57 protein-coding genes (1 of these 57 running past the window's edge) are annotated in these 57671 nt (G+C 46.3%); 37 read left to right on the top strand and 20 right to left on the bottom strand.

Annotation, left to right across the window (positions count from 1 at the left end; translation table 11 throughout):
• The 5 genes from AC2TDN_RS13655 to AC2TDN_RS13635 all read left to right on the top strand — a co-directional run.
• Window positions 1-183, top strand: the end of a protein-coding gene (locus AC2TDN_RS13655; RefSeq protein ID WP_484688373.1) for an extracellular solute-binding protein. 1275 nt of this gene lie to the left of the window's left edge; only the last 183 of its 1458 coding nucleotides appear in the window; its start codon lies off the left edge, out of view; its stop codon occupies window positions 181-183.
• Between the two features lie 79 nt (window positions 184-262).
• Window positions 263-1522 (top strand): S-layer homology domain-containing protein, encoded by a 1260-nt coding sequence (locus AC2TDN_RS13650; protein WP_484688372.1) that lies wholly within the window; start codon window positions 263-265, stop codon window positions 1520-1522.
• 198 nt (window positions 1523-1720) lie between these two features.
• A complete protein-coding gene (locus tag AC2TDN_RS13645) occupies window positions 1721-2869 on the top strand; it encodes a DUF418 domain-containing protein (RefSeq protein WP_484688371.1) in 1149 nt (382 codons plus the stop codon).
• Window positions 2870-2903: 34 nt separating this feature from the next.
• Window positions 2904-4016: a sensor histidine kinase gene (locus AC2TDN_RS13640; RefSeq protein ID WP_484688370.1), complete on the top strand. Its 1113-nt coding sequence runs from the start codon at window positions 2904-2906 to the stop codon at window positions 4014-4016.
• A gap of 4 nt (window positions 4017-4020) precedes the next feature.
• Window positions 4021-4629, top strand: coding sequence for a response regulator (locus AC2TDN_RS13635; RefSeq protein WP_484688369.1), 609 nt, complete (start codon window positions 4021-4023; stop codon window positions 4627-4629).
• Here AC2TDN_RS13635 and AC2TDN_RS13630 read toward each other — a convergent pair.
• Window positions 4624-5391, bottom strand: a complete 768-nt coding sequence (locus AC2TDN_RS13630) for a TerC family protein (RefSeq protein ID WP_484688368.1) — start codon at window positions 5389-5391, stop codon at window positions 4624-4626. The genes AC2TDN_RS13635 and AC2TDN_RS13630 overlap by 6 nt on opposite strands.
• Before the next feature lie 179 nt (window positions 5392-5570).
• Here AC2TDN_RS13630 and AC2TDN_RS13625 point away from each other — a divergent pair, with 179 nt between their 5' ends.
• The 8 genes from AC2TDN_RS13625 (at window position 5571) to AC2TDN_RS13590 (ending at window position 13805) form a co-directional block, all read left to right on the top strand.
• The gene (locus AC2TDN_RS13625) at window positions 5571-6029 is read left to right on the top strand and encodes an SRPBCC family protein (RefSeq protein WP_484688367.1); all 459 of its coding nucleotides are present in this window, start codon (window positions 5571-5573) and stop codon (window positions 6027-6029) included.
• A gap of 22 nt (window positions 6030-6051) precedes the next feature.
• Window positions 6052-7041: an asparaginase gene (locus AC2TDN_RS13620; RefSeq protein ID WP_484688366.1), complete on the top strand. Its 990-nt coding sequence runs from the start codon at window positions 6052-6054 to the stop codon at window positions 7039-7041.
• Between the two features lie 235 nt (window positions 7042-7276).
• The gene (locus tag AC2TDN_RS13615; protein WP_484688365.1) at window positions 7277-8470 is read left to right on the top strand and encodes a glycine C-acetyltransferase; all 1194 of its coding nucleotides are present in this window, start codon (window positions 7277-7279) and stop codon (window positions 8468-8470) included.
• Between the two features lie 11 nt (window positions 8471-8481).
• Entirely contained in the window at window positions 8482-9456 is a 975-nt protein-coding gene (locus tag AC2TDN_RS13610) for an NAD-dependent epimerase/dehydratase family protein (RefSeq protein ID WP_484688364.1), read from the top strand.
• Window positions 9457-9503: 47 nt separating this feature from the next.
• Window positions 9504-10073 (top strand): helix-turn-helix domain-containing protein, encoded by a 570-nt coding sequence (locus tag AC2TDN_RS13605; RefSeq protein ID WP_482066175.1) that lies wholly within the window; start codon window positions 9504-9506, stop codon window positions 10071-10073.
• 310 nt (window positions 10074-10383) lie between these two features.
• Window positions 10384-10683: a hypothetical protein gene (locus AC2TDN_RS13600; protein ID WP_482066174.1), complete on the top strand. Its 300-nt coding sequence runs from the start codon at window positions 10384-10386 to the stop codon at window positions 10681-10683.
• Window positions 10656-12293: a stalk domain-containing protein gene (locus tag AC2TDN_RS13595; protein ID WP_484688363.1), complete on the top strand. Its 1638-nt coding sequence runs from the start codon at window positions 10656-10658 to the stop codon at window positions 12291-12293. The genes AC2TDN_RS13600 and AC2TDN_RS13595 overlap by 28 nt, the downstream gene beginning before the upstream one ends.
• A gap of 654 nt (window positions 12294-12947) precedes the next feature.
• A complete protein-coding gene (locus tag AC2TDN_RS13590) occupies window positions 12948-13805 on the top strand; it encodes a class II fructose-bisphosphate aldolase (protein ID WP_482066172.1) in 858 nt (285 codons plus the stop codon).
• 64 nt (window positions 13806-13869) lie between these two features.
• On the opposite strand, the gene AC2TDN_RS13585 is transcribed toward AC2TDN_RS13590, so the two are convergent.
• The 3 genes from AC2TDN_RS13585 to AC2TDN_RS13575 form a co-directional block, all read right to left on the bottom strand.
• A complete protein-coding gene (locus AC2TDN_RS13585) occupies window positions 13870-14787 on the bottom strand; it encodes an aldo/keto reductase (protein WP_484688362.1) in 918 nt (305 codons plus the stop codon).
• Between the two features lie 304 nt (window positions 14788-15091).
• Window positions 15092-15727 (bottom strand): GNAT family N-acetyltransferase, encoded by a 636-nt coding sequence (locus AC2TDN_RS13580; RefSeq protein WP_484688361.1) that lies wholly within the window; start codon window positions 15725-15727, stop codon window positions 15092-15094.
• On the bottom strand, window positions 15724-16293 hold the full coding sequence (locus tag AC2TDN_RS13575; protein ID WP_484688360.1) for a hypothetical protein: 570 nt from the start codon (window positions 16291-16293) through the stop codon (window positions 15724-15726). The genes AC2TDN_RS13580 and AC2TDN_RS13575 overlap by 4 nt, the downstream gene beginning before the upstream one ends.
• A gap of 188 nt (window positions 16294-16481) precedes the next feature.
• Between AC2TDN_RS13575 and AC2TDN_RS13570 the strand changes: the two genes are divergently transcribed.
• The 6 genes from AC2TDN_RS13570 (at window position 16482) to AC2TDN_RS13545 (ending at window position 20790) form a co-directional block, all read left to right on the top strand.
• A complete protein-coding gene (locus AC2TDN_RS13570; protein WP_484688359.1) occupies window positions 16482-17105 on the top strand; it encodes a TetR/AcrR family transcriptional regulator in 624 nt (207 codons plus the stop codon).
• 53 nt (window positions 17106-17158) lie between these two features.
• Window positions 17159-17500 (top strand): zinc ribbon domain-containing protein YjdM, encoded by a 342-nt coding sequence (locus AC2TDN_RS13565; protein WP_484688358.1) that lies wholly within the window; start codon window positions 17159-17161, stop codon window positions 17498-17500.
• 229 nt (window positions 17501-17729) lie between these two features.
• On the top strand, window positions 17730-18854 hold the full coding sequence (locus AC2TDN_RS13560; RefSeq protein ID WP_484688357.1) for an ROK family transcriptional regulator: 1125 nt from the start codon (window positions 17730-17732) through the stop codon (window positions 18852-18854).
• 44 nt (window positions 18855-18898) lie between these two features.
• Window positions 18899-19633, top strand: a complete 735-nt coding sequence (locus tag AC2TDN_RS13555) for a glucosamine-6-phosphate deaminase (protein ID WP_484688356.1) — start codon at window positions 18899-18901, stop codon at window positions 19631-19633.
• Window positions 19634-19739: 106 nt separating this feature from the next.
• On the top strand, window positions 19740-20504 hold the full coding sequence (locus AC2TDN_RS13550) for a cupin domain-containing protein (protein WP_484688355.1): 765 nt from the start codon (window positions 19740-19742) through the stop codon (window positions 20502-20504).
• A 127-nt stretch (window positions 20505-20631) separates the two neighbouring features.
• On the top strand, window positions 20632-20790 hold the full coding sequence (locus AC2TDN_RS13545; RefSeq protein WP_482066163.1) for a helix-turn-helix domain-containing protein: 159 nt from the start codon (window positions 20632-20634) through the stop codon (window positions 20788-20790).
• On the opposite strand, the gene AC2TDN_RS13540 is transcribed toward AC2TDN_RS13545, so the two are convergent.
• The 3 genes from AC2TDN_RS13540 to pepT form a co-directional block, all read right to left on the bottom strand.
• On the bottom strand, window positions 20787-21671 hold the full coding sequence (locus tag AC2TDN_RS13540) for an RNA polymerase sigma-70 factor (RefSeq protein WP_484688455.1): 885 nt from the start codon (window positions 21669-21671) through the stop codon (window positions 20787-20789). The two genes, AC2TDN_RS13545 and AC2TDN_RS13540, sit on opposite strands and share 4 nt — an antisense overlap.
• Window positions 21672-21710: 39 nt before the next feature.
• The gene (locus AC2TDN_RS13535; protein WP_484688354.1) at window positions 21711-22895 is read right to left on the bottom strand and encodes an NAD(P)/FAD-dependent oxidoreductase; all 1185 of its coding nucleotides are present in this window, start codon (window positions 22893-22895) and stop codon (window positions 21711-21713) included.
• Window positions 22896-23070: 175 nt separating this feature from the next.
• Window positions 23071-24303, bottom strand: coding sequence for a peptidase T (pepT, locus tag AC2TDN_RS13530; RefSeq protein ID WP_484688353.1), 1233 nt, complete (start codon window positions 24301-24303; stop codon window positions 23071-23073).
• A gap of 365 nt (window positions 24304-24668) precedes the next feature.
• Here pepT and AC2TDN_RS13525 point away from each other — a divergent pair, with 365 nt between their 5' ends.
• The gene (locus tag AC2TDN_RS13525) at window positions 24669-25853 is read left to right on the top strand and encodes an MFS transporter (protein ID WP_484688352.1); all 1185 of its coding nucleotides are present in this window, start codon (window positions 24669-24671) and stop codon (window positions 25851-25853) included.
• 114 nt (window positions 25854-25967) lie between these two features.
• Here AC2TDN_RS13525 and AC2TDN_RS13520 read toward each other — a convergent pair whose 3' ends face one another.
• Both AC2TDN_RS13520 and AC2TDN_RS13515 read right to left on the bottom strand, forming a co-directional pair.
• On the bottom strand, window positions 25968-26654 hold the full coding sequence (locus AC2TDN_RS13520) for a response regulator (RefSeq protein WP_482066159.1): 687 nt from the start codon (window positions 26652-26654) through the stop codon (window positions 25968-25970).
• Window position 26655: 1 nt separating this feature from the next.
• On the bottom strand, window positions 26656-27819 hold the full coding sequence (locus AC2TDN_RS13515; protein ID WP_484688351.1) for a sensor histidine kinase: 1164 nt from the start codon (window positions 27817-27819) through the stop codon (window positions 26656-26658).
• Between the two features lie 854 nt (window positions 27820-28673).
• On the opposite strand from AC2TDN_RS13515, the gene AC2TDN_RS13510 reads away from it, so the two are divergent.
• The 3 genes from AC2TDN_RS13510 to AC2TDN_RS13500 are packed head-to-tail and all read left to right on the top strand — an operon-like array spanning window position 28674 to window position 32231.
• Window positions 28674-30008: a spore germination protein gene (locus AC2TDN_RS13510; protein ID WP_482066157.1), complete on the top strand. Its 1335-nt coding sequence runs from the start codon at window positions 28674-28676 to the stop codon at window positions 30006-30008.
• A 20-nt stretch (window positions 30009-30028) separates the two neighbouring features.
• Complete coding sequence (locus AC2TDN_RS13505) at window positions 30029-31138, top strand: GerAB/ArcD/ProY family transporter (RefSeq protein ID WP_482066156.1); 1110 nt, start codon at window positions 30029-30031, stop codon at window positions 31136-31138.
• The gene (locus AC2TDN_RS13500) at window positions 31125-32231 is read left to right on the top strand and encodes a Ger(x)C family spore germination protein (protein ID WP_484688350.1); all 1107 of its coding nucleotides are present in this window, start codon (window positions 31125-31127) and stop codon (window positions 32229-32231) included. Before AC2TDN_RS13505 ends, AC2TDN_RS13500 begins: the two co-directional genes overlap by 14 nt.
• Window positions 32232-32332: 101 nt before the next feature.
• Here AC2TDN_RS13500 and AC2TDN_RS13495 read toward each other — a convergent pair whose 3' ends face one another.
• Window positions 32333-34084 carry a sigma-54-dependent Fis family transcriptional regulator gene (locus tag AC2TDN_RS13495; RefSeq protein ID WP_484688454.1) on the bottom strand — a complete coding sequence of 584 codons (1752 nt, stop codon included), beginning with the start codon at window positions 34082-34084 and terminating at the stop codon, window positions 32333-32335.
• A gap of 239 nt (window positions 34085-34323) precedes the next feature.
• Between AC2TDN_RS13495 and adh the strand changes: the two genes are divergently transcribed.
• The 4 genes from adh (at window position 34324) to AC2TDN_RS13475 (ending at window position 38558) form a co-directional block, all read left to right on the top strand.
• Window positions 34324-35844, top strand: a complete 1521-nt coding sequence (adh, locus tag AC2TDN_RS13490) for an aldehyde dehydrogenase (RefSeq protein ID WP_484688349.1) — start codon at window positions 34324-34326, stop codon at window positions 35842-35844.
• A 12-nt stretch (window positions 35845-35856) separates the two neighbouring features.
• On the top strand, window positions 35857-36222 hold the full coding sequence (locus AC2TDN_RS13485) for a DUF779 domain-containing protein (RefSeq protein WP_484688348.1): 366 nt from the start codon (window positions 35857-35859) through the stop codon (window positions 36220-36222).
• Window positions 36223-36355: 133 nt separating this feature from the next.
• The gene (rpoN, locus tag AC2TDN_RS13480; protein ID WP_484688347.1) at window positions 36356-37660 is read left to right on the top strand and encodes an RNA polymerase factor sigma-54; all 1305 of its coding nucleotides are present in this window, start codon (window positions 36356-36358) and stop codon (window positions 37658-37660) included.
• A gap of 94 nt (window positions 37661-37754) precedes the next feature.
• Window positions 37755-38558 (top strand): phosphotransferase family protein, encoded by an 804-nt coding sequence (locus AC2TDN_RS13475; protein ID WP_484688346.1) that lies wholly within the window; start codon window positions 37755-37757, stop codon window positions 38556-38558.
• Between the two features lie 62 nt (window positions 38559-38620).
• Here AC2TDN_RS13475 and AC2TDN_RS13470 read toward each other — a convergent pair whose 3' ends face one another.
• From AC2TDN_RS13470 to AC2TDN_RS13450, 5 genes are all read right to left on the bottom strand, one after another.
• A complete protein-coding gene (locus tag AC2TDN_RS13470) occupies window positions 38621-39937 on the bottom strand; it encodes a 6-phospho-beta-glucosidase (RefSeq protein WP_484688453.1) in 1317 nt (438 codons plus the stop codon).
• On the bottom strand, window positions 39937-40926 hold the full coding sequence (locus AC2TDN_RS13465; RefSeq protein WP_484688345.1) for an N-acetylglucosamine kinase: 990 nt from the start codon (window positions 40924-40926) through the stop codon (window positions 39937-39939). Before AC2TDN_RS13465 ends, AC2TDN_RS13470 begins: the two co-directional genes overlap by 1 nt.
• Window positions 40923-41846: a carbohydrate ABC transporter permease gene (locus AC2TDN_RS13460; RefSeq protein WP_484688344.1), complete on the bottom strand. Its 924-nt coding sequence runs from the start codon at window positions 41844-41846 to the stop codon at window positions 40923-40925. The genes AC2TDN_RS13465 and AC2TDN_RS13460 overlap by 4 nt, the downstream gene beginning before the upstream one ends.
• A 20-nt stretch (window positions 41847-41866) precedes the next feature.
• Window positions 41867-42772 carry a carbohydrate ABC transporter permease gene (locus AC2TDN_RS13455; RefSeq protein WP_484688343.1) on the bottom strand — a complete coding sequence of 302 codons (906 nt, stop codon included), beginning with the start codon at window positions 42770-42772 and terminating at the stop codon, window positions 41867-41869.
• A gap of 67 nt (window positions 42773-42839) precedes the next feature.
• Complete coding sequence (locus AC2TDN_RS13450; protein ID WP_482066148.1) at window positions 42840-44204, bottom strand: ABC transporter substrate-binding protein; 1365 nt, start codon at window positions 44202-44204, stop codon at window positions 42840-42842.
• 440 nt (window positions 44205-44644) lie between these two features.
• On the opposite strand from AC2TDN_RS13450, the gene AC2TDN_RS13445 reads away from it, so the two are divergent.
• The 5 genes from AC2TDN_RS13445 to rlmN all read left to right on the top strand — a co-directional run bounded on the left by AC2TDN_RS13445 (window position 44645) and on the right by rlmN (window position 49874).
• On the top strand, window positions 44645-45361 hold the full coding sequence (locus tag AC2TDN_RS13445) for a GntR family transcriptional regulator (RefSeq protein WP_482066147.1): 717 nt from the start codon (window positions 44645-44647) through the stop codon (window positions 45359-45361).
• 159 nt (window positions 45362-45520) lie between these two features.
• Entirely contained in the window at window positions 45521-46297 is a 777-nt protein-coding gene (locus tag AC2TDN_RS13440; RefSeq protein WP_482066146.1) for a LytR/AlgR family response regulator transcription factor, read from the top strand.
• A 155-nt stretch (window positions 46298-46452) separates the two neighbouring features.
• Window positions 46453-46776, top strand: a complete 324-nt coding sequence (locus tag AC2TDN_RS13435; protein WP_482066145.1) for a DUF485 domain-containing protein — start codon at window positions 46453-46455, stop codon at window positions 46774-46776.
• A 3-nt stretch (window positions 46777-46779) separates the two neighbouring features.
• The gene (locus tag AC2TDN_RS13430) at window positions 46780-48315 is read left to right on the top strand and encodes a solute symporter family protein (RefSeq protein WP_482066144.1); all 1536 of its coding nucleotides are present in this window, start codon (window positions 46780-46782) and stop codon (window positions 48313-48315) included.
• A gap of 461 nt (window positions 48316-48776) precedes the next feature.
• Window positions 48777-49874, top strand: coding sequence for a dual-specificity RNA methyltransferase RlmN (rlmN, locus tag AC2TDN_RS13425; protein ID WP_484688342.1), 1098 nt, complete (start codon window positions 48777-48779; stop codon window positions 49872-49874).
• Between the two features lie 340 nt (window positions 49875-50214).
• Here rlmN and AC2TDN_RS13420 read toward each other — a convergent pair whose 3' ends face one another.
• From AC2TDN_RS13420 to AC2TDN_RS13405, 4 genes are all read right to left on the bottom strand, one after another.
• Window positions 50215-50685 (bottom strand): hypothetical protein, encoded by a 471-nt coding sequence (locus AC2TDN_RS13420; RefSeq protein ID WP_484688341.1) that lies wholly within the window; start codon window positions 50683-50685, stop codon window positions 50215-50217.
• 537 nt (window positions 50686-51222) lie between these two features.
• Window positions 51223-51375, bottom strand: coding sequence for a hypothetical protein (locus tag AC2TDN_RS13415; RefSeq protein WP_484688340.1), 153 nt, complete (start codon window positions 51373-51375; stop codon window positions 51223-51225).
• A gap of 443 nt (window positions 51376-51818) precedes the next feature.
• Entirely contained in the window at window positions 51819-52106 is a 288-nt protein-coding gene (locus AC2TDN_RS13410; RefSeq protein WP_482066140.1) for a type II toxin-antitoxin system RelE/ParE family toxin, read from the bottom strand.
• Entirely contained in the window at window positions 52048-52263 is a 216-nt protein-coding gene (locus tag AC2TDN_RS13405) for a helix-turn-helix domain-containing protein (RefSeq protein WP_482066139.1), read from the bottom strand. Before AC2TDN_RS13405 ends, AC2TDN_RS13410 begins: the two co-directional genes overlap by 59 nt.
• Window positions 52264-52803: 540 nt before the next feature.
• Here AC2TDN_RS13405 and AC2TDN_RS13400 point away from each other — a divergent pair.
• The 5 genes from AC2TDN_RS13400 to speD all read left to right on the top strand — a co-directional run bounded on the left by AC2TDN_RS13400 (window position 52804) and on the right by speD (window position 57340).
• A complete protein-coding gene (locus AC2TDN_RS13400; protein WP_482066138.1) occupies window positions 52804-53640 on the top strand; it encodes a YitT family protein in 837 nt (278 codons plus the stop codon).
• A 144-nt stretch (window positions 53641-53784) separates the two neighbouring features.
• Window positions 53785-54264, top strand: a complete 480-nt coding sequence (gene greA, locus AC2TDN_RS13395) for a transcription elongation factor GreA (RefSeq protein WP_482066137.1) — start codon at window positions 53785-53787, stop codon at window positions 54262-54264.
• A 231-nt stretch (window positions 54265-54495) separates the two neighbouring features.
• Entirely contained in the window at window positions 54496-56034 is a 1539-nt protein-coding gene (locus AC2TDN_RS13390; protein ID WP_482066136.1) for a GNAT family N-acetyltransferase, read from the top strand.
• Entirely contained in the window at window positions 55991-56941 is a 951-nt protein-coding gene (locus AC2TDN_RS13385) for a carbon-nitrogen hydrolase family protein (RefSeq protein WP_482066135.1), read from the top strand. Before AC2TDN_RS13390 ends, AC2TDN_RS13385 begins: the two co-directional genes overlap by 44 nt.
• A gap of 3 nt (window positions 56942-56944) precedes the next feature.
• Window positions 56945-57340 carry an adenosylmethionine decarboxylase gene (speD, locus tag AC2TDN_RS13380; protein ID WP_482066134.1) on the top strand — a complete coding sequence of 132 codons (396 nt, stop codon included), beginning with the start codon at window positions 56945-56947 and terminating at the stop codon, window positions 57338-57340.
• 128 nt (window positions 57341-57468) lie between these two features.
• Here the strand turns inward: speD and AC2TDN_RS13375 are convergent.
• On the bottom strand, window positions 57469-57671 hold a 203-nt coding region (locus AC2TDN_RS13375; protein WP_484688339.1), incomplete at its 5' end, for a hypothetical protein.

Below are 57671 nucleotides of genomic sequence, written 5' to 3'. Positions count from 1 at the left end.
GATATTGTAGATCAGAGCAACATTCCAGTCGAATTTTGGGCTGAATTTTATATGAAAGCTGATGAACTATTGAAGCTAGTGAACCAAAATAAAACGAGTGTTGATGAAATGTTAGTGGAATTGCAAAGCTGGTCAGAACAAACAATCAGAATATATATAGATCAGGGTAAGATTATTAAATAGCTGTATGGAAATATGACGCTATAAGCTGTGAAGATGGTTTAAAGATGTCCTCGGGTGGCGGATAAAACTATCTTATTGGATGATTTGCATTGATCGTTGGATCAAGAAAGCAACACCGACACTAACACCAACAGCAACAGCAACAGCAACAGAACCACCGACAACAACAGCGCCACCAGCATCAACAATAGGACTACCACCAATTACAATAGAACCGACACCGCAACCATCATCAGCTACTGTAAAAGAATTGAAACCGGAAGAGCTGAAACCAGCTAATGGTGAAGTGTCGATTACTGTTGAAAATAACAATGATCAAGTACTGTTGCCGGCTGCGGCTGCGGCTTTGACTGGAAACACAGTAAAAGTCTCAAATAACGAATTATCCGCAGAAATCCCTAACACGCTTATTGATCAGCTGAAAAATCTGATACCAGCCGATCAATTGAAAGATGCAAAGATCTCTTTCTCTTTTGAGAAGAAATCTAGCGAAGACGCCAATAAGAATCTGAATGACTCCCAAGCGAAGCTGAACAACACTACATTAAAAGCTGCTGGAGAAGTTTATGAGTTCACTCTTGCGATCGCAACAAAGGATGGCAAGGAATCAAAACTAAGCGCATTCGACAAGCCGATAACGTTAAAATTCAAATTAGCTGAAGGTGCGAAAACAGATTTGGTTGGCGTATATTATATGGGTAGTGACGGGCAATTAGAATACATCGGTGGCCAATTAACGGACGATGGCTACATTATTGCAGAAGTTAGTCACTTCAGTACCTACGCGGTTCTTGAATTCCAGAAGGAGTTCAAAGACGTAGCTGCGAATTATTGGGCTGCTAAAGCTATTAGCAAATTAACAGCTAATCACGTTATTAACGGAACAACGGACGCTACATTTTCACCTGAGAAAAAGATTTCTCGTGCTGAATTCACAGCATACCTCGTCCGCAAATTGAATTTGAAGGCTGATGGACCTTCTTCATTTAAAGATGTTGCAGCCGGAAAATGGTATGCGGAAGCTGTTGCCGCCGCAGAGAAAGCAGGAATTGTTAGCGGGAAAACAGCAACAACGTTTGCACCCGAAGCTAGCATTACACGGCAAGAGATGACGGTAATACTGATGAAAGCATATATGTACTCAAAAGGAATAAAAATAGATTCTTCTGCAGTGACGACTACGTTTGCGGACCATGCAGAAATTGACAAGTGGGCTGTTCCTTATATTCAAGAAGCGTTTAAGCTTGGATTGATCAACGGACGCGGAAATAACCATTTCGTTCCGGATGGAAACGCCACTCGCGCTGAAGCCGCTCAAGTCGTTTCTATGTTGGAATAAGTCAAATTACATGAAGAGGCTGTCCCCAGTTTATTTGTGGGGCAGCCTTCTTTTTATTATAATTTAGGTCCTTTTTTTCCTTAAATGTCGTATTCATATGACACTGTCATATGAAAAGGCTGACTGCTGTGAATATCTCCTGTTTCCTTTCAGAGCTAAAATAAAGATAAGAACAGAGCGGAAGGGATGATGGACGTTATGAAAGAGAATGTCGGCAGATTGCGTTTGTTGGATATTTTACGAGGCTTTGCTATTTTGGGGACACTTGGAACGAATATTTGGATCTTTGCTCATATGGGGGACTTGAATTATGTATTCACGTTTAACGGTATGGAGTGGTGGACATCCTTCCATGAATTTGTAAGAGTTTTTGTCCTGTTCTTGGTAAATGGAAAGCTGCTTGGCTTGCTCACGATTATGTTCGGGATTGGACTCGAGATGAAGTACCAGCAGGCATTAAGAAGGGGGAACGCATGGCCTGGGGTATATATATGGACGTCGATTATTCTTATGGCAGAGGGATTTATCCATTTCACTCTTGTGATGGAATATGATATTTTGATGAGCTATGGGACCACGGCAATCCTTGCTGCTTTTATTATAAAAGGCGGAGACCGCGCCATTCGCAGAGCGATGATGATCATCGGCGGCGTGCATGGGGCTATTATGCTGCTAATTCTGTGTTTAGGAATCTATCTCGGCGCAATCGGCGCTCATATGTCCTTAGGCGATATGAAAGAAACGGTGTTATTATATAAGGATGGCAGCTGGCTTCATCAGGCAGCTTTCCGGCTAACTCATTTTTTCGCGCTGCGGTTAGAGGCATTTTTTGTAATCCCCATGAACATTTTTCTATTCCTGCTAGGCATACGAATGATGAGGTCTGGATTTTTTGCTTCTGAGGAGAGTGGTAAGAAGAAACGGAAGAAGCTTCTCTACATCGGACTATGCGTGGGCATTCCGCTTAATTTGCTTATTTTTGTACCCGGCGGCTACTTTGATTTGCCAGTACGCTATTTATTTGCGCCAATTCTATCTCTCGGATATATCGGGTTAATCGCTAAGCTGGTAGAAGCAAATGAGAGGCTATGGCTGTGGAACAAGCTTGAACAGGTAGGCAAAATGTCACTCAGCTGCTATGTGATGCAGAATGTCATTTCTTCTGTCATTTTTTATGGATGGGGCTTCGGTTTAGGCGGCAAGGTGAATTCGGTAACCATTGTATTGATTTGGATGTCGATTTGTTCTATTCAAATCATTTTTGCTTCCATATGGCTGAAGCGATTCAAGTACGGTCCTATGGAATCAGCGCGAAGATTCACTTCAGGTCTCATAGGAAAATCATAGTCTGATTGATAAACGGATAAGGTGTCTATGAAAGATGCTAAAAAAATGGTATCCCGCAGATCAGATCGAAAAATACCTTATTATTGATGCTTTTGCGGTTTCCTTTTTAATTTATCAAGTCTTTATCGAAAATGGCTCCGTCAATCTAGCCTTGAAGGCTATACTCTTCCCGTTGTTGCTCGTTTCCCATTATGCAGGATTGTGGTATCGGGACTGGCGTCTGCTCATGGCCAGTCTCTTTGGGTGCGCACTGCTTGTGGCACTTGCCATTAACGTCGACATTTGGCTGCTGATGTACGGATTTGTGTTTGCTGATTTGCTTGGAAGAGCCAATCGGAAGACGATTATGATCATGGGCATGGCAGGAATCGCAGCTATGTTTGTTCTATACGGTTGGATAAATGAGGGCAGTCCATTTGCTGTTTTTACAACGATGTATTTTCCCATTATGATTGCTCAGGTGGCAACGCCGATCGTTGTTTATTCGAGAGAAAAGTCGAAAATTTTGAAAGAAAAGCTCGCTATCGCCAATGCCCAGCTTGAAAGGTATATTCAAGAGGAGGAACGAAACCGGATTGCCAGGGATCTTCATGACACGCTTGGTCAGACGCTAACCATGATAAAGCTGAAAAGCGAGCTAACGATGCGATTGGTGGAAAATAACCCGGACAAGGCGAAGCATGAGCTGCAGGATATTTTGGACACTTCGAGGTATGCGTTAAAGCAGGTGAGGGAGCTTGTCACCGACATGAAATTTGTTTCTCTAAAGAAGGAAATGGAACTATCCAAAGCTATTTTACAAAAGGCCGGCATTGCATTGGTTGCGAAGGATGATGGGTCAATGAACCCCTTATCCAACGTTGCCGAAACGATGGTTGCACTTTCTGTTAGAGAAGCGATTACCAATATTATTAAACATAGCGAAGCCAATCAGTGTACGATTACACCATACATAGAGTCTGAATATTACTGTATTCAAGTGAGCGATAACGGGAATGGCAGCCTGAGGCAGGGTGAAGGGAACGGTTTGCAGTCGATGAAGGAAAGAATGGCTATGCTGCAGGGAGATATTCATATATCGGCAAGTCAAGGCAAAGGAACGGTCATAACGTTTAAGGTTCCACTAACGAGCAGCGGAAGGGGGTAGCAAGGTGATACGTGTAGTCATTGCAGAAGATCAAAAATTGCTTCGTGGGACGTTATCGGCTTTGTTATCCATGGAGGAGGACATTGAAGTTGTAGCGGAAGCAGAGAATGGACTGGCGGCATGGGAGGCTATTGCGCAATATGGGCCGGACGTGTGCTTGCTCGACATCGAGATCCCGTTCCTTTCCGGACTTGAAATTGCAGAGAGACTCAGGCAAGAAGGACGTTCCTCGAAAATCATCATCGTAACGACATTTGCACGCCCCGGTTTTTTGCAAAAAGCAATGGATGTAAAGGTAGAGGGCTACTTGTTAAAAGATGAACCGATTGAGTTTTTAATCCATTCCATACGCAAGGTAATGGCTGGTGAGCGAGTGATTAGCACTGACCTGGAAGCGGTTCTTTTCCTGAAGGAAGAAAACCCGCTGACCGAACGGGAAACGGCTGTATTGCGCTTGTCTAAGCTGGGACTGTCGACCAGGGAAATCGCTAAGCAATTATTTCTAACGGATGGAACCGTTCGGAATTATTTGTCTATTGCCATTCAAAAGCTGGGGGTAGAGACCAGGCAGCAAGCGACTGAAAAAGCGCAAGAGCATGGATGGATTTCATAAGTCTGATTCGGATGGTTTCTGTTCCTTGGAGAGGAACCAGCCGCCAACTGCGATAGCGATCATGACGCTCCAGAATATCGTTTTCCAGATTCCGCTCTTCGGGAAATATTCAGACAGTACCCCGACGTCGGGATGAGAGAGCGTATAGACGGCCAGCTTCACGCCTACCCAGCCTACAATCATAAACGCAGCCGTTTCAAGGCCAGGCTTCTTCGTAAGTAACTTGCCGAAGTAGGATGCGGCAAAACGCATGATGACCAGACCTATTATGCCCCCTGCGAGAATGAGGAGAAATTGTCCTCCGTCAAGCCCGCCGATCTGAGGCAAGCCGGTTGGCGGCAATGCGACGGCCAAAGCCACCGCAGCCAATATGGCATCAATTGCGAATGCCAAGTCAGCCAACTCCACCTTCAAGACCGTCACCCAGAAATTTTCCGGCTTCTTCTCCGTTCTTTTCTTATGCTCCTTTTGCTTGGCGAACAAACGCTTTAATATATGGTTTAGCGATATAAATATGAGGTAAACGGCACCGATGGCCTGCACGTACCATACATCTGCCAAATATGAAATAATAAATAATGATCCGAACCGAAACAAGAAAGCTCCCGCGAGACCGTAAAAGAGTGCTTTTTTTCTTTCTACTGGCGGTAAGTGCTTGACCATAATCGAAATGACCAATGCATTATCGGCTGCGAGGATCCCCTCAAGTGCAATCAACACGAATAAAACCCAGCCATACTCCAACCATAAACCTGCATCCATACATCAAACCCCTTTTCAACAATAGGTCTTCTTGAGATAATATTCCATGATAGGAAGTAAAAATACACATGCCGATTAAATGCTAATAACAGAAGGCGCGATTGTAATGTTGTATTCTACAATTTTTCAGCAATCATGTAGAATAGATAAAAAGGATATTAAAGAAGGGGGCTATTAAAATGAAGCAATGGACCAGAGAAATCGAGATAAACGCTCCCATTGAACAGGTGTGGTCGTATCTAGATGGTTCGTTAGAGCAGATGCAAAAAATTATTCCTCAAGTGGTGGAGAATAAACCAGTCAGCCTTACTAAGGAGGTTGTCGGCAGTATATATCGTCAAAAGTATAAACAAGGCAAACGCATCGAGGAATATGATGTCCATACTTTAGAATATTCAAATCATCCAAGCGATAAGAAAGTGAAGATTGGATTCACGCTGGCAAACTGCTTTGAGATTACAGCTTTATATGAATTGCAGCGAGTAAATGATCAGAGAACCAAGCTTAGATACACAGCAACTAATAACGCATTGAAGTGGTATGCGAAATTATTTATGATATTTGCAAATGAGAAGGTAGTTGTTAATTTTTTGGAAAATGTAAAAAAGGTAGCAGAATCAGAGGCTTCAGGAAACTGAAGCTACTTGAAAGGAATATTTTATGAAAAAGATACTGTTGCTAGCTACAGGTGGAACCATCGCTTCTGTGCATGGAGAGGATGGATTGGCTCCGGGGATGACCGCTGATGATTTGATCAGCTATTTGCCAGAACAAAATCACATGTATAAGGTCGACAATAAAGTGCTTATGGATATAGACAGCACCAACATGCAGCCTGAATCTTGGGTCATCATCGCGAAAGCTGTGTATAACCATTATTACGACTACGATGGATTTGTTATTACACACGGAACGGATACGATGAGTTATACATCGGCGGCGCTTTCCTATATGCTGCAGAATATAAGTAAACCAGTTGTTATTACAGGCTCGCAGGTTCCTATCCACAATGCGCATACGGATGCCATCGATAATATGCGTAACGCCGCCCAGTTTGCGTGTGAGGACATTGGTGGCGTGTTTGTTGTTTTTGATGGCAAGGTGATTAACGGGACAAGAGCGGTGAAAGTGAAAACGCGAAGCTACGATGCCTTCGAAAGTATTAATCATCCATATGTTGCTGTCTTTGAAGGCGATGAAATCAAGTACCATGCATCTGTTTCACCTGTGCCCAATAAAGAGATACAGCTGGACACATCGCTATGTCCGGATGTTTTTTTGTTAAAGCTGCACCCAGGCACGAAGCCCGAGCTCTTCGACTATCTAAAGCAGCACTATAAAGGCGTCATTGTCGAAGGCTTTGGTTTAGGCGGGGTTCCTACCGAAGGGCGGAGTCTGCTTCCGAAAATCATTGAGCTTGTAGAAGCTGGAGTCGCTGTAGTCATTACGACACAATGTCTGAAAGAGGGCGGCGATCTGACGCTTTATGAAGTTGGGCGAAAAGTTGCCAAAGAACAGATTATTTCGTCAAAGGATATGAATACAGAAGCGATTGTACCGAAGCTGATGTGGGTGCTAGGCAAGACCCATGACCTCAAAGAGGTTAAGGGAATAATGGAAACGCCGATCGCTGATGATATCACGCATTAATCAGCCAGTCTGAAATACAATACCTTAGATACCCCTGCCATTGCCTCGGCAGGGGCTTTTTTTACGTTAAGGACAACCAGCGAATAAAAATCTGAAAATCTTGTCAATTACGTATTGCGCTATAGCGTATTTTTTTTATATTATAACATACATACACTATCGTGTACTTTTGTACACTATGATGACAACGGCATAATATAAACTTAAACCTAAACTTTTACGAGGTGGAATACGGATGAGAAACCAAAGATTATCTTCAGTTTTACGTCAGGAACTTGACGTGCTTCATCACCAAGGGTTATATCCGACAATCGACACGCTGGAAGGCCCGAACGGTCCCATTATTCAGTTGAAAGGCAAGGAGCTTGTGAATCTCTCGTCCAACAATTATTTGGGACTTGCGACTGACGGGAGATTGGTGGACGCTGCGGTCAAGGCCACGATACAGTACGGGGTCGGAAGCGGAGCCGTACGGACGATTAACGGGACATTATCGCTGCATGACGAACTGGAGGAAAAGCTGGCCGCGTTTAAGGGAACTGAAGCTGCTGTTGCTTATCAGTCTGGCTTCAACTGCAATATGGCAGCGATTTCAGCGATCATGGGCGCAGGGGATGCCATTCTGTCAGATGAGCTCAACCACGCTTCCATTATTGACGGCTGCCGGTTAACGAAAGCGAAGGTAATCCGGTACGGTCATTCCGATATGAACGATTTGCGGAGCAAGGCACAGGAAGCAAGGGAGTCGGGTGTATTTGATAAAATTATGGTCATTACGGATGGCGTGTTCTCAATGGATGGCGATATTGCGAACCTGCCTGAAATCGTAAAGATTGCAGAAGCCTACGATCTGATCACCTACGTGGACGATGCGCATGGTACGGGAGTGCTCGGCGGCGGAGCGGGTACCGTGAAGCATTTCGGTCTTTCCGACCACATCGATTTTCAAATCGGCACCTTGTCGAAAGCAGTTGGAGTGGTAGGCGGTTACGTGGCGGGAACGCAGGAAGTCGTCGATTGGCTTAAAGCGCGCAGCCGTCCATTCCTCTTCTCAACGTCGCAGCCGCCGGGCACGATTGCGGCATGCATTGCGGCGATCGGTATTATCCAAGACAGCAAAGAGCTGCAGGAGAAGCTTTGGAACAACGCGGTATATTTGCAAAATGGCCTGAAGAAGCTTAGGTTTACCGTTGGCCATACGGTGACGCCAATCACGCCTTGCATGATCGGCGACGAGCAGCTGACCCAGCGCTTCAGCGCGAAGCTGTATGAAGAAGGCGTATACGCCAAAGCAGTCGTATTCCCGACCGTACCAAAGGGAGCGGGACGCATTCGCAATATGCCTACTGCCGATCATACGAAAGAAATGTTGGACCGTGCGTTGTCTATATATGAATCGGCGGGCCGCGAGTTCGGCATCATTCTTTAGGAGGAAACGATATGAGGCGTATTCTTATTACCGGCGCGTTTGGACAGATTGGCAGCGAATTAGCGGTTCGGCTGCGTCAGATCTATGGCCATGATGCGGTAATGACGACGGACATCCGGGAGTGTTCCAGTGAAGCGGCGCAGTCCGGACCGTTCCAGACTTTGGACGTAACCGATGGCAAGGCCTTTTACAATACGGTGAAATCGCATCAGGCCGATACGGTTATCCATCTAGCGGCTTTGCTGTCCGCGACGGCAGAAGCATTGCCGATGCATGCGTGGCAGTTGAATATGGGAGGGCTGCTGAACGCGCTGGAGGCGGCAAGAGAGCTTAATTGCCGGCTATTCACGCCGAGCTCAATCGCGGCCTTCGGCATGGAGACGCCGAGATTCGGTACGCCGCAAGATACGATGCAGCGCCCTGCGACGATGTACGGCATCAACAAAGTGGCCGGCGAGCTGCTGTGCGATTACTATTTCCACAAATATAAGGTGGATACGAGGGGGCTTCGCTTTCCCGGACTGATCTCCCACGCCGCTCCTCCGGGAGGCGGGACGACCGATTATGCGGTCGACATGTACGTAAGCGCGGTGAAGACCGGCCGCTTCACTTCGTATATCGATAAAGGGACTTTCCTAGACCTCATGTATATGCCAGATGCAATCAATGCGGTGATTAAGCTGATGGAGGCGGATGCATCCCGGCTTAAGCATCGAAACGCCTTTAACGTGACGGCAATGAGTGTTGATCCCGAAGGGATTGCAGCCAGCATCCGCAGGCATCTGCCAGCCTTCGAGCTGGATTACGACATTGACCCTCTGCGGCAATCTATCGCCGACGGTTGGCCGGATGCAATAGACGCATCGGCTGCGCGCGAAGAATGGGATTTCCGTGCTGATTACGATTTGGATCGGATGACCGACGATATGCTCTCTAATCTCAAAGAAAAGTCGACTTATAGCGAGATAAGTTCGAATCTGTTATAATACGCTTAACTTTGGCTGGATGACGGTTTAGAGAGAGGCTGCGAGAGATGGAACAGATTCACAAAAAGGTCGGAAAAAATCTGCTGGCCATTCGGAAATCGCGCGGTTTAAGCCTGGATAACATGGCCGAAATGACCGGTGTGAGCAAGGCAATGATCGGCCAGATTGAACGCGGGGATTCGAATCCGACAATCTCGGTGCTGTGGCGCATCGTCAACGGGCTTGGAATCTCATTTACGACACTTATCGAAGACGTGGATTCGGAGGTGACGGTAGCGACGCCCGGCAATCTGGAGCTGTTCTCGGAAGACGACGGTGCTTACCGCGCTTACCCGATGTTCCCATATAGCTTGCGAACGAAGCTCGAGTCCTACATGGTCACAATCGAACCGGGCTGCGTGCACGGCTCCGAGCCGCATAACGACGGTGTAGAGGAATATATTTTCGTTCATCAGGGTGTACTGGAGCTTATGCACGACGAGGAATCCTACGAGGTGCCGGCGGGCAGCGCTGTTCATTTCCATGCGAACAGGCCGCATTGGTATCGCAATTCAGGTTCCGAAGCGGTACATTTCTTTACGGTTATTTTCTATGCCGACGCCGCGGCGCGCGGATAACGATGGATAACTCATTTTCAATCTATCCTTAATAAGGAAATCGTTTAAACCGATCACAGAAAGACGGGACCACGGGTTCTGTCTTTTTTTTTGATATTGAAGCTTAGTTATAATAAAGTTGCCTCTATTTTTCTACTTCATTCTCATTGGAATTAGCAGAAGCAGCATCTAAAAGGTTTAATCCGGCAAAATGTAAATCTCGACAATATTCTCATTCAGCTCCAATCGGGTCGACAGACATTCCAGCTTATTAATCAATCCCATCGATGCTTACAGACGGGCGGGCTTCCTTTTAAAAATCGGTCTATTAATGGTTCATTTTTTTCATTCGGAAGAAACGGAAGATCATCTGTTTGAGGTCGTCCATCATCTTAATTTGGGCAGCGAGTTTATAACCGATCAGGCGGAAATGGAACAATTGGCGCGGCTTAACCTGAAAGCAGGAAGAAAGGCTAAAGCTTCTACAGCATATGTTCAAGCATTAGCGCTTTTAAAGACAGGCGCTCATCAAGCTGCAAGTAAAGAGAAGAGTACAAGCGATCTCCAAAGTAAGGGAGCTGCAGCTTCTGGATTAGATAATTTATGGGTAAAATTAATTGGGATGATATAATGGTAAAAGTAGGGAGGGGTAGAAAAATGATAAGGTTTAATAGAAATGTTTTATTGCTAATGATAGTATTGATGTCCTTCTCGTTGATCGATTTTGGTGCCTCAGCCATAGCTGCTGGGAAGACGCCCATTAAGGTGATTGTTGATGGTGACGAGATTAAGCTTTCTGTTAAGCCGATTGAAGTTAAAGGAAGCAAAATGCTGCATGCAAAAAATATATTTGATGCGCTGAATATCAGTTCGAAATTTGAGAAGAAGCGTATTACGGTAAATCATGGGGGTACTTCGTTCAAAGCAGAAGTAGATCAATCCAGAATTTACATTGGGAATCGGGAGCTTCGATTAACACAGCCGCCAATTATAAGGGATGGGCGTATCTATGTACCGGCGCGGTTCATCGGAATTGTACTCGGCAAGGACGTGAAGTACGATTCTACAAACAACCAATTAATTTTCGGATTGACCGATGATGCTAGGAAGGCTCTGCAGCGGAGCTTGTTCGAGGCAGCGAGAAAGGGCGATGCAATCGCCATTGCAAACCTGCTTAAGCGAGGGGCCGATCCGAACGGTAAATTAATCATTGAATACTTAGATAATACGCCATTAGACTACGCAATTATTAATAACAGAACAGAAGCTGCTCGCGCCTTGATAAATGGCGGAGCCCAAATGAAGGGGAACGGTCAGGATTTAGGCTCTACGGTGATTCTGCATCAGAATGCCGAATTGCTGGATCTGCTGCTTACGGCGGGTCTAGATCCCAATCAAAAGGATAGAACCGGAACGCTGCTAGAGTCAGCCTCAGGTATTATCGGAATTTCATCGGAGGGAACTCCCTCAAGGAATCTATATCCTTCCCCTGCTATTGTTGATACGTTGCTGAAGCATGGAGCAGATCCAGGAATCGACAACTCCCTGTATCGAGCAGTCCGCGCTCAGAACTATAGCATTGTTCAATCTCTGCTAAGAGCCGGTGCTGATCCTTATAAAATGAATGAACACGGCTATACGCCTTATGAATTGAGCGTTCAGCAAAATATAAACAGCTGGCTGGTTATACAAGGAAAACGTGATACACTTCCTTTATTTACCTTATCAGATGCCAAGGGGCGCCGAATTGAAGAAGGTAACATGAATCTTCGTTCCCAGGATAAGCCCGAAAGCCCAGAAACCTATACGCAATGGACTGCTGGCGAAATAAACTTGGACGTACCGAATGGGAAATATCAGATTGTTAACGTAAACGTGAAGGGTAAAGCATATATTTTATCGCAAAGTTTTTCGATTACGGTTCAGGGCGAGATGACGACACCCGATAATCTGAAATTGCCTGAACTAAATGTCAGTGGCAGGTTAACCGGTGACTCGGTTCCAATAGAAGGCGGCTCCATTACGCTGTATAATGCCCAAACATCTATACTTGTCCATGTAGAAGTGATAGGTAACCAATTTAATCTCTATGCGCCATCTGGGCAGTATCGAATCATTGGATATCGAGATGCTTCCGGAAAACCACATTCAGTGAGTGCCGATTTCACGGTAGCCGAAGAAGGCGGGGTTCAGAATATTGCAGTTGAACTTAAGAAAGTTGATAACCCTATGAATCAGTAGTGTTCCATATGTTGATTCTCTAGTAAAGAATAAAAAGAAGGAGACTCTAGAGTGCCTAGAGTCTCCTTTCTCATTGTTCCGATTAACGGAGCAACTGCAATACGCCTTGCGGCTGTTGGTTGGCTTGTGCGAGCATCGCTTGAGCGTTGACGATGTATTCTCCTGGTTTTCTTCCTAGTACTAACATTAAGCTCGCCCCTTTAATAGATCGTATTGAACCATCGGCCTTTGCATTCCTTAGGATAGTGAAATTCGAAAAAGGAATCTAACGAAAGTTATAGTTCGACAAAAAACTTGAAAAATAGAAGGTAAAACAGAAAAAATTCAACCTAGAGGAGTTAGGGCTGCTCAGAAAAAAGAATAGATAAGTTGACTTTGAATGGAATAGCAAATAAAGCGGAGGCCATAATAGGGTTATGAATATGATATAATCGAAGAAGTGACAAAAAGTAATCAGCCTGCTATAGGTGTCTTATAATGAAATTTGTGATAAAATGTAGACGACTTATAAGAGGAACGTGAACGAGGCCAAACCCATTCCGTTCGTGCCAATACAACTGCAGCTTATGAACGCAATTTTAAATTGCAGATGAATTGGGTATGATTGAAAGGTCTAGTCATTAACTTGCAATTATTTTGAAGGAGGATTTAAAAATGGCATTGGTTTCGATGAAAGACATGTTGAACAAAGGTTTAAAAGAAGGTTACGCTGTTGGTCAATTCAACATCAACAACCTGGAGTGGACACAAGCAATCTTGGGTGCTGCTCAAGAAGAGCAATCACCAGTTATTCTTGGCGTTTCTGAAGGTGCGGCTCGTTACATGGGAGGCTTCACAGTTGTAACTGCAATCGTGAAATCTCTTATCGAAGAAATGAAAATCACGGTTCCGGTTGCTATTCACCTTGATCACGGTTCGAGCTTCGAAAAATGTAAAGCAGCCATTGATGCAGGATTCACTTCTGTTATGATAGATGCTTCCCACTCCCCATTCGAAGAAAACGTAAAAACGACGCAACAAGTCGTTGCATACGCGCATGAGCGCGGCGTTTCCGTTGAAGCTGAGCTTGGAACAGTTGGCGGACAAGAGGATGATGTTATCGCTGATGGCGTTATCTATGCAGATCCACAAGAGTGTAAACAGCTAGTTGAGCTTACTGGTATTGACTGCCTTGCTCCAGCACTTGGTTCCGTTCACGGACCTTACAAAGGCGAGCCAAACCTAGGCTTCAAAGAAATGGAAGAAATTTGCCAAACAATTAAGCTTCCATTGGTATTGCACGGTGGTACAGGCATTCCTACAGCTGATATTAAGAGATCAATCTCGCTAGGAACTGCAAAAATCAACGTAAACACAGAAAACCAAATCTCATTTACAAAAGTTGCTCGTGAAATCTTGACTTCTGATTCAGAAGTATACGATCCACGTAAATTTTTGGCACCAGGCCGTGACGCAATCAAAGCAACAGTTGCAGGCAAAATGCGCGAGTTTGGTTCTTCCAATAAAGCGTAATAAGCAGAAAAGTGAAATGGTTGGTCCGAATGCATCTTGCATCCGGTCCAACCATTTTTTTGTGTTAAGGCAGCACATTGCCAGCCGCGCGGAAGATCGCATACCATTCTTCGCGTGTCAGATGCACATCGCTTGCCTTGATGCAATCCTTTAACCGGTCGATATTCATCGTGCCGATGACTGGCTGCATGTTCGCGGGATGGCGCAAGAGCCAAGCGATAGCAATTGTAGTGTTGCTAACTTCATATTTGCTTGCAATTTCATCGATTTGTTGATTCAATTCCGGGAACTTGTCGTTTCCGAGGAATACGCCCTCAAAAAATCCGTATTGGAATGGCGACCATGGCTGAATCGTAATGTCGTTCAGTCTGCAATAATCGAGAATGTTGCCATCGCGGTTAATAGCAGAGTCATTTTCCATATTTACGTTAAAGCCGTTTGAAATCATGTTGGCATTGGTGATGCTGAGCTGCAGCTGGTTTGCAACAAGCGGCTGCTTCACCGATTTCTTCAGCAGCTGGATCTGCATCGGAGTTTGATTGGAAACGCCGAAATGGCGCACTTTGCCTGAGCTTTCAAGAAGATCGAACGCTTCTGCTACCTCTTCCGGTTCTACCAGCGTATCCGGACGATGCAAAAGCAGAATATCCAAATAGTCGGTTCTAAGTCGTTTCAAAATTTTGTCTACAGAATCTAAAATATGCTCTTTGGAAAAGTCGAACATTCCTTGACGGATGCCGCATTTGGATTGCAGGATGATTTTCTCGCGAATGCTCTCATTCATGTGGATGGCATCCGCAAATATTTCCTCGCAAGCTCCCCCGCCGTATATGTCCGCATGATCGAAGAAGTTCGCCCCTTCGTCCAGCGCGGTTTGAACAAATTGCTCAGCCTCGGTCTTGTCCAGCGAATTAATTCGCATACAGCCGACAGCAACGACAGGCACCTCTAATGTGCTGGTTCCTAATTTAATTGTTCTCATGATTGAAATAAGTCCTCCTTAGTGATTGATTAATCCGGCTTGAAGGTTTTGTCGCATATAGGGATGTGGTTCGTCTTATCTCACTTCGTTCAAGTGAAAGTATAGCTGAAAACATAGTCTTTCGTAAGAGCTGAAATATTATATAGTAACTAAAAGAAAAGTAACCAAGATATGATATTGCCTAATAGGCTGGGGTTTCATATCGTTCTTCATACATATATGATAAATGTCCTCGTTCAGAAGTTCGACAAGCTCGAACAGGGTACCTAGCCGGATACCCTGTTTTTCGTCGTTTGGAATCATGCTATTTTTTCAAATAGAACATGCCATACACAGGTAAATCGCTAATTTGCGTTTCGCTGCTTAAAATAAATCCAAACCTTCGATACAAATCTATATTTTGTTTGTTTTCCGTATCCAGCGCAATACCCTGCGATTTCTTATCCGTATCTACCGCGCTCAGCAGATGAGACAGCAGTTCTTTGCCGATTCCTTTGCCCTGAGCCTGGGGCTCAACGCCAATCATGATGAGGTAGTGATGCGTCACGGATGGAGCGACGGACCTAGTCACTCGCATATAGGAATTAAGGAGATGCAGCGTTTTGCCGGACAATTGAAAAAATAAAGGAATCAGCCGCCAGATTAGTCCCAAGCCTTTGATAGGCTGAAGCTTGCTGGTATGCGGCTTCTCTACCACGTAGGCCCCAAGCAATCGTTTTTCTTCAAAATAACCCCATACCTCTTCATTCAGCAAAAAGCTTTTATCAAACATAAAGGAAACAAATGCCTTCACGCTGCCTCTAGCCTTGTGATCTACTTCTAAATCGCCAAATAGATGCAGAAATAAGGGATCATGGGCAAAAGCACGGCTCATGAGTGCTACGAATAAAGGTTTGTCTGCCCTTGTCAGCCTGGATACGTTGTGCGTAGAAATGCTCATGCTGCTTCATGTTTGTTGTTTATGGCTTTGCCATAATGATCAACAGCGAAGCTGAACAGCACCTTCAGCATAAACAACATACAAGTGATCAACATATAGGGCTGAATGTCAGGAAGCAAAGGTAAACAGCCAACGCCTACAGAAGTAAGCAGGCCTGCAGCAAATAGCTGTGATGGGCTGCCGATAAGAGCGTTCACGACAAATGCTCCTATAATGGTATAAGCCCACACCATGATTGAATACCAAACATCGACATCTAATAAAAGGGCAACAAGCACGATATGAACATGTATCGCTATAAACACGATGCGATTCTTTGCCCGTGCCGCGTAGAAATTGCTGGTTGAAGCCGTGAAATTTGCGAGACAGCCGGAGAAAATATCGAACATCAATAACAATGCCAGGGCGCTGCGCCACAGCGGCAAATGGTCCGTAAGCTCAGGGAAGCTCACATAAATTGCAGCAGTCAGCAGAGCGCCAAAAAACAGGATGGCTAGAATGGAACCCAAACGCTGTTTCTCGCCAAACACATCATGCAAGAACGAAGGAATTCGAATCGGATTCATTTCATTACACTCCCCATAACCATTAATGTGTGCGAAGATCAATTTCTGTGAAACTAAAGTTTTGTACTTAATGTATCAATTAACTACAAAATCATTATAACTTCTCGAAAAGGCGTTTTCAATAGATTTATACTGATCTTGTTGAGTTACTCTAAAACTTAAGCTACACTTCAAGTGAGGTGGAGAAAATGAACGGCTACGAGCGAAGGAAACAGAGAAAAATCGAGCAAATATACAGCGTCTCCTTGCAGCTATTTTTCAAGCACGGATTTCAGAAGGTCAGCGTAAATGAGATCGCTCAAATGGCGAATGTCTCGCCTGCTACCATTTATAACTACTTTGGAACGAAAGAGCAGCTATATTCCGATATGCTTTTGGATTGGATGGACAAGCAGCTGGAGAAGTACGAGAATATTTTGGGTTCAGCGCTCTCCTTTCCGGAGAAAACAAAGAAGATCATGCTCTCGGAGGCCAAAAATTTAAAAGTGTTAACCGATGAGTTTTCGAAAGCTCCGTCTACAGAGCTCAGTGGATTGGCGCAAATGATGGAAAGCTATAACGAACGGAAAGTTATGCCGTTTTTTATGAAGTTTGTCGCGATGGGGAAGCAGGAAGGGTATATTCATAGAGACCAGTCAGAAGAAACGGCTATGCTGTACTTCACGATGTACAAAAATGAGCTGGGGCGGTACTGGGATACGGCGAATCAAGAGCCTATCAATCGGAGCCTGGATCAGCTGATTGACCTGTTTTTCTTTGGATTAGCGGGTCAGACACAGGGACGGAAGCAGGACGGAGTCGACCACAAGTGATATACTTGTGACTGAATTATAAATGAACAATAATGAATGGAGGACATGAGATCATGTCTAGCTTACCCAATTGCCCGGAATGTGGCTCCGAATATACGTACGAGGACGGAAGTCTCTTGATATGCCCGGAATGCAGCCATGAGTGGAGCTTGCAAGCAGAAAGTGAAAATAATGAAGACAAAAAGATCGTTAAAGATGCCAACGGAAATATTTTGAACGATGGTGACTCGGTAACCGTCATTAAAGACCTTAAAGTAAAGGGCAGCTCATTGGTTCTCAAAATAGGCACGAAAGTAAAAAATATCCGATTAATTGATGGCGATCATGATATTGATTGCAAAATCGATACCTTTGGAGCTATGAAACTAAAATCCGAGTTTGTTAAAAAAATATAAATCTTCATGGTGCAAATGAAGATGACCCGTAGATAAATCAAGCTCGAATGGCGCTTACAACATAGGCCGTTGCGGGCTTTTTTTATATTCAACGCCTAATCTGCATACCCCTCCCCCCGCGAAATCTATATCAAAAACGAGGTTGAAATATGAAATCGTTTGCATTATCATTGAAAAGTAGTTTGTTTTTTACACGAACAAACAAGCCTGTATTTGAAAGGAATGTCATATGGATAACAATACAATTTCCCAACTAACAATGAGCTCTAATTTTCTGCAGGTCGTGCAGCTGATTCGTGCCGAGCAGCCCATCAGCAGAGCTGAAATTTCGAAAAAACTAGGTATTGCACGTTCTACTGTATCAGCTATCGTCGATGATCTATTAAATAAAGAAGTCGTGATTGAAAAAGGCTTTGGCAGCTCCACAAAAGAGGGTGGACGTCGAGGCATTCAACTCGGCTTTAACCCAAAATCGGCATACGGCGTTGGGGTGGACATTGGAGGAACGAAGATTTTTATCGTCATTACGGATTTGGATGGAGAAGTCGTATTTAAAGAAAAGATTAAGACGATAGCAGATATCGATGAAATTATAGCTACCATTAATCAGGCGATTTTAAAATCAGGCGTGAATCAGCAATTAATCATTGCAATGGGCGTCGGTGTCCCTGGGATGACGAACACGACAACGGGTGAAGTGATTGATGCCCCGGCTTTAGGGTGGCAGAATGTACCGCTGAAGGACATCATGCAGCAGCAATTCAGCTTCCCTGTATTTATCAATAACGATGTTCGGTGCGCAGCACTTGGGGAGCGGTGGCTAGGATCAGGGGTCATGTCCCAAAATATGTTCTTTATCGCCTTTGGTACGGGGGTTGGCTCGGCCATTATTTATAACGGGCAGCTGCTCGAAGGGCATAACTTCTCCTCGGGCGAGATCGGATATTTCATAGACATGGAAGATGTCGAGAACGGATTAACCAATCAGCCTGGACAGTTCGGGACGTTCGAGAATAAGAACTCCGGCACAGGTCTCTCGAGGCATGGGATTGCTCCTGAAGAGCTGTTTAAGCAGTACGCCAACCAGGATCCTAAAGCAGCAGCTATTATTGAAAAATTTATCCGACAAGTATCGGTTGCCATCGCCAATGTATGCAGCTTAATCAATCCCGAGAAGATCATCATTGGCGGCGGAGTTTCGGAATCGATGCCTATCGTTATGGGCGAAATTAAAAAGAACGTATTAAACTTTACGCCTAATCATGCGGATATCGAGCTGGCGGTTCTTGGAACGGATGCTGGCGGGCTCGGCGCTGTCGCCTTTGCTTTTCAAAAGCTGCAAGAAGTGAATTAATCACTTTTTGCTTCATTTTAAAGCGGATAAGGAGCGGATGAAACATGAATATTGTTGTGTCCAAAGATTACGAGGAAATGTCTCAGCAGGCTGCCGAACAGATTATCCAAGCCGTCCATGCTAAGCCGGATTCCCTCCTCTGCTTCCCCGGCGGCGATACGCCAAGAGAAATATTTCGATTGCTTGTGCAAGCGGCAAAGGACAAACGAGTGGACTTTAGCAAAGCTACCTTCGTCGGACTCGATGAATGGGCAGGGCTTGGCCGCGAGGATGAAGGCAGCTGCATTCATTTCCTCTACAATCAATTTTATAGCCCGGCAGGCATTCAAGATTCGCAGATGCATGCGTTCAATGCCAAGGAAGAAGACCTTCAAGCCGAGTGTGACAAAATCGATGCGGTCATTAAGCAGCATGGGGGCCTCGACTACATATTGCTAGGTATAGGAGTGAACGGGCATCTTGGATTTAATGAGCCAGGTGTATCCTTTGAGTCATACTCCCATGTATCGGAGCTGGACGCTGTGACCAGCACGGTCGGACAAAAATATTTTAAAGAACAGCGTGTGTTGTCGAAAGGGATTACACTTGGGATCAAGCATATTCTAGACGCGAAAAACGCGACATTGATTGCGAACGGATCGAAAAAGGCGGATGCTGTGTTTGAAGCCGTCAAAGGACCAGTCGTGAACACGCTGCCTGCGAGCGTTCTTCAGCTTCATTCGAACTCACATCTGTTTGTTGATCGTGAGGCCTATGCCAAGGTTGAGCAGTCTCATTAGAGTGAATTTCACACGGAATAGGACATAAAAAATGGTCATCTGTCACGCATCAGCTTCCATCGCATACCATAAAGTATTGATTACGATGGAATTGGAGTTGTTACAATTGACTGATCCTTACGTGGAGTATACGAAACCAGGTCTACAGTATTTTTTTGATATCAATCAGAACCGTTTAATGACTAGAAACAATGAAAATTTTATTAACCGTTTGGGCCGTGATAACCTAAATACGCTGGGCAACGTTTCTATGCTTGATATTTATTTGAGTAAAGGACGTGTCGTTGAACCGCATTATCATCAAAATGCAGCAGAACTCGTTTATTGTATTTCGGGAAAAGCGACGGTTACCTTAATCAATCCTTTTAACAACCAACTCACCAATATTACGATCACGCCAGGACAAGTGGCCAATATTCCGCAGGGCTGGTGGCATTGGGAAGTGGCGCTAATCGATGATACTCACTTGCTCGCTATTTTTGATGCTCCATATCCAGAGTATATTTTCGGTTCAGATATTCTTACCAAAACGCCAATAGAAGTTCTTGCCCATACGTATTGCTTGGATCCTGAATTATTGAGGGAAACGCTTAAGCCGCTAAATAATCAAACGATCATTATTGGGCCTACAGATGAATGTGTGGCAGGAGCACAGGTAGAAGCAGCACATAAGAAGCAGAGCAATAAGCAGCAGAGCAATATGCCGCTGCCCAACATGCCGCTTCCTAATATGGTACATCCCAACACAGTACATCCCAACACGGTACATCCCAACACGGTACATCCCAACGCGGCTAACCAACCGAATGTCATGCCCCAGCATCAACAACAGTACTTTCCACAAAACCAGTATCATTATGGTAATCGATAATAAATCAGGGGCTGTCCCAAAAGCAGTATGCTAGCTGGGAAGATAGCTCGCTTTGAATGGAATGTTGGAAGTGAAAAAATAGCGGTACAGGGGGCTTTTCCTGTACCGCTATTTTTCTATTCAAGTCTTGGTTGCTTGGCTTGCTGTGCGATATTTGATGAATCCTATGATTACCGTTGCCGAAATCGCCTATCTGCTTCAATTCTCAGAACCAAGCGCCTTCCAGAATGCTTTCAAGAAATGGAAAGGGCTCCCGCCGGGGAAGTTTCGGGAGACGCTTTCCTAATGATTAGGGCTATCTGTATTCGGCTTGATATACGTCAGCTTATCCGGATTTCTAACGAAGTAAATATGGCGAATGGCTTCCTGCTCGATATGCAGGAGCCCGATTGTATCGATTTGTCCTCCCGTACGGATCGCAAAGCCAGTTTGGCCATTTAAGGAGACAACCTCCACTTGGAAGTCCATTTCGTCTTGAGCGGCTTTGCGAATTAAGCCGAATAGGAACCGGGCAACGCGCTCGCGCGTGGTGATGGGATGAATAGCGGCGAGTACTTTGCCGCCTCCGTCGGATAGGAGCACAACATCCTCCGAGAGCAATGAAATAACGGCGCCTACATTGCCCTGCTCGAGCGCGGTGAGGAACCGGCCTATCCACTCCTCGGAAGCCTCTTCGACAGGCACGGACACATCATCGGCTATTCCCATTTTCCCTCTAGCCCGGCTGATCAGCTTGCGGCAATTCGCTTCGCTTTTGCCAACCAGCCCGGCAATATCGGCGTATTCAAAGCAGAGAGCTTCGCGCAGAACAAACACTGCCCGCTCTGCCGGAGACAGCCGCTCCAGCAGCACGAGAATGGCATACGACAGCAAGTCTCTGTGTACGACTAATTCGAGCATATCCTCGCTTGGGGTCGGAATGGGCTCCGGAAGCCATGGCCCGATATAGAGCTCTCGCCTTTTGCGGGCGGATCTGAGCATATCGAGGCAGCGGTTGGTCGTCATTTTGCACAGGTACGCTTTCGGATGCGCCATTTGATCGAGACCGGCGCCATGCGCCTTCACGAACACGTCCTGCACGATATCCTCCGCATCGGCGGCTGATCCAGTCAGCTGGTAGGCAAGCCGGAACAATAGCCCTTTATGCTTTTCATAGAGATCTTCTATCATAGCGCCCACTCCTTTCCCTTTAGCTTGCCGATACCCCTATTTTAACAGACTCGCTATATCCCAAGTGAATTTTCGGATTTTCCAGCCTAGCTTTCCAGTCAAAATAATATCCAGTCCCCATTGTCTAGTCCATACCATGCCTTGCTCAGGCCCCAGTCCAATACAATAAACATCCATATAGCTCTTATGTGCGGGAGCAGGCTTTCCTTCCAAATCTGCGAGTATGATTTTGCCTAGCCTTGCAGCTTGAGCGGACGCTTCCTTGCATGTCATTCGATCCGCTTGGCCGCTGGCCCGATCTACGATCCGCGCGCAATCTCCGATGCTGTATACGCCTGGCGCACCCGCCACGCGGTAGGAAGCATCCACAATAATCTGGCCCTCCTCAGTAATCGGCAGGCCCATGCTGCGAAGCATCGGGTTCGGCTGCAGTCCAAGCGCCCATACACATAGCCCGACCGGAATCACATCGCCACCGGACATAGCTAGCTGCCCCTCATTCTCGCGCAGAGCCTTCTGCCCGTGAACGACCGTAACGCCAAGGTCTCTTAAAGCATGCTCCAGCTTGCGTCCCATCTTGGATGGTCCTTCCTGGAATAGCCGAGATTGTGCGTTCAACAGGTAGATCTTTACGTCATTGGCATCCATGGCGAGCCTTGCGGCTTCTGCACGGACGGCATGAGCCAGCTCGGCGGAGGTTTCAATGCCGCTAATTCCCGCCCCCGCAACGGCAACAGTAAGCAATCGCTGCCTCTCTTCCGCATTTGTCTCATGTGCGGCTTGCCGCAGGTTCGTGAGCCAAGCTGCACGGATCAACGCTGCTGCTTCCAGGCCAGTCAAAGCGATGCCGCCTTGCTCGGGAGCGGTCTGTCTAACGATGCTGCCTGCCGCCATGACGAGAAGGTCATAGCTCAAGATGGCCTCATTGCCTGCTTCGTCTAGGTACAGCAGCTGCTGCTCTTTGCCTTTAACAGCCGTTACGGTACCTTGAACAAATTGAACGCCTTCATTAAATAGGCTCGCCAGCGGCATGGTGATGTCAGCCTCGGCAGCAGCGGGCTTGAATAGCAATACTTTGCGCAGATGGTAGGGCTGCTTGTCGATGAGGATGATGCGGAGGTTTTGCGCATGCGCGCTTTCCCCTAAAGCTTCACGTATAGCTTTGACAGTATTGATTCCAGCATAGCCGCCTCCGACAACAATGCATGTCAATGTTTTCATATGAACCAGCTCCTTGCAGCGATTTGCACATATAACGAGGAAGCCGATTAATTTGTGACATCGACATTTTCGCCAAGGTGAGAAGGGAGGGAGCGCGATGGCAAAAAAGGCTGCCGCAATCGAATGCGGCAGCCTGAGCTGTTAAATATGGGCATACTGAATGCCTTATTTGCGCTTAAGCTTTTTGCTCATAAAGCTTGACGATTTCGATAATCGTCTTAACCGCGAGTACCATATTATCAACCGAAACATATTCATAGCGGCCATGATAATTTTCTCCGCCTGTAAATATATTTGGTGTCGGAAGTCCCATATAGGATAGCTGGGAGCCGTCCGTACCGCCGCGAATCGGTTGAATAATCGGATTGATGCCGAGATTTTTCATCGCTTGCTCGGCAATGTCGACGACTTCTTTTACAGGCTCGATTTTCTCGCCCATATTGAAATATTGGTCTTTGATGACAAGCTCCAAGCGCTCTTCCCCGTATTTCGCCTTCAGCTCATCGACAATGCGAGTCAGCTCTTGCTTTCTCTTGGCAAACTTGCTGCGATCATGGTCGCGAATCAAATAACGAAGCTGCGTCTGCTCAACGTCGCCTTGAATGGAGCTCAGGTGGTAGAAGCCTTCGTAGCCCTCGGTATGCTCAGGCGCCTCATTCACGGGCAGCTTCGCTTGAAGCTCCATAGCGATTTTGGCAGAGTTGACCATTTTGCCTTTGGCTGTGCCGGGGTGAACGTTTTTGCCTTTGCACGTAATGACAGCGCCTGCCGCGTTAAAGCTCTCGTACTGCAGCTCGCCAAGCGGACCGCCGTCCATCGTATAAGCATAAACAGCGTCAAAGGCGGCGACATCAAATTTATGCGGGCCTCGGCCGATCTCTTCATCCGGAGTGAAGGCAACTCTTAGTCTGCCGTGCTTCAGCTCGGGGTGTTGAATGAGATAGGCCATAGCTGTCATGATCTCGGCAATGCCGGCTTTATCGTCTGCGCCAAGCAGAGTCGTGCCGTCTGTTGTAATTAGCGTATGGCCTTTATAGCCGGTCAGCTCCGGAAAATCGCTCGGCGACAGCACGATATGCTGCGCTACGTTCAAGATGATGTCCTGCCCGTCGTATTGCTCAATAATTTGAGGCTTTACCCCAGCACCGGTGAAATCGGTAGCGGTATCGACATGGGCAAGGAAGCCAATGGTCGGGATTTCCTTATCCGTATTGGCCGGAAGAGTTGCCATGACATAGCCATTCGCATCCATCGCAACCTCCTGCATGCCGATTGCTTTCAATTCTTCTACCAGCATACGGCCTAGCTCCAGCTGTCCAGGCGTAGAGGGGCAGGTGTCGACGCTCTCATCAGACTGTGTTTCAACTTGTGCATAAGTGATAAATCGGGATATAATCTCCGTTTTCATTGTTTTTCTCAACTCCAGTACAATTAGTTATAGTACAAAGTATAATACAAAAAGAGGCAGCATCCAAAAAACAGCCAGGACTGGAGCAGTTGAAAACAGCCGTTCTTGCTTTTTTGAACAAGCTGGAGCAATGAAGCTGAACAACTCGTTCATGCGCATGAAATAAGAGATGATTTCCTCGAATTGCGATATAATAGGGTTAATTAAACAAGAATGAGTGACAAACTAAACGGTCAAAGGGGAAGAAGCAATGACACATGCCAATGCAAGGGCTCCCAGCTAAGCCTTAACCCCAAATCGATCACGTGCCCCTCCATTTGTCGGTTGAGAAGCCTTCAACCATAAATGAGAGGAGCAGCAGCATCATGGGCTATATGCCGAATGTTTGGAAGCTTTACGCGATCCGGTTTTTTTACAATTTGATTCCTGCTTATGTCATCGAGAGATTGTTTTGGGAAGAGAGAGGCATGACCATTCAAATGGTCGTCTTCACGGAAATTATTTTTGCAGTGACGATTGTATTGCTCGAGATTCCCACAGGAATTATGGCCGACAAGTGGGGCCGGAAGCATATGATCGTATTGTCAGCCCTATTAGGCTGCTTTGAATTTCTTATCTTGGTGTATGCAACGGAGTTTTGGCATTTCGCGCTTGTTGTTTTTCTGGCGGCGATTGGCAGTTCTGCAAGCAGCGGTGCGGAGAGCGCGCTGCTCTACGATTCTTTGGCGTCCGAGGGGAAGGCGCAATCGTTCGAAAAATATGTGGGCCGCATGAATGCGCTCGATATTTCCTCGATCATGATTGCTGCTCTGTGCGGGAGTTTCTTGGCAGGCCGCTTTGGGTATTCGTGTAATTATTGGATATCCTGCGTCAGTATGCTTGTTTCCCTGTGCTTCACCCTTATGCTCATTGAGCCTGCTGGAGCTGGAGGCAAGCAGGAGGATGAGGATGAGCAGATTCCGATAAAGGTGTATATGACAGCATCTTTGCGCTTCTTTAAAGATAACAAAGGCGTGCTGCTCGTTGTTCTATCGGGCATGGTGACAGGCGCGGCGATCAATTTCATCGATGAGTTCTGGCAGACTTATTTGGACAGATTGGGAATTCCGGTTATTTATTTCGGCTTGTTCTCGGCAGCGCTATTTGTTGTCAGACTTCCGGGCAGTATGCTGGCATATAGGCTGAAGAATAAATTTAATTACCGTTTTTTATTGGCAGGAGTAACTGCGGTTTTAGCTGTAAGCTTCATCTACTTGTCGGTAATAAAAGATTTCAGCGGACTTTCTGCCATGTTCATTATCTGCTTGCTTGCCGGGATGATCGAGCCGCTGGCTGCAGGTTACTTGCATCACCGGATCGATTCCTCCATGAGGGCGACGATGGGCTCCTTTCAGTCATTAGGGGAAAATGCGGTTCTCATCATTACTGGATTGGGCTTCGGATATTTCTCATCCAAATATGATGTTTTTGGCGGGTATGGCTTTATAGGAATCGTTTGCGGTGTGTTTTTTCTTTATTTCACACTCGTATCCAAGAAAATCATTGAATAGGTTTAACATTGGGGCTGCTCTCGGAATCTTTAATGGATTCCAGGACAGCCCCTGTTCGTTGCAATCGCAAGCACTCGCATACTTTGCATGAGATAATAGGGGTTATTTGAGAAATTAGTGATCATTTTCGTGAAGATAAGCGATGGTTTTTGCTCGACTGGAGACGTTCAGCTTCTTGTAAATGGTACTAAGATAATTTTTTACGGTACCCTTGGTCAAGAAAAGCTCAGAGGCAATCGTCTGGTTAGACTTCCCTTGCTTCAGCATTTTTACAATGTTTCGTTCCTGTACGGTCAGAAGATCCAGCTTTTGCTCCTGTGGTTGATCAAGCAGTGGCAGCTCCCTTATTTCTTGTGATGATTTTTCATGCTGCTCTGATGATTGGATCGCCTGAGCAAGTCGCAGCTGAATACTGAGCGGATAATTGATCCGCCCATCTAGACAGTCCTGTATCGTAGAAAGAAGCTTCCCGGTCTCAATCCCTTTGACCAAAAATCCACTAGCCCCATGACGTATGGCTTCCCAGATGTACTCTTCCTGCTCGAAGGTTGTCAAAATCAGCACCTTCGTATCCGGAAATTCCGTTCGGATTTGTTTGGTGGTTTCCAAGCCGTCCTGCTTTGGCATATGGATGTCCATCAACACAAGCTGAGGGCGATGCAATCGTACCTGCGCTATCGTATCCAAGCCGTCACCTGATTTAGCTACTACGCTATAGTTGTCTTCCATATTTAGAATAGCTGCCAAACCATCGCGGATTAAGGGCTGATCGTCTGCAACTAGAATGGTTGTTTTCGACAATCTACTCACTCCTTTCGTTTGTTTTCACTTGCATAGGTATCGTGATCGCCAAGGTTACACCGCTGGCTGGACGATTCTTCGTAATCGACAGCTCGCCTCGAACATCCTTTACTCTCTCTAGCATGGCGTTCAGGCCAAAACCGGGAACGATTTGAAGAGGCGGCTTGCCATTATCAGTCAGCCTAAATTCGATATACTCCCTATGCTGGGTCAATGAGAAGTGGAATTTGGTGCTTGCACCATGCCGAATGCCATTGGTAAGGCCCTCTTGCAAGGCACGATAAATGGTTAACTCTATCAAGGGTGACAGTTCAGGCATCGACGCATCTATTTCATATGTAATTTGCACGTTGGCTTGATTGTTCGTTTCCTCGATCAGCCCCGTGAGCTCAGGTAAGAACTGATGATCAGGAATGTTTTCGCGCAGCAGATGGACGGAGCTTCGAACATCATCCAGGCCGCTGAGAATATTTTCTTTGGTTCGGTCGATCATCTCTTGCGCAATGTCATAACGATTTTTTTGGATCGCATGTGATGCTGTTTGCAGCCCCGCGAAGGCTGAGGTTAGCGTATGTCCTACCGAGTCATGAATCTCGCGTGCAATTCTCGTTCGTTCTTGCAGCTTTGCTTTCCGCTCCAATTCAATCGAAGCGATCCGCAGCTGTTCATTGTCTTTCGCTAATTGGTTTTTTTGTTGAAAAGCAATTTTGGCGAGTAAGCTTATCCCGAAAATGGCATAGTATTCGATGACCCGAGGCATAAAATCGAAAATTTTTTCATAGAGTGGGGGCTGCTGAAAAATCCTAAGGCTTAGCACGAAGGAAAAATAGCTCAAAGTCGTAAAGAGAATCGAATGGTTTCTAGAGTGATGAAAGGTGAATTCGCCTATGAGAATTAAGATATAGACTTGTGCAAAAAAGTCTTCCGACATAATCGCTATAAGGAATGCTAATGCGAGTTGAAAAAATAAAAATAGAGTGCCTTTCACGCTTTGCAAGTCAAGCTTCAAGATGTAGTCACGAATCAGGAGAACGGCAATATAGGCGCATGCGATCAAGCACAGTCCAATCGAAAACACAGCCGTATGGAGCAAGGTGGCGGCGGTTGCTATGACGACGAACATAGTCGAGACTAGATTTATTTTTTTGAGTAATTGAGTATCCACTAGTTGTCCCTCGCATGGGTAAATATATTTATAATCTATTCTATCATATGTGTGACTAAAGTCATATAAACTTGAAAATAATGTCACAAAATGACCATAAATCTTCTTTTTTAGTGAACTTATTCATCTATCGCAGGACTTTAGAATCATATATAATGAGGATAAGTCTAACGTTATCATGTTGAATAGGTATAAAAGACTATAATAATAGACTGTCTATTCCTCTACAGATGAAAATAAGATTTCAAAGGAGACGTGTACAATGTTTCTAATTTTATGGAACGTATTAGGTTGCATTCTTCTCGGTTTGAGTTTATATTTTCCGATCGTCCGGATTTTGAAGGCTTGAATGGTGAAAGATGGGCATTCGATCGGTACGGGAATTATTTTCCTTGCTGTTCAACCATGTACTGGGCACTTTCGATTGAACATAGCCAGGTAGGCTCGTTCGCAGGCTTTGAGGGAGATGATGACCATACTGAATGGTTTTTTCTTTAGAGAGCTTAGAAAATTAGGCTACGATGATGAGATGCGATATAAGCTGATGATCTACGGGATCAAACGAATTTTGGGGAACAAAAAAAAGTCAAAACGTATATTCAGGGCAAAAATAAAAACGAAGCCGAAATGGGATTAGTCACTCCTTTTTTTATCTTGGTGTACATAACGGAATTTTGGCTGTTGAATCAAATAGATTGCGGGGCTGTTCTCAAATCCTTTTATGGATTTTGGGGACAGCCCTGTTTTTTTTGCTATGGAATAGAGCAAATATGGCAAGAAGGGAATAATCGACAGCTTATTCGGGCAACTTATTCAGAAATCTATCCGCTAATACCAATAAAAGGAGAGTTTATATGGGTACAGGCATAGCGGGTTATACTGCGGACGAAATGGCCAAAAAAATAGAAGAAGCAATCGGTCAAACGAATAGCTTCATCTCCAAAGAGCTGCTAGTGGATGGGCGAAAGGCTATTTTGTTATATTTTGACGGCTTGTGCGATCCGCAAGATATGAATCAAAACGTGATTGATCCTTTTTTTCGATTGGAAGGGATCTTGCAATATCAAGCCTTTCTTAAATCTATTCCGAACTGCACGGAGTCAGAGAGCGCCCAGCAGGCAGTGGTAGAAATGTGGAACGGCTCCGTTGCCATTTGCATGGAGGGTGCATTATTTCTGTATGATGCCAAACGTTTCGATAAAGTTTCGGTATCGGAATCTGAGCTGGAGACTGTCCTGCTCGGCCCAACAAGCTCGTTCACCGAGAACATCTCGATTAATATCGACATGATCCGGCAGCGCTATCTCCAAAACTCGCTTGTATCCGAAGAGACACAGGTCGGAAAGCGGATGAAGATTCCTGTTGCCCTTCTCTTTGACGAGCAAAGTGTAAACGAGGAGCAACTGCTTAAATTTCGCAACAGGCTGCAGCGGATTAGCAATGGAATCGAGCGGATCGACCAATTCCAAAAAATGCTGACAGAAGAAAAGTGGACCGTGTTCCCTGCAGTGCTGATGAGCGAGCGTCCGGATCGAGTAGTCAAAAGCCTGCTGGAAGGAAAAGTGGTCTTGCTCGTTCAAGGTACACCTCTGGCTTTCATCGCTCCTATTTCTTTCTTTGATTTCATGTCAGCGATGGATGATTTATATTACATGCGTCCCATCCGTTATTTTCTGCTGCTGATCCGTTATTTTGGAATGGCGATCAGCGTTCTTTTGCCAGGGCTATATATTGCCATTACGTCCTTTAATCCCGAGTTTTTACGAATTGAGCTTGCCTTGACGATTGCCGGAAGCCGATTAATGGTACCTTATCCGACGTTTATCGAGGTGCTTATTATGATGCTGATGATGGAGATGCTATCGCAAGCGAGCATTCGTTTGCCGAAAGTTATTGGACCGGCCGGCACGACGGTTGGCGGTCTGATCCTTGGTCAAGCTTCTGCTGAAGCCCGTTTGGTCAGCAATATTATGGTCATTATCGTAGCGGCGGTTGCGATTGGAAATTACATTATACCTAATACCAGCATGTCAATGGCTGTGAGGGTATTAAAATATCCGTTTGTTGTTCTCGCTGTCTTGTTTGGGCTGAGCGGAATAGTGGCTGGCATTGTCGTGCTCGTATTTTATCTCGCCCATCTCCGCACGCAAGGCAATCCCTATATGCAGGTACTTACCGGAAAGAAATAGCGAAAAAGGGGGAAGTGCAATTGAATCGGTATTTTTATTATTTGCTATTCATTAATGCCATATCGAACGTCATATTGTTCCTGCCAGGCATTTTGACGGAGGACAGGTATCATGGAGCCATATTCGCGATTTTGCTCGCATTGCCATTCGGCTTCACGATGTTTTATTTGTTTAGCCGTACGCTTCGGCACTTCCCTCAACTCAACTTGGCCGAAATTTTGAAATCGTATTTCCCCAAGTGGGCACAGTATGCCGTTTTGCTCCTATATATTCCGGCTTGGTATTCATCAGGGGTCTTAATGCTATCCGGAATAGCGGATATCACCCAAATATTCATAAATCCGAATTTCCCTTATTTTCTGCTGCTGCTTCTATATATTTCTGTATTTATCATTGTCATTCTATTTGAAAGTGTTGCCGTTCTTTATGGTTTAGAAATATTTTTTTATTTTATTGTAGCGATGCTGCTGTTTGTATTCGTTCGTTCCATCATGGACACCCAATTCAATTGGGATGGCGTGATTGAGATTTGTATGCAGAAGGTAACCATGCCAACTCTACTATCCTTTGGCGTTACGACGTATTGCTTCACCGGATATACCGACATGACTATTTTCAACAAAGACTTCAACCCCCCTTTTAAGGGGAAGCATCTATGGCTGGTGCCGTTTGGCATGTTGCTGCTGATGCTGCTTGCTTTTTTTATACCGATTGGCCTTCTGGGGACGGAAGGGGTTGCGAGCTTTAACCATCCATTCATTTCGTCGACCGATTCGTTAAGCATGCAAATGGGCGTTATCGAGCGTGTCTTTTTTATCTTTTTGTTCATTTACATTATGACTGGCGTAATCAACGTCATTGTGCACTGGAAAGTTACGTTTGACTTGATTGGCAGCATGTTAAAAGAGCAGCTTGGAAAAAAGGTAGGCGTTAAGCACAAAGTGATGATTTGTCTAGTGTTTGCCTCTATGCCATTCGTTCTGCGCATGTTCACGAACGATCAAGCTGTATATCAAATAGGCGTTTACTGGTTAAGCAGCCGTGTCTTTCTGGAAGTACTGCTGGTGTCCATCATGCTCCTCGCCGTCATACTGAAGAAAAAGGAGAAAAAAAGCATTGAAGTCGGCTAAGTGTCGTTTGCTGCTCTGTCTGTCTTGTCTTTGCTTCGTATTGTCAGGCTGCGGATTTCGGGATATCGATAAACGTTTCTTTGTCGTGGCCATAGGGATTGATAAGGCTAAGGAGGGAAATAAATTTGTCGTTTCACTGAAATTATCCGATCCAAGCCCGGAGTCACAGAAAAAGCAAAAAGGGGTCGTCGTCAAAACCGCCGAGGCGGATACGATTGCCATTGCTGTTTCTAAAATCAAGGCGAACGTCGGCTTGGAGCTGGAGTTCGGGCAGGCAAAGGCGATCGTATTCGGTGAGTCATTAGCCAGAAGCAATCTTAAGCCCATCGTAGATTGGACCATTCGCAGGCGCGACATTCAAAAAATAGCATACGTTACGATTGGCCATCCCGACGCGAAAACCATTCTAGACCTTCAGCCCCCTTCAGAGCGGTTTCCTGCCAACAATATTTTTCTGGCATTCGATAGAACGGGTACGAATTCCAGTTTCATCACTACGGTCAAGCTCGCTGACTTTTACCGTAAAACAACGGAAAAAGGACTGGACCCTGTTTTACCTATTATCAGCCCAAAGGACAATGATTTTTTTATTCAAAATGCCGCTGTAATCGAGAAGGGGCAGTCTTTGAGAGCCAAATTGGTGTTGTCTCCTGAAGAGACGATGATCAATAATATGGTTTCCTATAACTTTACGAATCAGATTTTGCATATACAAGCCGAAGGTATGGATTTTGTTACGGACTTGATTAGCTTATCCAGCAAATTCACCATTTTGAAAAAAAATGGAATGCCTAAGGAAATCCATATGAATATTAAAATGGAAGGGATCATTGAGGAGTTGAATAAACTTGGGGAGGAACCAGACAAAAAATACGAAGCTGCTGTTTCGAAAGTGATAACGAAAAAAGTGGAGGCTTTCCTAAATAAGATGCGCAGGGCCAATCTGGACCCGGCTGGCTTCGGACTGCGCTTCCGCTCTCGAAGTGTCGACAACCTCGGGGAATGGAAAGTGTGGAAGCGAGCTTATCCAGATCTCAAGATAAAGGTTCGGGTTGAGTACAAGCTAAAAAATAAAGGATTGATTAAAGGCTGACAGTTGACGTCAAGCTAAGCATTCGGAGTAAGAGGGACACCAGAGAGCGTATCCCTCTATTTGAATTTCAGATTCATCATGGAAAGCGAAGCGCTTTCGCGCTAAAACATCGTGATGCCGTTCTCCTCGATTTTGCGATATAAAGTTGTTCTTCCGATCTTCAATTGCCCCGCCGCCTTGCTTAGATTCCACTCCGAGGCCTTTAGCGCCTGCTTGATTGCTGTTATTTCTGCATCTTTTAGGGTGAGCGGTTGATCCTTGCCAGCTCCGGCCTGTGAAGCTTCGCCCTGCTCATCGAACGATAAATGCACAGCGTCAATCGCCTGTCCGTCCGCTAGGAAGACCGCCTGCATAAGAATGCCGTTAAGCTCTCTGATGTTGCCTGGCCAGCTATAGGCTGACAGCTTCTGCTGCGCTGCTTCCGTTAGGAAGGGGCATGGCGAAGCATGCTTCTGGAGCAAATGTGCGGCCAATGTCAAAATATCGCTTCTTTCCCGCAATGCCGGCAGCGTAATGTGTATCCCCTTCAGCCGATAATAGAGATCGGTGCGGAACCGGCCGGCCTTTACCTCCGCAGCCAAGTCCTTATTCGTCGCCGCAATGACTCTAATATCGACCCTTTTGCTCTTCGTGCTGCCTACCGGCGTAATCATGCTCTCCTGAAGCACTCTAAGCAAAGCAGCCTGTGCGCGAAGAGGCATGTCGCCTATCTCATCTAGAAATATTGTGCCTTTATGCGCGGCCTCGAATTTTCCGGCGTTGCCATCCTTGTTCGCGCCCGTGAAAGCGCCGCGAGCATAGCCGAATAATTCGCTCTCAATGAGGCTGTCCGGGATCGCGCTGCAATTAAGGGCAATGAACGGCTCTGACGACCGATTGCTTGCGGTATGAATCGATTGCGCGAACAATTCCTTCCCGGCTCCGCTCTCGCCGAGCAATAGGACAGGGAAATCGGTTGCCGCCGCCTTCTGGGCGAGCTCCTTTTTCTGTATGATCAGCGGACATGTACCGACAATGTCTCTAAACGTATACAAACGCTGCTCGCCATCCTCCTGCTTCCGAATAGAGACGGACTGCCACAGCCTCTGATGCTCATTATGAACGGTTTCCACCGAGAAGCCGTCCAGCTTCCCTAGCTCTTGGCCGATTGCGCCGCTTCCTACAATGCGGAGGGCTGCTTGATTAGCGCGCAGAATACGGTTATCCCGGCTGATGGAGAGCAGCGGCAAAGGATGATTTTGTGAGGAGTAGTCCAGCTCTCTTAATGTAAGGAGTTGCTCCTTCTTCGACTCCTCCAGCAATATTTTGTTTTGGATGGAGAAGGCGGCCATACAGGCAAGAGAGAACGTATAGACGTGGTAATGCTCCTGCTTGCCGCTAATATTAATGATGCCGATCAGCTCGCCGATTGCGTTGAAGATGGGAGCAGAAGCGCAGGTCAAGAAGTGATTGGAGCTGAAAAAATGCTCTTCGGCATGTATGCGCACCGGCTTCTTCTCCGCGATGGCGACGCCGATTGCGTTGGTGCCTTTTCGTCTCTCCGCCCAATTGGCTCCTACCTGCAGTTGAACGGCTACCGCCCGGCGAGAGAAATCGGCATCTCCAGCCGTATGAATGATCGTTCCCTGCGGATCGATAAGCAGCGCCATTTGGCCGGATTGCTTGATGCCTGCATGCAAATGCTCGAATACTTGCTCCGTGTAATAAATCGTTTGCTCGTTTTGCTTGAGTATGGGCTGTATGCGGCTTCCGGTTAAGATGTCATCGTCAATGGGGTCGGTAGGCTTTAAACCTAATTCGTGACAGCGTTTCCAAGACAGCGCCGCCGCTTCGGATAAAAATTTATTTTCCACTGATAGCAAAATATACACCTCCAGGCGCAATCGGTATCCTAACCCGATCATACCATAGTTGCTTTTATTAATGGAGAGCAAGAAGACAGAATGTTCCGAAATGAAACACTTCAAATGTATCAAAGCGGCACAGCATTTGTGAAGCGCTTACACAAAAGACTGATTTGCCGCCATTCCGTAAGTTGGCACGATTCTTGCTTATATAATTATCGTAATCCATTTTAAGGAGGCTGAGCTACATGATTTATGCACAACCTGGACAAAACGGATCAAAGCTTACATTTAAAAAACGGTATGAAAACTTTATCGGCGGACAGTGGACTGCGCCTGTTAAAGGCCAGTACTTCGAAAATCCGTCGCCTGTAAATAACCGTGTTTTTTGCGAGGTGCCGCGCTCGACGTCAGAGGATATCGAGCTGGCACTAGATGCAGCGCATGCTGCCAAGGATGCATGGGGACGCATGTCAGTTGCGGAGCGTGCCGTTATTTTGAACAAAATTGCTGACCGGATAGAAGCCAATTTAGAGCTGCTCGCGGTTGCCGATACCTGGGATAACGGCAAGCCGGTTCGGGAGACGCTGGCAGCAGATCTGCCGCTGGTTATCGATCATTTCCGCTATTTTGCGGGAAGCATTCGCGCGCAGGAGGGCTCGCTCAGCCAATTGGATGACAATATGGTTGCTTACCATTTCAATGAGCCGCTGGGCGTCGTCGGCCTGATTATACCGTGGAACTTTCCGCTGCTCATGGCGACATGGAAGCTCGCTCCGGCGCTTGCGGCAGGCAATGCGATCGTCCTGAAGCCTGCTGAGCAGACACCGGCATCCATCTTGGTGCTGATGGAGCTTATCCAAGATTTGCTGCCGCCGGGCGTGCTGAACATCGTAAACGGCTTTGGGCTTGAAGCAGGGAAGCCGCTAGCCTCGAGCAGCCGTATTTCCAAAATCGCCTTTACCGGCGAGACGACGACTGGCCGCTTAATTATGCAGTATGCTTCGCAGAACCTGATTCCGGTTACCTTGGAGCTGGGCGGCAAGTCGCCTAACATTTTCTTCGAGGATGTAGTCGCTCGTGATGACGCCTTCTTCAATAAAACGCTCGAGGGTTTCGCGATGTTCGCGCTCAATCAAGGAGAGGTCTGTACCAGTCCATCCCGCGCGCTCATTCAGGAATCGATCTATGATCAGTTTATGGAAAGAGCCTTGAAGCGGGTTGCATCCATTAAGCAAGGCAATCCTCTCGATACGGACACGATGATTGGAGCGCAGGCCTCTACCGAGCAGGTGGAGAAAATTATGAGCTATATCAACATCGGCGCACAGGAAGGCGCTGAATGCCTCATTGGCGGAAACCGCGCTGCGCTCGAAGGGGATATTTCCGAGGGCAACTATATTCAGCCAACCGTGCTGAAGGGGCATAATCAGATGAGAATTTTCCAAGAGGAAATCTTTGGGCCGGTTCTCTCCGTCACGACGTTCAAGGATCAGGAGGAGGCGCTCGCCATTGCCAATGACACGCTCTATGGACTTGGCTCCGGCGTATGGACGCGCGACATGAATACGGCCTACCGGATGGGGCGCGGCATTCAAGCCGGACGCGTATGGACGAACTGCTATCATGCTTATCCTGCCCATGCGGCGTTCGGCGGCTATAAGACGTCGGGCATCGGGCGCGAGAATCACAAGATGATGCTTTCCCATTATCAGCAAACCAAAAATTTGCTCGTCAGCTACAGCCCCGACGCGTTGGGCTTCTTCTAAGCGTGTGCTGCGATGACGACAGAAGTGAGCAAGGTTGTCGCTACCGATGCCGCCCTTGCGCTCATTGAATGGGTAAAGGCCAAGCATGGCCCGGTCATGTTCCATCAATCAGGCGGCTGCTGCGACGGCAGCTCTCCGATGTGCTACGCGCGAGGGGAGTTTCTGATTGGCGACAGCGATGTATGGCTTGGGGACATAGGCGATGCCCCATTCTATATGAGCAAGTCGCAATACGATTATTGGAAGAACACGCAGCTCATTATTGACGTGGTGCCCGGCAGAGGCGGGATGTTCTCGCTGGAAGGGCCGGAAGGCCGGCGGTTTCTGACTCGCTCGAGGATGTTCACCGAAGAGGAGCGGGGCGTGCTGGGGCTTTAAAGCAATTATTCACTATAATCCACCCCTGCTTTCTTCTAGTAGAGAGCAGGGTTTATTTTATGATGGAAATAGAGAAGAAAAAACGAATATAATATTAAGTAAACGTTTACATAAGATCTAAGGGGGAATGTGCATGGAAATCTCATTGGCTGCTCAACAGCAGCAGAAGCTGCAGCTTACACCGCAAATGCGGCAGTCTATGGAAATCCTTCAGATGTCCTCCTTGGAATTAAATGAATTCATGAAGCAGCAAGCGCTGGATAATCCCTTTATCGAGCTGCAGCCGGCGAAGGAAGTCTCCCTTAACCGCCATATAGGCAGCACCGATCCAGATTGGTGGCTAAATGTCGAGCATTCAAGCGAGACGACCTTAGAATCGGTATTGCTTGAGCAGCTCGCCTATTTGAAGCTTGATCGCGCAACAATGACGTTGTGCAAATGGATTATCGGAAATTTGGACGACAAGGGCTATCTCCTGTATGCCAAAGAGGAGATTGCTGCGCTAAATGGCGCTGCTTTCAAGCAGGTAAGCGAGGCTGTCGGCATCATTCAAAGCTTTGAGCCGCACGGTGTGGGAGCATCGACGTTAGCGGAGTGCCTGATTCTCCAATTACAGCATCAGCAGGAGCGAGATTCGTTAGTGATTAACCTTGTCTTGCATGACTTGCCGACCATCGCGCAAGGGAAGCTGCGGCAGCTGGCGGAGAAATACGGAACAGAGCTTTCGGACATTAAGGCAACCATAGCGAAGATCAGCTCGCTTAATCCAAAGCCAGGGGCATTGTACGGTAGGGAAAAGCCGCAATATATAAATCCAGATCTACATCTTAGGCAATTGGAAGGCAAATATGAGGTGTACCTCGATCAATCCTGTTTGCCGCACATCACCATCAATCCATCCTATTTGAGCATAATGGAGCAGAATGCCTCAAAGGATGTCCAGCGCTATTTGAAAAAAAACTGGCAGGCAGCGAGAGAGCTAACGAGCAACATCGAGCGCAGAAAGGTTACGCTGCTGAAAACCGCCGCCGTTATTTTTGAGCTGCAGGCAGCGTTTTGCAGCCATGGCGTCTCCCATATTCGGCCCATGACCATGAAGCAAGTAGCCGATGCGCTGCACATGCATGAATCAACGGTCAGCCGAGCTATCAATCATAAGTATATTCGCACACCGTGGGGGCTTTATGCGCTCAAGTATTTTTTTGGGTCCTCGATCAAGCATGCTGACGGAACACTGGTATCGCCAATGTATATGAAGGAGCGAATTCGTGAACATATAGCAGCGGAGAAGCCGGACTCGCCATTATCGGACCAACAACTCGCCTCGCTTCTTGCAAGCGAGGGGCTGCTGATCTCACGTAGAACCGTGACCAAGTATAGAGAGCAAATGAATGTGCGCTCCTCTACTGGGAGGAAGCAATCACATCAGCTGCAATGATGGAAGTGGTTTATTTTTCCACATTTAGAAGGAGAGTTTAAGCTGCACAAAGAAGTACTATACAACTAAATGGGGTTGATATGGAGGAGCGGCGTTGGAGAAGGGTAAGTTGATCGGGAAAGGCATGACTGCTGAGGTGTATGAATGGGGACCACAACAGGCTTTAAAGCTGTATTACGAAGGGCATCCACTTGATTGGATTCGATATGAAGCTGATATCGGCATGGCAATCATAGAAGCGGGAGTGCCTGCTCCGAATGTCTATGAGATGCTGGAGGTGGAGGGGCGGAAAGGTCTGGTTTACGAACGCATTCAAGGGCCTTCCGTACTCGCCCTGAGCCAATCATCCCCAGCCACCATCTTTAAGTATGCGAGAGAGATGGCAAGGCTGCATGCCAGCATTCATCGCTGTTCCACAACGAAGCTCCCTCTTCAGAAGGAACGGCTGGAACAAGCGATTATGGGATCAAGTGAAATATTGAAAGAGCAAATACAGCTCATCTGTAATTACCTTCACACCTTGCCGGATGGGAACTTTATCTGCCATGGCGACTTTCATCCGGACAATGTTCTAATAACGCCAAATAAATCGATAGCGATTGATTGGATAAACGCAAATAGGGGTGATCCGACGGGTGATGCGGCAAGAACCTCCTTAATGTTTCTAAGCCCCTTCAATCCACCAGGGACGCCGGAGTGGATGTCTATTCCACTTCGTTTCATCAAAAAAATGTTAAACCGCGTTTATTTAAAAGAGTATTGCAAGCTTACCAATACGAGCGTACAAATTGTCCATAACTGGATACTTCCTGTAGCGGCCGCTAGACTTCAGGAGAACATTCCAGGCGAGCGGAGCTGGCTATTGGGCCTTATCGATCAACGTATTAAGGAGCAATAAGCTAGAAAGGGCGCACGCTCTTGTCATGTACGATCGACAGGAGCGTGCGCCCTTTTCATGTATTATTTGTGGAATTGCGGCAAATATTCGCGGTTCTCTGCAAGAATATCATCAAGCATAGGCTTCGCAAGATCTGCTGACCCAACCAAAGGATGGATAGTCAATGCTTGCAAAGCTGCATTGTAGTCGCCTTTAACAGCTGCCTCGATGGCAAGCTCTTCATAAGCCTTTACGATTTGCAGAAGGCCGCGTATTTTTGGATTCATCGGTGTAGTGAGCTGAATGGGTTTTGCGCCATCCGAGCCAATCACACAGTTTACCTCAATAGAAGCATCATCAGGCAAGCAAGGAATGGTTCCGTTGTTTCTTACATTTACAATCTGGCAGTCCTTCTTGTTGTTGTAGATGGAAGATATCAAATTAAGTGCAGAATCTGAGTAATAAGCACCGCCGCGCAGTTCCAATTGCTTTGGCTTCACGGCAAGGTTCGGATCTTTGTATAGCTCGAACAGCTCGTTTTCCACTTGCTTCACGATTTCAGCCCGAGTCCCTTTCGTATTGACTTCCTCCAGCTGTTTCTTAAGCATTTGTTCCTTCATATAGAAATAGCGGTGGTAGCCGCAAGGAAGAGCGCCTAACGATTGAATAAATTCTGGACTCCAGGAGAAGCCAGGTATATTTTGCATCGTAAATTTGGAGTCGCCGGAAGCTTGGAACAAAATGTCGTCGGTTCTGTCCACGCCATCGACTAAAATTTTTGTCGTCCAGTTCAGATGGTTAATGCCGACCATTTCAATATCAATGCTGGATACATCTACGCCCATCAAGCTGGCGATTTGCATTTTGGTTTCGATCGGCAGATTGCATAGGCCCATTGTACGTACATTGGAGTACTTCAGCACAGCTTCGGTAACCATGCCGGCTGGATTCGTGAAGTTGACTAAGAGCGCATTAGGCGCAAGCTCCTCGATATCCTTGCAAATATCCAGAATGACGGGGATGGTGCGCAAGCCTTTAGCGAACCCGCCTGCGCCAGTCGTTTCCTGGCCAATACAATTATATCTAAGCGGAATCCGCTCATCACGGCCGCGTGCTTCCAGCAAGCCCACCCGCATTTGAGTCGTTACGAAGTCGGCATCCCGAATGGCTTCGCGACGGTCAAACGTGAGGTGAAGGTTAATCGGTACATTCGCTTTTTCAAGCATCCGCTTGGCAAGGCTGCCAACGATTTCGAGCTTCTCCCGGCCTGCCTCAATATCTACCAAGTACAAATCTTTTACAGGCAATTCTTCGTAACGCTTGATAAAGCCTTCGATTAACTCTGGGGTATATGAAGACCCCCCGCCAATTACCGCTATTTTTAAATGTGGTTCTCTCATCATTCATATCCTCCATATGCATTGAATTTGTTAAGCGTATCATCTGTAACCGTAATCTGTAGATGGTCCATAGCCAGCAATATCGAGCCGTATACCGGTGCGATTTCCGGAATAATCAATTCAACGCTTGGGTTCTCCATATCCAAGACTTTGCGCAATTCATTTAGAAGGTAGGGACTGCGGCCCTTCTGAAGGACACTTCCAATGAGAACGATCGGGACCGTTTTCCCTTTAAAGCCACCGAGCCTGCGAATAACGGTATTTGCCGTAATTCCCAGCTCATTTCCTGCTTCCTTCAACAGGTGAATAGCCAGCGTATCTCCCTCGGCGGCCGCTTCATGCAAAGATATGGTCAATCTGCCTTCGCGAATATGTTGGATGTCCCGGTCCAGGAAGTCATTAATGAGATCACCCATCGTAGGGAATCCGAAGTATTGGAGCAGTTTCTCAGGCAAAATCGAAGGGATTTCACGGCCCTCCCAGGATCTGACTGCCGCCCGGAACATCGTTGTTGCCATATAATTTGCTCCAAGATTATCTCCGTACAAATAGCCGATGCCTCCGACCTGCACCGTTTCGCCGGCATCATTTCTGCCTGCTGCATTCGATCCGGTGCCGCAGATAAGCACAACACCTGTGTTGCTTGCGCTGCCCGTCCGCAGACCTTCGAAAGTGTCGGATACCATGTCCCAATTTGCGAATGGAATAAGGGATAAAGCGGGCCGGACGATGTAGTAATCTTGTTGCCTGTCTAGTCCTGCGAGACCGTATTGTGTAAAGGCAATATCCGAATGAGACAGACCGGCAGCTTGTAGTGCTTGATTAATCGACTCATTAATATGGGCGATAGCTTTGTCTATCCCTATGCTTTGATGGTTGCTTGCTCCAGATATTCCGCTGCTGATTTTATCGCCATTGCCGTTTACGATAACCGCATACGTTTTAGAGCCGCCGCCATCAACACCAAGCATATATGTGCTCGTTGTCATTCTTTTACACCGCCAGCCATAACTCCTCCAATAATGTACTTATATAGGAAGAGAGAGATAATTACCGGAGGCAGCGAAGCCAAAAACCCGCCCGCTGTCATGGAGCCCCAATCGATACTGTGCTTCCCGACAAACTCAGCCACCATGACTGGAAGCGTTTTGGAAGCGTAGGTTTGGGTGAAAGCATTCGCAAACAGAAATTCATCCCATGCGTTCAAAAAGGCGAAAATCGCAGTAGCGGCGATTCCGGGCATCGATAATGGCAAAATAATGCGAAACATCGTCCGAATTCGGCTGCAGCCATCCACATAGGAGGCTTCCTCCAGCTCCTTCGGAATCGTTTGGAAATAACCAGCCAGAAGCCAAACCACGTAGGGCAAGCTGAAAGATGTATAGGAGAAGATCAGAGCCCATACTGAATCGAGCAGGGGCGGCGTTTGAAGCAATACGATGCTTGTAAAAGGAATATCGAGCGTGATACCGTCCCTCATCAGGATGTATAGCGGTGTAATAATACTAATTGAAGGCATGATTTGCACCGCAAGAATGACAAACAATCCCGTTTTGCGAAATGGGAATTTAATTCGGGAGAACGCGTACGCCGCAAATACACCGACAAATATCGAGATTACAGTGACCAGTAAGGATACGACCACGCTGTTTTTTAATGCACTGAGGAACACGACGGCATTGCTTCCCGAGAGCAGGCCGATATAGTTTTTCAACGTCGGCGAATGCGGGATCAAATGACCGTTAATGAGCTCGACTTCTAAAGACAATGAGGATAAGAACAGGTATATAAAAGGAACTAAAGTGAAAATCGCGAGCAAAATGACGCCTATCCATAAATAGAAGGGCGGGAATAGATCGGTGCTGGCCGCTTTGAACATCTGATTCCATTTATTTTTTTTCGAGTGCATGTTTTCACCTCCGTGAAGTATTATTCTTTTTTGTTGAGCAAACGAACATAGAGGATAGCCAGTAGCAGAATGACGATTGCAGTCATCCACGCCATGGCAGATGCCTTCCCGAGAAAGAAATATCGAAACGCGTTATTAAAGGTTAAATAAGAGACGGAGGTTGTCGCATCTCCGGTAAAGACCGTTAGAACATCGTAAACTTTGAAAGCGCCCATTGTCCGCAGGACGAGAGCCATCATAATGGAAGGCGCGAGCTGCGGAAGCGTAATATGAAATACTTTTTTCCAAAAGTTAGCCCCGTCGAGCATGGAAGCTTCATATAAGTCCGAGGAAATGGATTGTAAGCCGGCTAGTAGAATGATCGTTATAAAAGGCGTCATCTTCCAAGCGTCCGCAAGCACGACGAAATAAACGAGATGACTTGGGTCGGCCAGCCATACCGGATTTACACCCGGGGCAAGAATATGCAATTTATGCAATATAACCGTCAAGCCGCCATAACCTGGGTTTAAAATCCACTGCCAAGTCAAACCGTTAACGAGAGTAAGCAGCGCCCAAGGGATAATAATGATCGCTCTGAAAAACGATCTGCCCCTAAATGTCTGGTTCAGCAGCAAGGCGCTGACAAAGCCGAAAAACAGCTCTAGCGAAACGGACAGCACAGTGAAAACAAGGGTGCGGTTCATCGAAATTTGGAAATCCGCGCTTTTTAGAACGTCCAAATAGTTTTTAAAACCAACATAATAAGGAGTGGAACCATCCATTAAATTGTAATGGTAGAAGCTCCAGATAATCGTATCGTATACAGGTACAACAAACGTTTTTATTAATAAATAAGCAGTAGGCAAAATGAATAAAAGCGCCAATAGCATATTTTTGCGGTCGTGGTTTAGAAGTCTTTTGTTGCTGCCGATGGTTTTATTCATAGATCCTCCCTCTAAAGAATTTTGCGGGCTAGCTCTCTTTAGAGAGCTAACCCGCGAATTCCGTTTATCATTTTGTCGATTCAGCAATGGCTTTCTCGATTTTTTCTGTAGCTGCGTTTAAAGCTTCTTCTGGTGTTTTTTGTCCTAAGAGCGCTTGGTGAAGCTCAGCAGACAGAAGGTCGGACCAGTGAACGTAACCAGGAGCGTTCGGACGGTCATGCCCGTAGTTGTACTGCTCGGAAATTTTCTTGATTGTGCCTGTCTTATCAGCCGCTAGAAGCTCAGGATCTGTGTACAAGCTTTGCAGAACGGGGTATTGGCCTTCAATTACGTATTCATCCAATTGATATTCTCTTTCTCCAATCCATTTCAGGAAAGCAAGAGCCGCTTGTTTGTGCTTGCTGCTCTTCATGATAGCCAGACCCTCAGAGCCCGTAACTGCTGCGGAAACAACATCGCCTTGACCAGGCATTAAACCAACATCCGTCTTGTCCACTACGCTGGATTTGGTAGGGTCGTTCAAATCCGGATAACGGCCTTCCCATGAGCTGATCATAGCGAGCTTGCCAGCTGAGAATGCACGCGTTACATCTTCCTCCGACCATTGCAAGCTTGCAGGATCTACGGTCTTGTCTGTGTTAAGAATATCGACCATATATTGAAGCGCATCAAGTGCACCGCCTTTATTGAAGGAGGGCTTGCCGTTTTCATCAAAGAACTTGCCGCCAAATGCGTAGGTCAAGCTCACATAATCGGTAATGAGAGATTCGGATTGCTTCCAAGACCAACCGGATGCATAGATGCCGTTGCCTGTAAGCTTCTTCGAAGCTTCGCGGAATTCATCATACGTTTTTGGAGCTTGAGTAATGCCGGCGTTAGCCAAAAGCTCTTTGTTCCAGTAGAAATGCTTTGTTCCTGAATACCAAGGGATCGCAGCTAGCCGTCCATTATAGGTTACGGAGCTTAGGGACGATGGCGTGAATTGGCTTTGTACATCTTGTGGGATAATATCCGTTAAGTCTTCAGCCAAGTTCCCTTCTAGAAATTGACCAGCCCAGATGGTGTCCATTTCCACAACATCGAGATCAGCTGAGTTCGACATTGCGGAAACGGTAATTTTGGAGTACAAGGAGTTGTAATCTACGCCGATAATATTGACTTTGATGCCTGTTTTATCTGTAAATTTCTTTACCATGCCGACGCGCGGGCTGTCAGCACCTTTAGATACAGCCCAAAGCACATTGATTTCTTGGCCTTTCAACGAGGGATCGTCTGTTTTGCTCCAATCCAATTCGTTTGCTGCCGCAGTCTCTCCGTTATTGCCTTTGTTGCCGCTTTCAGCATTTGTCGACGTTTTAGGTGCGCCGCTGCAGCCAGCCAGCAGTACCAAACACAATGTAGCAACCATCAACGCTTTCCATTTCTTCTTCATTCGTACACCTCCGCAAGTTATGAGTCCCCTAAATAGATAAAGATGAACTAAAGATTATGGCTTAACTGCAAGTATCCCCCCTCTCAATAGAATACGAATTATATTAATTCATTTTGTTGTAGTAACAAATTTGATGAGAGTAGTTTCAATTTCCTGTATTTACCTCGGTTTTACCTAAGAGAAGAATGGACGTTTAGATATCAATTTCTGTAATTCATATTGTTATAGTAACAAATTTGAATACAAATGTTTGAATATTTACCGCTTTCATAAACCGAGTATAGTATGATTCAAAAAATGTGTCAACTATCATAACATTTATAATTTTAGTGAAAATGAAAACGGTACCTTTGCATTCTATAAGGCCTTATATTGTTGTAATGACAAATGACATGGTATGATGATAGATGTAATTTTACTTCCGGAGGTTAATAGTAATCATGAAGAAGGACGGCATTGCGCTTTATTATATAGTTAAGGAAAAACTGCTTGATATGATTGACGAGGGGAAGTATACACCTGGGGAGCAGTTTCCTACAGAATCAGATTTATGCGAGAAGTTCGGCGTAAGTCGCACAACTATAAGGCAGGCATTAAGCCAGCTTAAATTAGAAGGTCATATTTATCAAATTCAAGGGAAGGGAACTTTTGTTTCTTTGCCCAAAATAGAGCAGTCCGTTGCACCCTACCGCAGCTTCAATGAGCATTTGAAGGGACGCGGTCAACAAATCGATACGGAAGTTGTTGATCTTACCGTTGTTTCTGCAGACAAGCGGTTAACGAAAAAATTGGAAATTGCGGAAAATGATCCTGTGTTTCGGCTGGAAAGAATACGATATGCAGATGGGCTCCCCTTATTATTCTCAATCACCTATATTCCTTGGAAGGTGACACCGGGACTTACGAAGGAAGAATGTTCTGGTTCATTGTACGCGCTAATGAGAGAGAAATTTTCTATTCAGCTGTCCCATTGCGTGGAATCAATTGAGCCCATCTTGATTGATGAAGCCATTAGCAAGCATTTGAGCGCTCCTATTGGGGCTCCAAGCCTTCTTCTGAATACAGTCACTTACTCGACGGGCAATAAACCGGTAGAATATTCGCATGAAATTTTTAGGGGCGATCGTGCTAAGTTTACCTTCGAGCGCAAATTATAATAGCAAGAGACGATAGGGCATCCACAACGGATGCCCTAAGATTTCGTTCTTCCACCATCTGAATGATCATGTATTGTGACCATATCGGAAATACTAACGACTAATGCCTCAAGTTCGAATGCCTTAATGGCTCAAATGAGATAACGGAGGGTATGCAGCATGAAGCTTCGGGTCCTAATCGCGGCAGATGAGCATTTGGCAAAGGAAAAGCTCATTGACTTACTTTCCAAGGAGCAGGATATTGAGCTATTTCCAAACGCATCCAGCGGGATGGAGACGGTTAAGCTCGTGAGGGACTTCAAGCCGGATGCTCTATTTCTAGATATCGAAATGCCGGGTATAGACGGTTTTCAAACGGCACGTCTCCTTCACGACTTGGATTTCCGCCCTTTCGTTATTTTTACAACAGCAAGCGATCAATATGCTCTGGAGGCTTTCGAGATCGGCGCGATGGATTATTTGCTCAAGCCTTATGGGGAAGAGCGGCTGCGGCAGACTTTAGATCGGATCCGCGAGCGGAAATCGGGTACGAAAAAGCAAGTGGTGAACGAATCAAGTGAAAATGCTGCTGTTCCAATGAAGGAGAGCATTCGCTTTTTACATAGCAAGCTCCTCGTTGAGGCTTATGATCGAATCATGGTGCTCGATACGGATATTATCGTTTATGCAGTGAAAGAGGAGAAATTCACCCGTATTTATACAGCAGACGGTCGTTGTTATACATCGAAGCAAACACTGCATGAGCTGGGACAACGGCTGGGAGCGGCATTTTTCAGACCGCATCGCAGCTATTTGTTGAACTTGAATTTTATTCAGGAGATCGAGCCTTGGGCAAACGGCGCATATAACGCTGTTCTTAAGCTTCCCGAGCAGATAAAAATTCCAGTTTCCCGAAATGAGATCAAAGATATGCTTCTGTTATTGCAGGGAAAGTAACATCAAATCGGTTAAACAGTCCTTTCAGGACTGTTTTTTTGTATTTAGGGTATGAATTTCGACATTTCGCGCCAAACTAATGTTCAGATTCAAGAGTCGCGATATAATTAAAGTGCTTACAAAAACATAATTTCCTTAATCAGGGAGGGATTCTTTTGCAGAAGGGCAAAATCAATTACAGCGACATCGCCCGATCTCAGCTGTTCGTTACGCTGATGGCTAAGAAGAAAAGGTTCATCGTACCAATCACTGTTTTTTTTCTCGCGTTTTATATCACCCTTCCCGTCTTAACGTCTTATTCCAAAGTATTGAATAATGCTGCTGTGGGGCCGATTTCTTGGGCCTGGGTGTTCGCATTTGCCCAGTTTATTATGACTTGGGTCTTATGTTCTCTCTATAGCAGGAAGTCGGTCGAGTTTGACAACATGTGTGACCAGATCAAGAGTGAAGTTCATCATAAGGGGAAAGAAGGCGGCTGATCTATGAATACAGCATTCCTGTTGTTTTTGGTCATCGTGCTTGGTACGCTGGTCATCACTTATTTTGCTTCCAAAAAAACGAATACAGCAAGTGAGTTTTACACGGCTGGCGGCGGTTTGACCGGCTGGCAAAATGGACTAGCTATTGCAGGCGATTACATGTCCGCTGCTTCCTTCCTTGGAATAGCCGGGATGGTCGCATTATATGGATTTGATGGATTTTTTTATAGCATCGGGTTTCTCGTCGCTTATTTGGTCGTCCTATATCTCGTAGCTGAGCCGCTGCGGAATTTGGGCAAGTATACAATGGCTGACATGATAGCAGAGCGATTCAATAACAAGAAAATTCGCGGGGTCGCGGCACTAAACTCGATTGTCATATCCATTTTCTACATGATTGCCCAACTGGTCGGAGCGGGCGCTCTCATCAAGCTTCTGATTCCGGGCCTTAGCTACACAGCGGCTGTGCTTATCGTAGGCGTGCTGATGACGATTTACGTCGTGTTTGGCGGTATGACCGCAACAAGCTGGGTGCAAATTATAAAATGCGTGCTGCTCGTAGGTGGTACGTTTATCATTTCCATGATTGTTTTCTCCAAATTTGATTTCAATATCGCCCATATGTTTAATGAAATGAAAACCGCTACTCCGCTCAAGGAAGCGTTCTTGAATCCAGGCAATAAATTCAAAAACAGCTTGGATACAATATCATTAAATATAGCGCTTGTGTTGGGTACTGCGGGATTGCCGCATATCTTGATTCGATTCTTCACTGTAAAAGATGCTCCTACTGCCAGAAAATCGGTTGTCGTAGCGACATGGATTATCGGAGCGTTCTACGTGATGACATTGTTCCTCGGCTTTGGCGCGGCAGCATTCGTTGGTGAGGCTGCAATTGTTGAAGTAAATGCAGCAGGCAACATGGCTGCTCCGCTGCTTGCTAAAGCACTAGGCGGCGAATTCCTGTTTGCCTTTATTTCCGCGGTTGCTTTCGCGACCATCCTGGCTGTCGTTGCCGGCTTGGTGCTCTCTGCGGCATCTGCGTTTGCACATGACTTTTACAGCCACATTATTAAAAAGGGTAATGTAAAGGAGAAAGAACAGGTGCGCATGGCAAGACTGGCATCCGTTGGCGTTGCGGTCCTATCCATTATTCTCGCATTGTTTGCTCAGAAAATGAACGTAGCGTTCCTTGTGGCATTAGCGTTTGCCGTTGCAGCGAGCGCGAACCTGCCGGTCCTTATCTTCACCGTTTTCTGGAGAAGATTCAACACAGCGGGTGCGGTTACCGGTATGTTGACAGGACTGCTCAGTGCGATTATTTTGGTGGCTGTCAGCCCGAACGTATGGAACCCAGTAGCTGGGAAAGCGATTTTTGTAGGCGACCCGCTTTTCGATCTGGCCAATCCAGGCATTATCTCGATCCCATTAGGCTTCCTGGGCGCGATAATTGGAACGCTATTGTCCTCCAAGCGGGATGATGCGAAATACGATGAGATTTTAGTAAAAGCGAACACAGGTATCCGAGACCTGCAATAACCGCATCGAATGTTGAGCGGCGCTCCTCTCCTGCTGGAGAGAAGCGCCGCTATTTTTTTCTAGGCTGGCAGTGCGGCCAGCATCGTATATTCCTTAGCTGTAAAGGCCAAAGCCTTCTGGGACTGGAGGGTGATGACCTGGCCAATCATTTTCGTACCATAAATGACGGGGTAATCCGCATACGGTCGTATCGGAGACCGAAAACGATTTAACGGTACGGCTCGAGCTGAACTTGGAGAAGCAGAGCCTGTAGAAATACATAGCCTTCAAAGCCGCTCATCTAGGCGGCTTTGAAGGCTATTTGCTTGGATAACACCTAATCATGAGCATATTGGCTAAATAACTGCCTATCTCCCCTTGTTTTAATGAGGCAATTTTGGGACAATAATATGCAGATTGTTTGTTTCGGCTGGTTAGGCAGAGCGGCTTAACATATTGAAGTTTTGAAAAGAGGGTAAGACATGAATAAAGCATCCATATATGGATTAACGTTTGAGCAGCTGTCGGAATGGCTGATTGGACATGGCTACACGAAATTTCGGGCATCGCAGGTATGGGATTGGCTGTACCGGAAGCGGGTAACGGCATTTGCAGATATGATCGATGTGAAGGAAGAGTGCATTCAATTGCTGTCCGACCATTTTGTCATTCAAACGCTTAGCGAGCATACTAGGCAGCAGTCAGCGGACGGAACGAATAAGTTTTTGTTCAAGCTGAGTGATGGCAATTTGATTGAGACGGTATTGATGAGACATAAATTTGGTTTGTCCGTTTGCGTTACCACCCAAGTTGGCTGTAACATTGGCTGTAGCTTCTGCGCCAGCGGCTTGCTTGCCAAGAGCCGTGATTTAACAGGCGGCGAGATTGTCGAGCAGATTATGAAGGTGCAGATTCATCTGGATCAAGCGCAGCAGGATGAGCATGTGAGTCACGTTGTCGTGATGGGGATCGGCGAGCCGTTCGATAATTTCGAGAACCTGTCCGATTTTATCAGCATTATTAAGAGCCAGAAGGGTCTTGCTATAGCGGCTAGGCATATTACGGTATCGACAAGCGGCCTCGCAAAAAAAATCGAAGAGTTCGCCGATTCCGATCTGCAGGTTAACCTTGCGGTTTCCCTTCATGCGCCTAACAATGAGCTTAGAACGCGGATTATGAAGATCAACCGTGCGATTCCGATTGAGAAATTAATGGAATCGATTGATTATTATTTGGAAAAAACCAATCGGAGAATTACGCTCGAATATATTTTGCTGAAGGATGTTAACGATCAGCGAGAGCATGCGCTGGAGCTTGCAGAGCTGATTGGCGACCGGCGCAGTCTAGCTAACGTCAACCTCATCCCATACAATCCGGTTGATGAGCATAGCCAGTATCAAAGAACCGATCGCGAAACGATACGCGCATTTTATGACACGCTGAAGAAGCAAGGCGTCAGCTGCAGCGTGCGCCTAGAGCACGGTACCGATATCGACGCGGCTTGCGGGCAGCTGAGAAGCAAGCAGATCAAAAAATCCAAAGAGGGGTCCCGCCAGCAAAACGCGGATTTACAACGGTAAGGTGAGTTTTGCTGGCGGGACCCCAAAGAGGGAATTGATATCGTAGAGAAGCTGTTTGAATGCGGCGTAACGAGGTCGTAGCTAAGATTAAGTCTCATCCTCCCCGGTTCGAGAAGGTGGAGACAATAGATTTACAAGAAGATCTGAAAGTCCTCCCTCGAATTTCAAAAAAAATTTTAAAATTCTCGGATCGCTTGTCGTGGGCTGGATCCCCCGACTCCCCCGGTGGCCAGATACGCTTCCAGGGAATCTCGAATACAAACAAAAAAAAGGATCCGAGTTGCCGATAATGGCCACGGATCCTTTTTTATGATAATCAGTCGTAACCGATTCTGATGTTTTATCCGTTAGCTTCAGTAACGCTATCGGAAGCGAATGCAGACCACTTTGCATTTACACCAGTGGAACAATGGAATGAGATGTTATAATCACCAGCGCGCATACCTTGCGGATAAAGCGTAGTGCTTCTCCACGTATATGCTGCTCCCGGCTTAACACTTGCTGCAATATACTCTAATCCTGATGAGTGTTTCATCGTAACAGTTAGCGTGCTTGTACCATTGTTTAGGAAGTAGAATTTACCATGTCCATAACCACCTGGAACTACGAAACCAGCGGTGGTGCCAGAAGTAGTAGCGCTCACAGTTGTGAGAGGCTGTTGGTTACCCATAGTCAGCGGCATAATAATTGGTGGTGTTGTTGTCTCATCTGGCGGATTTAGCGGGACGCTATTAGCGCTAACTACTGCTGGAATCGCCAAAGTTGCGGCTAGTGCTAAGGATAAAACTGCGGATGTTGCTTTGTTTCTCATTTGTTATAAACTCCCTCACCTAGTAAATTGTTATCTATGGAATATTAATATTATTCTTATTTTCAGAAAACACAATGAAAAAAATGGTAAAAACAAAAAAATATGTGGTGGCTGCATAAGCGGAACAGCTTTGCCGGGTACTCACCGCGGGCTCCTCGATCTGCTTCGCTTATGTCGAGACACATAGACAAAACAAAAGATCCGCCGCAGCGACTCTCAGCAGCTCTCATAGGCCACATCGATCGACGACCGGAATAATATACAGGATCCCGTCTACCAGCCGTAGCGTTACCGTCCACTCCGTCAGATCCTCGACCAGCTCAGTATAGCGACAATCGAACGTCCGTTACAGGCTGCCGTGAGACCTTGGCTCGCAGCAGCTGCGTCCTTAACGTCTCACCCATTGTCGTTATTGTCCTCCTCATTCAACGCCCAATAGATCTCCGCTGCTTCCTGCGACGAGTAGCTCACTCGTTTATGTTCCGCCAGGACAGACGCTATCTGCTCTCTGCTGAGACCGCGATCCAACTACCGAGCTCAACATTCCCAATTAAACACGTCATGCGACGGTCGATCTGGCTCGGGCAGTAGAGCTGCCTCCAATGACTGGTCAAACATAACCTTCATTTCGTAGTCGCTAAACGGATTCTCCAGCGCCTCGCTAGCGAGTTGCTCGGCGATCACGGTCATGATCGATAATTGCGCTTACGCACTTCCTGAATCAATGATAAGACGCGATAACAACCGTTAAGGAACTATTTAGCCAGGGATTCGAATCCATGTTGTGAATATTTATATATTACTGTATCCACAGTAATACATAAATACATTAAGATGAACGAGACAGGGAATAAAAGGATCTTCTTTGTCTAATGATCTTTATAAGTTATTGGAATACGATTCAAATGTTTCCCGTTCATTCAGACGCCAATTTGAATCCAATAGAATCTTTTCCTAGTCCGATCAGATCTTCTTTCCGGCCTGTTTTCCAATTTCAAATAGTTCGATCCTCCTTTTGCCACTTGGCTGAGTTCCTAAAAAATGGGGTATATAAAATGTTTTTCTGTCTTACTTTCCCTTATCTTCTTATTGGCTTAAGCTGGTGTAGTTCGGAAGCGTGAAGAGAAAGGCTGTTACCAGCCTTCTCTATCAGCGATTCGCGCAGCCGTTGTCATATCCTGTTTTCTGATGGCCTCGTCTTTCTTCAGAAAGAAATGAAGAATGGCATACTTCGGGCCTGAAATGTGCTTAAACAAAAAGCGCCATTCCCGCTTGGAGCTACCCTTAATTTTCAGTTCCCAGAGCCCATCACGCTTGGTCTTTTCGATTTTTCTGCCAAGATACTCTTTATCCGTGCCATGCTCATTCAAGTAGCCGAAGGCTTCCAAAATTTTGCGTTGGGCATCTTGGCTGAAGCGCATCCTGCCCGCCGTTTTCGTACTTCTTGACCCATTGGTACACCTGGTTGTAGGAAACTTTAAATTGTGTTGCTGTTTTTCCGTAGTCGCGCTCATTTGCAATACAGTAAAGAACGATTTCGTTTCGTTCCTGCCATGTGGTAGATCGACCCTTTGTCATAGCTATTGCTCCTTTGTTAACCGATTTGAAGCTGCTGTGACTATTATACTTGTTGACCCATGTTCGAAGTTGAGTTCGGCTTGTTATTTTGTATTTGTCGATGAGTTCATTATCTCATCCATAAATTTTAAAAAGAAGCCTTCCGGATCCCGGAGGGCTTCTATTCATTTCTCTTAGGGGTCCCGCCAGCAAAACTCACCTTACCGTTGTAAATCCGCGTTTTGCTGGCGGGACCCCAAAGAGCTTCAAATCGGCTAGACTCGGTAAGCTTTAGTCTGCAAAGAGGCTGTCCCAAAGCCTTATCATGGTTTCTTTTGTCTGCCTTTAAAGTGCGGATCATAAGAAAGCTAAGCCTCCAACTCCACTTTCAAAGTGTGGTTGGAGGCTTTCCTATTTGATCAAAGCGAGCTATTTCTCTAGCGAGCTGTAATTTGATAAGCCCCTTTTTTGCGTTAACGTGATAGCCTTCTGCTTCTATACATTATCTGATAAGATGGATTTGCTGAAAGTTACATTTATTGTTAAGAAGGGTGTTTGAAGATGAAGAAGATATCACTGGATATGCTCATGATTATGGTAGGGTCGTTTATTTTTGCATTATCAATCAATTTATTTGTTATTCCGAACGAGCTTGGAGAAGGCGGGGTTACCGGGATAACGATTATCTTATATTATGTGTTCGGATGGGCGCCTTGGCTGATGAGCTTGATCTTCAACTCGTTCCTGCTAATTGTGGGCTATCGCTTCCTGGATAAGAGAGCCATCGTCTATACGATCGCGGCGGTTGCGTTCCATTCCCTGTTTCTTCATTTAACCTCTGATTGGACCGTTGCATCGGATGAAAGAACGGTAAATGCCGTATTTGGAGGCTTGTTCGCAGGAATTGGGATAGGCATGATTATAAGAGTCGGCGGAACGACCGCAGGCACGACGATTTTGGCAAGAATCGCGAATAAGTTTTTGGACTGGAATATTAGCTATGCGCTTCTGTTTTTTGACTTGATTGTCGCGTTCTCCTCTTATTTCATTATCGGGTCGGAGGCGCTTATGCTCACGATCGTCATGCTCTATATTGGAACGAAGACGATGGATTTCATCATAGAAGGCGTTAATCCGAAAAAAGCGGTCACGATTATTTCCGAGGAGCAGGCCAAAATCGCTGAGCATGTTACGGTGGTAATGGATCGAGGGGTTACGGTCATTTATGGGCACGGGCATTATACGAAGAAGCCGAAGGAAATTCTCTATATCGTCATTAGCAAGCAAGAATTGAGCCAGCTGAAGAAAATTGTGAAGTCCGTCGATAAAAATGCATTTATAACGATTCATGATGTGCGAGACGTGTTTGGCGAAGGCTTTATCGATATTTCGAAATAATACAATATGGATTGCATGAGACAGGGCTCCTTGGTCATTCCGCGATTAAGGGGTTTAAGTGATGATGCTGGAAGTGATGGCTCTTCGCTTATTTTCGGAATATAGAGTAAAATTAAAGCAAGAAAGCAAATAGGAGTTGTTTAAATGTCGAAAGACGAAGTGATTTTGACCAAAGAAGGCTTGGCGCAGCTGCAAGCTGAGCTGGATGATCTTAAATATGTAAAGCGCAAGGAGCTTGCAGCACGGATTAAACTAGCGATCAGCTACGGCGATTTAAAGGAAAACAGCGAGTATCATTCCGCCAAAAACGATCAATCGTTCATGGAGACACGCATTCTTATCTTGGATAAAATGCTAAAGAAGGCTCGGGTCATCGAAGCGGAAACCTTGGATCTATCGAAGGTCAGCATTGGCTTGACGGTTATCCTCAACGATATTGAATTCTCTGAGAAGATTGAGTATAAAATCGTGGGTACGGAGGAGGCTGACGTAGCGGATAATAAAATTTCCTACGAGAGCCCGCTGGGCAAAGAGCTTCTAGGTAAAAAGGTAGGCAGTATCGTGAGTGTCAACGCGCCGATGGGCGTTATTAAATACGAGCTGCTGGAAATTAGAGCTACGTAATCATACGTCCCCAATTGCGGGCTGCAGCGGCGAAGTCGAAACAGACTAAGCTGCTGCGGTTTTTTTTATGCATCAACGTTTGGCAATCCACCAGATTTTCTTCCTGCAGTTGTCCGTTTCGCTCTATAACAGTTTAAAATTTAAAAAGTTTACAAATCATTTACGGTGCACTAATACTGGTGAAAAGGTCTGAATGTATACTGGGGTAAAACAAGTAAACGAGGAGCCTCTATGACATCGGATCAAATTTCACAATTCGAGAAGAAAATGATCATTCGAAATATCGAGGACGCAGATATTGAGAAGATCATTGCCTTGCAGCTTGTCTGTTTCCCTAACATGCATCCTTGGAAGAGAAGCCAAATGGAAAGCCATATTCGTCTTTTCCCGGAAGGGCAAATATGCGTGGAGCTGGATGGCGATATTATCGGCTCCTGTTCGAGTCTGATCGTCAATTTTGACGACTATTTGGAGCAGCACACCTATTCTGAAATTACGGATAAAGGATTTATCCGCAATCATAATCCACGCGGTGAGAGCTTATATGGGATGGAGGTTATGGTGCATCCCGATTACCGCCGAATGAAGATCGGCAGGCGGCTGTATGAAGCGCGCAAACGGCTGGCGGAGAAGAAGAATCTTAAGAGCATTATCGTTGGCGGCCGAATTCCCGGTTACCACAAACATAGCGAGAAGTTGTCTCCGAGAGAGTATGCGGAGGAAGTTTTGCAGCAAAACATTTATGACCCCGTCCTCACCTTCCAGATGATGAACGGGTTCACGTTGAAGCGGATTATTACGAATTATTTGTCGGATGACGATGACTCGATGAACTATGCGGCCTTGCTGGAGTGGAACAACATTGACTACAAGCTGACCAACAGCAAGACGCATTATAAGCTCTCCTTTCCCGTTCGAATTTGCGTCGTTCAATATATGATGAAGAAAATTGATTCCTTCGATGAATTTGCTATGCAGTGCGAGCATTATGTCGATGTGGCGGCCGATTACAAGTCAGATTTTGTGGTCTTTCCGGAAAATTTGACGATGCAGCTGTTGTCCTATCTCGAGGAGCGCTCACCCAGCTTAGCTGTACGGAAGCTAAGCACCTTTACGAAGCAATATGTGGAGCTGTTTACCGAATTAGCGGTTAAATACAACGTAAACATCATTGGCGGCTCCCACTTCATTGAACAAAATAACCGGATTTATAATGTAGGCCATCTATTCCGCCGTGACGGTACGATTGAACAGCAATATAAGCTGCATATTTCGCCGAACGAGCGCAAGTGGTGGGGCATTAATGGCGGCTCCAAGCTGGAGGTCTTCGATACCGATTGCGGGAAAATATCGATTCAGCTCAGCAGCGATATCGAATATCCCGAAATCTCCCGTATCGTCGCGGAAGAGGGGGCGCAGATTGTGTTTGTTCCGTTTTGTGCGGAGGACCGCCAAACCTTCCTGCGTGTGAAATACTGCGCACAAGCGCGCGCGATTGAAAACCAAGTATTTACCGTTACATCGGGCACGGTCGGCAATCTGACGCATGTTGACAATGTTGATATTCAATATGCGCAATCAGGCGTCTACACGCCAACGGATTTCTCGTTCCCGCGTGATGGAATAGCAGGGGAATGCAGCGAGAATACGGAAGCGGTCATTATGGCCGAGGTAGATATGGAAATTTTGCAGCGCCATCGCAAATCCAAAGAGGTGTTAACGTTCCGTGATCGTCGGACGGACATTTACTCCTTACAAATTCGTTCCTAGAGAAGGGCTGGCTGCAACTATGAAAGCATTAAGCGTGGCAACCATTCAGTATGAATTGACGTTAATCGAATCCGAAGAGCAATTTTGGATGGGGCTGACGTCAACGATTGGCAAAGCGGCGGAGCAAGGCGCGGAGCTTATCGTTTTTCCTGAATATATGACGGCTCATTTACTCAGCTTAAAGCCAGCAATGCCGCATAACGAGGCATGTCAGTATTTAAGCACGATTACCGAAAGATATATGGCATTTTTCTTGGAAAGCAGCCGCTCATTTAATATGGTCATTCTTGGCGGAACCCATATTTGCGAAGCAAAAGGCGGCTATGTCAACAATGCCTTCTTATTTTTCCCTGATGGACGGATCGAGGTGCAGTCTAAGCTGCATCTTACGCCGGAGGAACGCAATTGCTGGTCCTTGGTGGCTGGCGATAAGCTGAACATGATCGAAACGAAGTGGGGCATGCTGGCGATCACGACCTGCTATGATATCGAATTTCCAGAGCTTTCCCGCATGGCGGCGGAGCAGGGCGCGCAATTGCTGCTCTGCCCGTCCTATACCGATTCTGCCTTCGGCTACTATCGCGTGCGCCACTGCGCCCAAGCCAGAGCGGTCGAGAATCAGCTGTTCGTCGTGCTTAGCGGCATAGTTGGCTCATTGCCCGAGGGACTTCTGCAGGTTGATGAAGGCTATTGCCAAGCTGGCGTGTTTACGCCTTGCGATTATCCTTTTTCGGAGCAGGGCATTCTGCAAGTCGGCATGGTGAACCAAGGTGGCATGGCGATGGCGGAGCTTGATTTTTCGATGCTTCAAGAGAACCGTGAGCATGGCGTGGTGGCTCCATTTTATGATCGCCGCCCGTCTTTATACCGGTGCGAATCAGCAAAAATACTTCTTGGGGAGTGCTAAACGATGGAATATTCAACTTATGGCCGTCATGTTGCAGTGGATGCTTGGGGAATAGCTTTTGATCATTTGAATCATGCAGACAAGCTGAGCGCACAAATGGTACAAGCTGCCGAATCGAGCGGGGCGAGCATATTGTCCGTGCAGGCTAAGCAATTTGAGCCGCAAGGGGCTACCGTGCTGCTATTATTGTCAGAGAGCCATATGTCGATACACACGTATCCCGAGAAAGGCTTTGCTGCACTCGACTGTTACACCTGCGGGACAGCTGTCGATCCGGATATCGCAATCAAGGCGATGCTTGCGTTCTTACAGCCAACGGAAACGTCTAATGTGAAAATAACCCGCGGTACAGGAGAGCTTCAACTCGAACGTGCTCAGACCGCTGATTTCGCTAGATAAAGCTTAACTAGCATAATGATACAAAAGCTAATGAGCCCGAGCCTTAGGGTTGCTTCTAAGGCTCGTTTGGCGTAGCGCGAGGGCGTAAAGAAATTTCGCTGGACGCTCAAACCGATCTATTAACGATTTCAGACTCCCAACCAACCGCCTACCGCCCAACCACCAACCACCAACCACCAACCACCAACCACCGCCCTCCAACCCCAACCCCAACCCCAACCCCAACCCCAACCCCAACCCCAACCCCAACCCCAACCCCAACCCCAACCCCAACCCCAACCCCAACCCCAACCCCAACCCCAACCCCAACCCCAACCCCAACCCCAACCCC

It is taken from the genome of Paenibacillus sp. Y660, assembly GCF_057221575.1.
Note: the sequence above shows the minus strand (reverse complement) of the source record. Positions and strands in the feature narration are given on the sequence as shown.

Coding starts and splice junctions, on each gene's coding strand:
- AC2TDN_RS13510 (WP_482066157.1), top strand. CDS start 28,674: ATGGGTACAGGCATAGCGGGTTATACTGCGGACGAAATGGCCAAAAAA.
- AC2TDN_RS13400 (WP_482066138.1), top strand. CDS start 52,804: ATGAAGAAGATATCACTGGATATGCTCATGATTATGGTAGGGTCGTTT.
- adh (WP_484688349.1), top strand. CDS start 34,324: ATGATTTATGCACAACCTGGACAAAACGGATCAAAGCTTACATTTAAA.
- rlmN (WP_484688342.1), top strand. CDS start 48,777: ATGAATAAAGCATCCATATATGGATTAACGTTTGAGCAGCTGTCGGAA.
- AC2TDN_RS13595 (WP_484688363.1), top strand. CDS start 10,656: ATGGGTAAAATTAATTGGGATGATATAATGGTAAAAGTAGGGAGGGGT.
- AC2TDN_RS13460 (WP_484688344.1), bottom strand. CDS start 41,846: ATGCACTCGAAAAAAAATAAATGGAATCAGATGTTCAAAGCGGCCAGC.
- AC2TDN_RS13630 (WP_484688368.1), bottom strand. CDS start 5,391: ATGGATGCAGGTTTATGGTTGGAGTATGGCTGGGTTTTATTCGTGTTG.
- AC2TDN_RS13555 (WP_484688356.1), top strand. CDS start 18,899: ATGAATATTGTTGTGTCCAAAGATTACGAGGAAATGTCTCAGCAGGCT.
- AC2TDN_RS13440 (WP_482066146.1), top strand. CDS start 45,521: ATGAAGCTTCGGGTCCTAATCGCGGCAGATGAGCATTTGGCAAAGGAA.
- speD (WP_482066134.1), top strand. CDS start 56,945: ATGGAATATTCAACTTATGGCCGTCATGTTGCAGTGGATGCTTGGGGA.
- AC2TDN_RS13610 (WP_484688364.1), top strand. CDS start 8,482: ATGAGGCGTATTCTTATTACCGGCGCGTTTGGACAGATTGGCAGCGAA.
- AC2TDN_RS13570 (WP_484688359.1), top strand. CDS start 16,482: ATGAACGGCTACGAGCGAAGGAAACAGAGAAAAATCGAGCAAATATAC.
- AC2TDN_RS13640 (WP_484688370.1), top strand. CDS start 2,904: ATGCTAAAAAAATGGTATCCCGCAGATCAGATCGAAAAATACCTTATT.
- AC2TDN_RS13525 (WP_484688352.1), top strand. CDS start 24,669: ATGGGCTATATGCCGAATGTTTGGAAGCTTTACGCGATCCGGTTTTTT.
- pepT (WP_484688353.1), bottom strand. CDS start 24,303: ATGAAAACGGAGATTATATCCCGATTTATCACTTATGCACAAGTTGAA.
- AC2TDN_RS13615 (WP_484688365.1), top strand. CDS start 7,277: ATGAGAAACCAAAGATTATCTTCAGTTTTACGTCAGGAACTTGACGTG.
- AC2TDN_RS13650 (WP_484688372.1), top strand. CDS start 263: ATGATTTGCATTGATCGTTGGATCAAGAAAGCAACACCGACACTAACA.
- AC2TDN_RS13565 (WP_484688358.1), top strand. CDS start 17,159: ATGTCTAGCTTACCCAATTGCCCGGAATGTGGCTCCGAATATACGTAC.
- AC2TDN_RS13590 (WP_482066172.1), top strand. CDS start 12,948: ATGGCATTGGTTTCGATGAAAGACATGTTGAACAAAGGTTTAAAAGAA.
- AC2TDN_RS13415 (WP_484688340.1), bottom strand. CDS start 51,375: ATGACCGTGATCGCCGAGCAACTCGCTAGCGAGGCGCTGGAGAATCCG.
- AC2TDN_RS13600 (WP_482066174.1), top strand. CDS start 10,384: ATGGTTCATTTTTTTCATTCGGAAGAAACGGAAGATCATCTGTTTGAG.
- rpoN (WP_484688347.1), top strand. CDS start 36,356: ATGGAAATCTCATTGGCTGCTCAACAGCAGCAGAAGCTGCAGCTTACA.
- AC2TDN_RS13455 (WP_484688343.1), bottom strand. CDS start 42,772: ATGAATAAAACCATCGGCAGCAACAAAAGACTTCTAAACCACGACCGC.
- AC2TDN_RS13465 (WP_484688345.1), bottom strand. CDS start 40,926: ATGACAACGAGCACATATATGCTTGGTGTTGATGGCGGCGGCTCTAAA.
- AC2TDN_RS13405 (WP_482066139.1), bottom strand. CDS start 52,263: ATGACAAAGGGTCGATCTACCACATGGCAGGAACGAAACGAAATCGTT.
- AC2TDN_RS13390 (WP_482066136.1), top strand. CDS start 54,496: ATGACATCGGATCAAATTTCACAATTCGAGAAGAAAATGATCATTCGA.
- AC2TDN_RS13485 (WP_484688348.1), top strand. CDS start 35,857: ATGACGACAGAAGTGAGCAAGGTTGTCGCTACCGATGCCGCCCTTGCG.
- AC2TDN_RS13560 (WP_484688357.1), top strand. CDS start 17,730: ATGGATAACAATACAATTTCCCAACTAACAATGAGCTCTAATTTTCTG.
- AC2TDN_RS13585 (WP_484688362.1), bottom strand. CDS start 14,787: ATGAGAACAATTAAATTAGGAACCAGCACATTAGAGGTGCCTGTCGTT.
- AC2TDN_RS13575 (WP_484688360.1), bottom strand. CDS start 16,293: ATGAATCCGATTCGAATTCCTTCGTTCTTGCATGATGTGTTTGGCGAG.
- AC2TDN_RS13410 (WP_482066140.1), bottom strand. CDS start 52,106: ATGCGCTTCAGCCAAGATGCCCAACGCAAAATTTTGGAAGCCTTCGGC.
- AC2TDN_RS13470 (WP_484688453.1), bottom strand. CDS start 39,937: ATGAGAGAACCACATTTAAAAATAGCGGTAATTGGCGGGGGGTCTTCA.
- greA (WP_482066137.1), top strand. CDS start 53,785: ATGTCGAAAGACGAAGTGATTTTGACCAAAGAAGGCTTGGCGCAGCTG.
- AC2TDN_RS13645 (WP_484688371.1), top strand. CDS start 1,721: ATGAAAGAGAATGTCGGCAGATTGCGTTTGTTGGATATTTTACGAGGC.
- AC2TDN_RS13625 (WP_484688367.1), top strand. CDS start 5,571: ATGAAGCAATGGACCAGAGAAATCGAGATAAACGCTCCCATTGAACAG.
- AC2TDN_RS13450 (WP_482066148.1), bottom strand. CDS start 44,204: ATGAAGAAGAAATGGAAAGCGTTGATGGTTGCTACATTGTGTTTGGTA.
- AC2TDN_RS13420 (WP_484688341.1), bottom strand. CDS start 50,685: ATGAGAAACAAAGCAACATCCGCAGTTTTATCCTTAGCACTAGCCGCA.
- AC2TDN_RS13580 (WP_484688361.1), bottom strand. CDS start 15,727: ATGAGCATTTCTACGCACAACGTATCCAGGCTGACAAGGGCAGACAAA.
- AC2TDN_RS13445 (WP_482066147.1), top strand. CDS start 44,645: ATGAAGAAGGACGGCATTGCGCTTTATTATATAGTTAAGGAAAAACTG.
- AC2TDN_RS13535 (WP_484688354.1), bottom strand. CDS start 22,895: ATGAAAACATTGACATGCATTGTTGTCGGAGGCGGCTATGCTGGAATC.
- AC2TDN_RS13605 (WP_482066175.1), top strand. CDS start 9,504: ATGGAACAGATTCACAAAAAGGTCGGAAAAAATCTGCTGGCCATTCGG.
- AC2TDN_RS13620 (WP_484688366.1), top strand. CDS start 6,052: ATGAAAAAGATACTGTTGCTAGCTACAGGTGGAACCATCGCTTCTGTG.
- AC2TDN_RS13430 (WP_482066144.1), top strand. CDS start 46,780: ATGAATACAGCATTCCTGTTGTTTTTGGTCATCGTGCTTGGTACGCTG.